Below are 55,891 nucleotides of genomic sequence, written 5' to 3'. Positions count from 1 at the left end.
GGCGCTTCATGGACGAACTGGACCCGCCACCGGGAGACCTGGTGCAGCGGGTTCAGTTCGCGCTCGCGCTCGAAAACCTCGATGTCGAGGTCGCCCGCTGGGAACGGATGGACGCCACCGCCGGCGTCCGCGGCAGCGACACCGGCACGATCACCTTCACCGTCAGCGACCTGACCGTGATGATCAACCTCACCAAGATCGGCAAGAAGCACCGGATCGACGGCTGGCTCGTGCCCGCCGGCGAGTACGGGGTGGAGGTCCGCGTCGCCGAACACGGCACGAGTTCCACCACCGCCGACGAGGGAGGCCGGTTCGTGCTGGACAACGTTCCCCAGGGGACCACCCAGATCGTGATCCACCTCGGTGACGTGACCTGCCGCCGGACGGTCGTGACCCCGACAGTGGTGCTCTGACCGGACGGCTGTTCCGTTATGCGGCGTGGGTGTGCTCCCATAGTGCGTGTGCCCGCGCCGTCTCCTCCTGTCGTCGATCCCGTAGCCGAGGCCGCGGAGCTTCATCGTCAGGCGATGGCCGCCGCCGCCGATCACGGCCCGGGCGCCGCGATCAAGTTGCTGCAGCGCGCTTTGACCCGCCTCGGGCCGGTCTCGGCCGCCGGGCCGGAACGGCTGGAGATCCGGGTCCGGGTGCTGATCAGCCTCGCCGCGGCGGAGGCGGAGGTTCTGTCCCAAGAGGACGGATTCGCCCGGCTGGACGAAGCCGAACAAGTGCGGCTTTCGCTGCCTGAAGGCGGAACCAGGCGCTTGCTCCGATTCACCGTCGTCCTCCAGCGCGCCGTCGTCCTGATGCGGATCTGGCGGCTGGAGGAGGCTCTCGCGCTCTACGACGCGGTGCTCCCCAGCCTGGTCGACGAGGTGGAGGACCACAGCCTGCTCCTGACCCGGAACATGATGAACCGGGCGTGGCTGCATCTGCAGATGACCAATCCCGATGGCGCCTACAAGGATCTGATCGGCGCACTGGACATCGCGGTCAAGTACGGTCACCGCCGTCTCGAAGGAAAGATCCGGCACAACCTCGGCGATCACGCCCAGCTGCTCGGCGACATCCCCGAAGCGCTCCGGCACTACGAGCAGGCGGCCTCGATATTCGTCACCGACGGGCCCGGCTCGCTGCCGCTCGTCCGGCTCGACCAGGCGAAGGCCCTGCTCACCGCCGGTCTCGCCGAAGAGGCGGCACGACACCTCGACGAAGCCATCCCCGAACTCCGCGGCAACGGTGCGCACCATGTCGTCGCGGAAGCGGAGGTCGCGCGAGCCGGGGCGGCCATCCTCGATGGTGACCACGTGCTGGCGAAGAAGCTCGCGACGTCCGCACGGCGGAGTTTCCTGCGGCGCGGTAACGGCCGGTGGGCGGAGATCGCCGAGTTGACCCGGCTCCGCGCGGACGCGGTGAAGGTCTTGGCGGACAGGGAGAAGAAGCCGTCCGGGAAACTGCCCGAACAACTCGCCGATCTCGCCATCCGGCTGGCCGGACTCGGTCTGCGCGACGAAGCGGGCGCGGCGAGGATGTTCGCGGTGCGGTTGCTGCTCCGTCGCGACGAGACGGTCGCCGCGCAGGAACTCCTCGCCCAAGTGCCGAAACCGCGGCAGACCACGCCGATCGACCACCGGATGCTGCTCCGGTTGTGCCGGGCGGAGCTCGCCGTGGCGTCCCACCGGCCGCGTTCGGCGCTCGCGCAGGCGCGGGCAGGGTTGGCGGAACTCGGGCAGATCCGCGATCGCATGGGCGGGCTCGACCTCGTCTGCGGGACGGCGGCGCATGGCGAGGAACTGGGCAAACTCGCGTTGAGGCTGGTGCTCAAGAAGGCGAGGCGCAGCGGCGCCGGGGCGAAGAGCCTGTTCGCGTGGCTGGAACGCACGCGCGCGCAGGTGTACCGCTACGAACCGCTCCCGGTCATCGAAGACCCCGCGCTCGCCCGGCACATCAACGAAATGCGGCACCTGCAAGGGACGATCCAGGCGCGGCGGCTGTCCGGCGAGCCGGTCGGGAAACTCGAGGAGCGCTACGACCGGTTGCAGCGGGAGGCGACCCGGCTCGGGTGGTACACCAGCCAGTGGGGTCGTCCGCGGCCGGTCTCGGCGCCCGAAGAGGTGGTCGAGCGGCTCGGGGATCGCGTGCTGGTCAGCCTGATGGGGTACAACGACACCCTGTACGCGGTGGTCGTCGACCGCGGCCGGTTCCGGCTGGTGAAGCTGGGTCCGCTCGCGGAGATCGTCGAGACCGCGCGCCAGCTGCACGCGGACCTCGACGCGCTGGCCCCGGACAACCTGCCCGCGCCGCTGGTCGAGGTCGTCACCGGCTCCGCGCGACGCCGAGCAGACAAACTCGACAAGCTGATCTCCGCGTCGCTGGCGAAGACGCTGGAGAACCGCGAGCTGATCATCGTGCCGATCGGTTCGCTGTACGCGTTGCCGTGGGGCGCTTTGCCCTCGCTGCACGGACATCCGGTGTCGATCGCGCCGTCGGCGACCGCCTGGGTGACCGCGTCCGGGCGGCGGAACTCCGGTCCGGTGCTGCTCGCCGGCGGTCCCGGCGTGCCGGGTTCGGTCGGTGAGGTGCGGAACCTGCGGACGGTGTACCCGCAGGCCCGGCTCGTCGACGGGAAGGACGCGACCAGCGAGACCGTACTGTCCGCTTTGGACGGTTCCGGGATGGCGCACCTGGTCGCGCACGGCGCGCACGAACCGGCGAACGCGCTGTTCTCGCGGCTGGAACTCGTCGACGGCCCGCTGTACGCGCACGAAACCGCCCGGCTCGCGAAGCCGCCGGAACGGGTGGTGCTGGCCGCGTGCGAACTCGCGATGAGTCACATCCGGCCGGGCGAGGAAGCGCTCGGGTTCGCCGGGACGCTGCTCGCCAGCGGCTCGCGGACGGTCATCGGTGCGATCGCGCGGGTCGGGGACAAGGCGGCCGCCGACGCGATGTCCGACCTGCACCGTCGGCTGGCTTCGGGGACCGCACCCGCTTTGGCGCTCGCGAAGGCGACCGCCGCCGATCCGCTGCGGCGCCCCTTCCTGTGCCTGGGGGCGGGCTGAAGGGGACTTTCGCCACGTGGGACGCGGTGAAGGACGCTTTCGGCACGTGGGACGCGGTGAAGGACGCTTTCGGCACGTGCGACGCGGTGAAGGACGCTTTCGCCACATCCCACGCCGCGAAAGGTCCCTTCGCCGAGTCCTACGCGGCTAAGGCGTCCTTCAACTACCCACAGGACTTGTCCACAACCTTCGCCACCTGTGGACAACTCCGCCGATCCGCCTTCCCCGTCGCCCACCCCCGATAGACTGGACTCGGGGTCGCCCCCCTGGGACGGGTGGGGGGTGGGGTCAGGGGCGTTCGGCGTGTTTCACCAGGCGGGTCGCCAGGAGTGAGACCACGGTGCGCAGGGCCTTGCAGGCGGCGGCGCCGGTGCCGGGGACCGATTCGGTGAACCGGCCGGTCCAGCGCAGATCCGTGCCGCCGGAAGCGTTCGGCGTGAACGAGACCTCGGCCCGATAGTCCTTCAGCGGCGCGAGGCCCGCGAAGCCGTAGACGTGCTTTCGGTCCTTTTCGTACTCCAGCGTCTCTTCGTGGATGTACACCGGCCACAGGCCGACAGCCCGGACGGCGCCCACTTCGTCCGCGTCCGGCTTCCGCGCCCAGCGCGAGTGGAACACGATCGGCTTCGCCCATTCCGACCACCGGGAACCGTCGGCCTCCAGCGCGAACAGGGAAGCGGGCGAGGCGGTGCTCGTCCGGTTGATCTCGAAGGAGTACGTCTTGCCCATGTGGCGACGATAACCGCTCCCACCGCCACGGATAAGTCAAGATAGAGGCGTGAGCACGACGCGCCGCGAGATCGCCGCACCGCATTGGCTGGTGCAGCTGCTGCGCAGCACACCGGTTCCCATCCCGTGGAACATGGTCGCCCGCGCCGTCCTCGCGCTCGCCGTGCCGCTGGCCGTCGGCTACGCGCTTGGCGACATCGGCGTCGGCGCGCTCATCTCCACCGGCGCCCTGCCCACCGTCCTGTCCGAATCCGCCGGCCCGTACCGCTACCGCGCCCGGCGGCTCGGCGGCGCCACCGCGGCCGCCGCCGTCGGCTACTTCGCCGGACTGATCACCGGCGGCATCCCCGCCGCCTCCATCCCGGTCGTCGTCGCGGTCGCGGCGATCTCCGCACTGATCAGCGCGGCGGGCAGCAACGCCTCCGTCGCCGGCCTCCAGATGTTCGTCTTCTGCGTGCTCGGCACCGGCCAGCACGTCACCGGCCTGCGCGTCGAAATCCTCCTCGGCTACTTCTGCGTCGGCGCCGCCTGGAGTCTGCTCATCGCGCTCGCCACCTGGACCTTCCGCGCCACCAGCCCCGAACGCGGCGCCGTCGCCCACGTCTACGTCGAACTCGCCGCGATGCTGTCCGCGACCGACGAAGCCACCTCCCGCGTCGCGCGGCACCAGCTCACGACGGCGATGAACACCGCCTACGACCGGCTGCTCACCGCCCGGTCCTGGCTGTCGGGCCGCGACGCCACCTACCGCCAGCTGCTCAACCTGCTGTCCGCCAGCACCCCCGCCGTCGAGGCGTCCGTCGCGATGGTCAACGCCGGCCGCCAGGCCCCACGCGACGTGATCGACCACTTCATCGCGACCTCGGCCGCCGTCCTCGCGAACCAGGAGCCGCCGAAGCCACCCGAAGCGCCCGAAGACGCCGACCCGGTCTTAGCCGCGCTCTACGCCGGACTCGCCCGCATCACCAAGGGCGACGACCGGAAACGGCGCGAGGTCCAGCCGTGGCACAAACGCCTCCGCGCCTGGGCGGGTTCGCTCATCTCCGGCCCGCTCACCTGGTTCGCCGCGCTCCGTCTCACGCTGTGCGTCGCGATCGCCGAAATCGTCGCGCTGCTCGTCCCGTTCGAGCGCTCCTATTGGATCACGCTCACCGTCGGCATCGTCCTCAAACCGGACTTCGGCTCGGTCTTCGGCCGCGCCGTCCTGCGCGGCATCGGCACGGTGATCGGCGTGGGCATCGGCGCGGCCGTGCTCGCCGCGGGCGGCGAAGGCTGGCTGCTGGTCCTGCTGATCGCCGTGTTCGCGGGCGGCGTCGCGGTCGGCAAGGTCCGCAACTACGGCATCCTCAGCGCCTTCGTGACGCCGCTGATCATCCTGCAGATGGACCTCGCCAGCACCGGAAGCTGGAACGTCGTGCTCGCGCGGCTCGTCGACACCGTGCTCGGCTGCGCGATCGTCCTGCTCTTCGGCTACCTGCTGTGGCCGGGCAGCCGTCGCCCACAGGTCGGCGGACGGCTCGCCGACGGCCTCGACAGCCTGGTGAAATACGTCGACAAGGGTCTCGTGCTCGCGCCGTCCGGCGAAGCCCGGCTGGAACGCTCACGAGCCCGCCGCCGCGCCTATCGCGCACTGGCCGACCTGCGGACCGCGTTCCAGCAGGTCGTCGTCGAACCCTCCGCCGCCGGACGGCAGGCCGTCGCCTGGTGGCCGGTGATCGCCGGACTCGAACGCGTCGCCGACGCCGTCACCGAGGTCGGCGTCACCCTCGGCCGTGGCGCCCCGGCCCCGGCCGACGACGAGATCGCCCTGCTGACGGCCGCGCTCGCCGAACTCGCGGCCGCCATCCGCGAGGAACGCGACCCGGCGGAGATGCCGATGCCCGACAACGAACAGCTCTCCGGCGTCGTCGACCAGATCGGCGCCGCCTTCGACGCCGTCCGAGGTCCCGACCTCGTCGAGCGCGCGCCGCTGCGGCTGGTCCGTCGATTCCTTCCCTATCACCGTCGGGCTTGACCTTGACATCGTGACAAGGTCTTCACTGATGGCAGGAGGTGATCCCCATCAACACGACACAAAGGACGGACACGCGCCTGCTGGACGCGTTGAGTTCCGAAAGCTCGTCGACACGGCTCCAAGCGGCGCTGGCGGCCGGGACACACCCGGACGCCGGGTTCGTCGACACGCTCGTGGCGCGCTGCGCGATCGAGCCGGACTTCTTCGTCCGGGACATGCTGACCTGGGCGTTGACCCGCCTGCCGTCGAAAACCACGGTGCCGGCACTGCTGGCGGAGCTCGGTTCGGAGGTCGCCCAGGCCCGGAGCCAGGCGCTGCACACGCTGTCCAAGATCGGGGACGCCGGCACGTGGCCCGCGATCACCCGGTCGCTGCTGCACGACGCCGACGACGAGGTCGCGCGAAGCGCTTGGCGTGCCGCTGTCGTCCTCGTCCCCGACGGGGAGCGGAAAAGCCTGGCCACGGACCTGGCCGCGCAACTCGGTCGCGGCGACCGGACGATGCGGCTAAGTCTCAGCAGGGCACTCGTCGCGCTCGGAGACGAGATCGAGCCGGCCCTGCGCGAGGGCCTGGCGAGCGCCGACCCCGAGGTGCGTGTGCACGCCCGCGCCACGGAACGGCTCTTGCGCGACCCGGACGCCGATTTCGACCCGGCCGTCGACGAGGCGAAACGGATCGCCGCGCTCGGCCCGGAACGAACGAGGGAACACGATGCTGATCGGTGAGGTGGCGCGCCGCTCGGGGGTGAGCAGCCGGATGCTCCGGCACTACGACTCCCTCGGGCTGGTGCGCCCGACGGGCCGCACCGTCGGCGGCTACCGCGAGTACTCCGACGAGGACATCCGCCGGATCTTCCACGTGGAGAGCCTGCGCTCCCTCGGGTTGTCGCTGCGCCAGATCGGACGCGCCATGGCGGATCCCGCCTTCGAGCCGTCCGATCTGGTCGGCGACCTCATCCGGCGGACCGAGGAACGCCTGAACCGGGAACAGGAACTGCTCGACAGGCTCCGCGCTGTCGACGCCTCGGCGCCCTTCGGCTGGGAGGGCGTCCTGCGCATCGTCGAGCTCCTGCGCGGCCTCAACTCGCCCCACGCCGCGCGGCGGCAACAGGCCATCCTCTCCCCGGAGGACGTGCCGATGCCCACCGAACTGCTGGCCGGGGCGGTCCTCGCCGAAGCCGATCCGAACGTCGCGGGCGCCTTGCGGTGGGCCCTCGCGCGGGCGGGCGGCGAGGGAGTGGCGAGCCTCGCGTCCGGCGCGCGTTCGGAGGACGTCGACGTCCGGCGGCGCGCGGTCCACGCGCTCGCCGGGATACCCGGTGACGAAGCGACCTCGGCACTCACGGAAGCACTCGGCGACCCGGACTCGGCGGTCCGCGCCCGCGCCGCCCTGGCCGTCGGTTCGCGTGGCCGGACCGAAGCCGTGCCCACCCTCGTCCGCATGGTGGTCGAAGGCACCACCGACGTCGAGGCGGCCGAGGTACTCGGAACCCTGGCCAGGGACGCCGGACGCGCGGATCGGATCATGGGCGAGCTGACCGGCGAGCTCGCCACCGCGGAACCAGCGGCGCGGATCCGCCTGACCCAGGCCCTCGCCGAGATGCCGCCTGACCTCGCGAAGGGCGTCCTGCTGGACCTGGCCGAGGACGACGAACGCGCCGTCGCCCTCCTCGCTTCGGCCCTCGCGGGGGCCTTGGTCACCCACCCGGATGGGGGAGGGTGAGCATAGTCTCGAACCCATGTTCGAGTTTTCACGCATAATCGACGCATGCTCGACACTGGTGACACGCTGCCGCCGGGGCCGCGTCACCTGCACATGGTCCGGCCCCATCAGCCCGTTTGGGTCGACCTCAAGCTGGTTTACCCCGTCAGCGCCTCGAAGACCCGCCTCCCCGACGGCCTGGATCTGACCGGCACCGTCCCCGGCTTGCTGGGGATGTGGCGGGCGACGACGACGGCGCACTGGGTCGGCTGGGTGACCTTCCAACTCGGCCCGGTCGGCCGTGGCGGCACGACGCATTCGCAGTGGGTGCTCGCCGAGGCGTTGCGGCCGCGCGAGGAGCGGAACACCTGGTCGGGAAGCTTCCCCTACGAGCGGCGACGCTAGGGTTTGCGGCCGACACCGCCGAGGATCAGTGACTCGTTAGGGCTGGCGAAGGCGATTTCCGGTTCGGTGGGGCTGGCGTCCTCCGGATGCCACTCGGTCGTCCACGCCAGGCCCGGGGAAATGAGTTCGAAGTCGCCGAACAGCGCCTCGATCTCGGCTTGCTTGCGCCAGATCACCGGGCTGCTGTTGCTGTCGTACATCTCCTTGAGCTTGACCAGCTGCTTGTCGTAGTGGCTCGGCACACCCTCGTCGGTGATGTGGGAGATGGCCAGGTACGACCCGCGCGGCGCGAGTTCGCGATACCGCGCGACCGAGGCGGGGCCGACGTCGCCGCTGTCCCCGCTGCGCGCCGACGCGGGCTGCTGGACGTGCAGCACCGCGATCAGCAGGATCGCCACGGGCTTGTCCAGGTCGAGGATGCCGGTGTCCGCCACCTGTTTCCAGAGCCGGTCCGGGGCGCGGAGGTCCCCGTGCACCGCGGCGTGGCGCCGTGGATCGCCGTGCTCTTCCAGCAGGCCTTGCGAATGCGAGACGGCGACCGGTTCGTAGTCGACGTACACCACGCTGGTCTTCCCCGGCGCGAGGTCGTCGGCCACCTGGTGCGCGTGCTGCATGGTGGGCAGCCCGGCACCGATGTCGATGAACTGGGTGACCCCGGCCTTGATGAGGTTACGTACCACCCGGTGCAGGAACACCCGATTGGCCTTGGCGATCGGCCGGAGCATCGGGAACTCGGCGAGGACCTTGTCGCCGAACTTGCGGTCGATCTGCCACGACGCCGTGCCTTCGAGGTAGTAGTCGTAGACCCTCGCGACGCTGGGGCGCCGCATGTCGATGCCCGGCGGCGGATACGCGTCGACATCCTCCTCGGCCACAGCCATCCCCTCCCGCGTCTGGACCATGACATCCCTCACTGAACGTAGTTGCTGGGTGGCAGGCAGCGATAGACGGCACTTGGAGGACATCTCATCCACCATCAGGGTCACCCGGGTCGGCGAGCTTGTACCGTCTGCGAAGGTCCTTGAGGGTGTCCTCGGGACTCGACGAGATCGACAGCATCGCGTCCCACGCCTCGTGATAGGTCGTCAGCTCGCGCGCGTTCGCCCAGCTCACGTTGGTGAGGTACTCGCTGTAGGCGTCGTCACCGTCCGCGTTCCGCAGGATGATGAAATCCGAGTCGACGTAGGCGACGGCGCCGTACGGCACGACGCGGATCGTGATGTTGTCCCTTTCGGCGAGTTCGGCCATGTGCCTGAGCTGCTCCGTGACGACGTGGCGATGGGCGGTCTGGGCGCACAACCGGTCGAGCGCGGACTCGCTGAACAGGAAGACGAAGCTCTTGTCCGCGTCCTCGAACACACGCTGCCGTTTCCGGCGTTGGGACAGTCGCGGGTGGATCTCGGGCCCTCGCCCCTCCCCGTCGAACTGGTCGATCATGTAGGGCTCGCATTGGAGCAGCCCGTGGATGCGTTCCCCCGTCCATGACCAGAGCTCGTCGGCCTGGTACTCCTTGTCCAGCACCTCCCCGAACCACACCGGTGTGCCGATGCGCTTGCCATGGCGGAGCCGTGCCGGAGAACTCGTCTTCTCCCACAGCGCCCACATGGTGGGTACGTCGTCCGCCGCAGGCTCGTACACGGCGATCAGCTTCTGCAGGGACTCGCGCGAGATCGAGGTCGTCCCGGCCTCGATCTTCGCCATTGTGCTCTGCGACTTGCCGATCAGGTTCCGGGCGTCGACCTGTGTCATTCCCGCTCGTTTCCGTGCGGCCCGCAGCAGTTTGCCGAGCCGGACCCGGTCGGTCTCGTCCGTATGGGTCGGTTGTTCCGGCGCCATCAGCCGTCCCGCCCCGCGATGTCCGGGAGGTGGCGGAGACGGCCTAAGTACCGATGGAGTCCTGACGGACGAGGTCGAGGAAGGCCCGCCAGCCCGGCGGGGAAAAGGTCAGAACCGGTGAAAGGGTGAGTTTGCTGTCGCGCACCCCGACCCGTGGACCGGTCGAGTTGACCTCCACACAAGTGCCCCCGTTGGGACCGCTGTAGGTCGAGCGGTGCCAGCCGCTCCCGTCGAATCCGGTCGTGGACGGCGTCGAATCCTGGAACCGCATCGCTCCCCCTCAGAGCCCGCGAGTCGAATATTCGATTCCAGAGTGGGCGTCGAATATTCGATACGCAAGTCGAGGGCGAATCGATCCGGGGCATGTTCACTCCAATGTGGTCGAGCAAGACTACTGAAGGCCGGAACGGGTGTGGCCCGGAGTGGAGCCGGGCCACCACCGCCAGGTCAGGAAAGGTCTTCGTCGCGCTTCGGGTCACCGCCGGCACGAGGACCGCGGGTGACCGCCAGACCGAACGCGCCCGCGAGCACCGTGCCCGCGATTCCCGCGCCCGCCGCCGGGTTGACCACGGCGACGACCGCGATCAGCACGAGCAGACCCGCCTGCAGGGCGACCGGCCGGGAGTCCGCCAGACGCGAGCGTCGATGCCTGCGGCGGCCGGACGGCCGTTCGGGAAACGTCACCTCCGCGACCTCGATACGCCGCAGCGAGGGCCCGGACTCGGCGAACTCGATCACCACCACGCGCGACCCGGTGGGTGTCATCGGAGGCACGGGTGGGTGATCATGGGCATGTTCCGGTGGCACCGCGAAACAGGTGGGGTCTAGGGTGCTCATATTGTCCTCCGGAATGGCTGAGATGGACGATGATGGCGCGGCCCCTTCCTAGCCGGAGGGCCGCGCCGCTTTCGTTACCGCGGAGTCGAATATTCGAATTCGAGTTCCACTACGGCAAGTCTTCCATACCAGTAATTGAGAGCGCGACTCCGGGGTGGGATTCGCCCACTGTTTCCGGGGGGATTCTTTTCGAATATTCGAAGATAGCCACTTTCGAGTGAAATCACTGGTCAGGCGAGAACTTCTGCATCGAATCCTGTACTTGGTGGCAATTCTCGAATATTCGCGGTAAGCATGAATGCGGCCCGGTGTGGGCCATTCCCGTCGAATCGAAAACTCTATTTCTGGAGTGTATTCGACGGAGGCGTCGAGAAAAAGATCAAAAGAGGCGAGGATCATCTCCGTGGATACACGATCCCGCCACTTCGACCCGATCGTGTCACCACCCGGCGTCCCGCCCTGTGGACGAGGTTGCCCCGCTCCCTCCCGGTCCCCACCATGAAGACGTGTCCGTCATCCTGAAGTCCTCGCCGACCCGCTCGGCGAGCGAAGGTGTCGCCGCACTGCTCCTGCGCCGTGGACGTCTGGGCTCGCCGCCCGCGTAGCTCCCACCCCGCCACTTCGTCCGCAGATGAAATCCAGGGAGCATCATGTCCATCGAACTGCCCGACCGTGTCCGCCTCCGCCCCGCGACCGTCCCCGACGGCGGGATCCTCGAAGGACCGCGCGTGCTGCGGCGCCTGCCGGAGGGCGTCCAAGAACGTCCGTACGAGCTTTTCGCGCTGTGCCCGCTGGGCCGGGTGATCGGAGCCGAGATCGACGGCGTCGACCTCGCTCGGCCGCTGACTCCCGCCCTCCACGCGGAGCTGAACCGCGCGTTGCTGGAGTGGAAGGTGCTGTTCTTCCGCGACCAGGACATCACTTCGGCGCACCAGCGCGCGTTCGCCGCCAACTGGGGCGAGCTGGAGACGAACCCCTTCATCCCCCAGGGCGAGACCGAGGACACCACCCGCTTCACCAGGTCGGCGACCATGCCCGGATTCGAGAACATCTGGCACGTGGACGTCACGTTCCGCCCCGCGCCGGCGCTCGGCTCGGTCCTGCGGCTGATCGAGGTCCCGCCGATCGGCGGCGACACGATGTGGGCCGACATGGCCGCCGCCTACGACAACCTGCCGGAAGACGTCCGCGCGCGGATCGACGGACTGACCGCGGTGCACGACTTCATCCCCGGCTTCGCCCGCTTCTCCGACCCGGAACTGCTACTGCGTCACCAGGACGCGTTCCCGCCGGTCGAGCATCCGGTCGTCCGTACGCATCCGGAAACCGGTCGGCGCACCCTCTTCGTGAACCAGGCCTTCACGACCCACATCGCCGGCATCGACCGCGACGAGAGCGACAGGCTCCTGCGGTACCTGTTCAGCCGGGCGCACGTCCCGGAGTTCCAGGTGCGCTTCGCCTGGCGGCCCGGTTCGGTGGCCTTCTGGGACAACCGCGCCACCCAGCACTACGCGGTCAACGACTACCACCCGTACGCGCGAGTGGCCGAGCGTGTCGCCATCGTCGGCGACCGGCCGTTCTGAGGCGTCCCCATGACGGGTGATCGTCGAGGCGGGTCCGCCGGTACCTGTGTGACGATTAGGGCATGGGCATCAACTTCGACGAATTGAAGAACAAGGCCACCGAGGCTCTCCGCGAGCACAACGACAAGATCGAAGGCGGCCTGGACAAGGCGGCGGACTTCGCGAAGTCGAAGTTCTCCGGCCACGACTCCCAGATCGACTCCGGGGTCGGCAAGGCGAAGGACTTCATCAACAAGTTCGACGACACCCCCGACACCCCGCAGAACCAGCAGCAGCCGCCCCAGGGTCAGTAACCCCTCGCATTTCGTCCTCTGGATGCGGTCCTTGCGCGTGCAACTACCGCATTCAGAGGACGAAACGCGCTAGGAGACCTCGCCGATCGCGGTGTCGCCTTCGATCGCCGTGATCCGGCCGCCGCGCTCGCCGAGCGCGATCAACCCGTCCCGCGCGTCCGGGGCCGTCAGGCTGACCCGCACCCCGGCCCGCTCCGCGTCCTTGCTGGTGGCAAACGCTTGCGCGCCCTCGTGACCGGCGTTGACCGTCACCGCCAGGCCACCCGTGGACGCCAGCGAACCCCGCGCGGCACCCAGCCTTCCGAGCGCCTCGTCGACGATCGGCAGCAGCGCGTCCCGGTTGCCCTCGGTCATCGCCCGCACCAGCGCCGGGCTCGACCCCGCCACCCGCGTGCCGTCCGTGTAGGACCCGGCGGCCAGCGACATCGCCAGCGGCCCGCCCTGCGCGCCGATCGTGGCCAGGATGGCCGCGAAGATGTGCGGCAGATGCGAGATCCGCGCGACCGTCTCGTCGTGCGAGTCCGCGGGCAGCGGGACGACGTGCGCACCGACGTCCAACACCAGTCGCGCGACCTCGGCCCACGCCGTCAGATCGGTGTCGTACTCGACGCCGAGCACCCACGCGGCGCCGCCGAACAGCGCCGGGTTGCTCGCCTTCCAGCCCGACTCCGCCGTCCCGGCCATCGGATGCCCGCCGACGAACTTCGCGTACGGCGCGCGCCGCCGGACAGAGTCGAGCACCGGGCCCTTCACGCTGGTGACGTCAGTGAGCACGCAATGCCCGGCGACCCGCGAAACGGTACGAAGGACCTCCTCGACCGCGGGCAGCGGCACCGCGAGGACGATCATCGCGTCCCGCTCCGCCGCCTTGCTCAGCGCCGCTTCGACCTGCGTCGTCACGTCGAAACCCGCTCTGCTGGCCGCGTCCGCGTCGACTTCGGAGGTCGTCGCCCCGAACGCGGTACGGCCGATCGAATGCGCCGCGCGCAGCAGCGAACCGCCGATCAACCCGAGCCCGATCACGCATACGTCCCGCACAAGGGTTCATCCTGCCATCTCGGGCGCCACTCGTCAGAGAACGGCGGCGAGGCGCGTTCCCTGATCGATGGCCCGTTTGGCGTCCAGTTCGGCCGCGACGTCGGCGCCGCCGATCAGGTGCACCGCCACCCCGGCCGCCCGCAGGCCGTCGGCGAGGTCGCGCACCGGCTCCTGGCCCGCGCAGACGACGACGGTGTCCACATCGAGCAGTCTCGGCTTGTCACCGACGGTGATGTGCAGGCCGTCGTCGTCGATCCGGTCGTAGGTGACCCCGGTGAGCTGCTCGACGCGTTTCGCCTTCAGCGCGGCCCGGTGCACCCAGCCGCTGGTCTTGCCCAGCCCCGCGCCGATGCCGGACTTCTTGCGTTGCAGCAGGAAGACCTGTCGCGGTGACGGCTCGACCTTCCGCTCGGTCAGCCCGCCCGCCGCCCGCTCGGGATCGGTGACGCCCCATTCGGCCATCCACGCGTCCAGGTCGAGCGCGGGGGAGGTGGTGTGCGTCAGGAACTCGCTGACGTCCACGCCGATCCCGCCCGCGCCGATCACGGCGACCTTGCCGCCCACCGGTTTCCCGTGCCGCACGACGTCCACATAGGACAGAACCTTGGGGTGGTCGATCCCCGGGAGCGACGGCACCCGCGGTGCCACGCCGGTGGCCAGCACGACCTCGCCGAACCCGGCCTCGGCGAGGCTTTCGACGGTCGCGCGGGCGCCGAGGTGGACCTTGACGCCGGTGACCTCCAGCCGTCGCTGGTAGTACCGGATGGTCTCCGCGAACTCCTCCTTGCCCGGGATCTTCCGCGCGATCCCGAACTGCCCGCCGATCTCGTCGTCGGCCTCGAATAGTTCGACGGTGTGCCCGCGCTCGGCGAGGCCGGTCGCGGCCGCGAGCCCGGCGGGTCCCGCGCCGACGACGGCGACGCGCTTGGTCTTCCGGGTGGGCGACAAGGTCAGCGTCGTCTCGTGACCCGCGCGCGGATTCACCATGCAGGACACCAGTTTCCGCTTGAACGCGTGGTCGAGGCAGGCCTGGTTGCAGGCGATGCAGGTGTTGATCTCGTCCTCGCGCCCGGTCTCGGCCTTGCGGATCCACTCCGGGTCGGCGAGGAACGGCCGCGCCATCGACACCAGATCCGCGTCGCCGCCGGCGAGCGCCTGCTCGGCGACCTCGGGCATGTTGATCCGGTTCGAAGTGACCACCGGGATCCCGACGTGCGGTTTGAGTTTCCCGGTCACCCAGGTGAAGGCCGCGCGCGGCACCGACGTCACGATCGTCGGCACCCGCGCCTCGTGCCAGCCGATGCCGGTGTTGATGATCGTCGCGCCCGCCTCTTCGACCTCCTTGGCCAGCGTGACGACGTCCTCCCAGCTCTGGCCGCCCTCGACGAGGTCCAACATGGACAGCCGGTAGATGATGATGAAGTCCTCGCCGACCGCTTCCCTTGTGCGGCGCACGATCTCGACGGCGATCCGGCGCCGGTTCTCCGCGCTGCCGCCCCATTTATCGGTGCGCTTGTTGGTCCGCTCAGCGAGGAACTGGTTGATGAAGTAGCCCTCGGAGCCCATGATCTCGACGCCGTCGTAGCCCGCTTCCTTGGCCAGGAAGGCGCAATCGGCGAACGCGCGGATCTGCCGCAGCACGCCGTACCCGGAAAGCGCACGCGGTTTGAAGGGGTTGATCGGCGCCTTGATCCCCGACGCCGAAACGCTCAGCGGATGGTAGGAATACCGGCCCGCGTGCAGGATCTGCAGCGCGATCTTGCCACCGGCCTCGTGCACCGGAGCGGTGAGCCGCTTGTGCGCCTCGGCTTCCGCGCGCGTCGAGAGCTTCGACGCCAGCGGAAGGAGCCAGCCGGTCCGGTTGGGCGCGAACCCGCCGGTGACGATCAGCCCGACGCCACCGCGGGCGCGTTCGGCGTAGTACTCGGCCAGTTGCGGGAAATGCGCTTCCTTGTCTTCGAGGCCGGTGTGCATCGAGCCCATGATCACCCGGTTGCGCAGGGTGGTGAAGCCGAGGTCGAGCGGGGACAGCAGGTTCGGGTACTGGCTCATCGCAGGGTCCTTACGCATCGTGGTGGAATGCCTGGAGGACTTCCTCTAGCCACTCGACGTGGCCCTGTTCGGTTCGGATTCCTCCGCGCAGCACGAGGAACTGATGCAGCGACTGTCCACTGAGGACGCTCGGGTCGGGGAAGTCGCGCTTCTCGATCAGCAGGTAGGCGTCGAGGCGGGCCGCGTGCGCGTCGCGATGCCGGGTGATCTCGGCGGCGACGACACCGGGTTCGCCGAGCGTCGCGCCGCGGATCTTCACGGCGAGTTCCCGGGCCGTGGCCGCGGGATCGGGTTCGGCGAGCCAGCGGGCGAGTTCCGCCCGGCCCGCGTCGCCGACGGTGTAGACCTTCTTGTCGGGTTTCCCGGACTGCGCGACGTGGTCGACGGCGACCCAGCCCGCGTCCTCCATCCGCTTGAGGACGCGGTAGATCTGCTGGTGGGTGGCGTTCCACCACAGCCCGATGGACTTCTCGAAGCGGCGCGTCAGCTCGTAGCCCGAGCCGGACCGCTCGGACAGGGAGACCAGGATCGCGTGCTCCAGTGCCATGCACCCAGTTTCATATGCACCTAGTTGCACTACAAGTGCACTGAGAGCCAGGTCACGGCACCGAAAGGTCTCCCAAAGGGCGCTCAGCGCCCGACGGAGACTTCACCCGCGCGCCTTTTTTGGGCCGAAGGCCCCCGAAAACCTTTGTAGGGCGCCTTTCAGATCACGCTCGCGGTTTGTGTTCCAGCGCCCTGCGGAAGGTTTTCGGCAGCGCGCGGCAATGTCACGGCTTGCGGGCGATGCCCCCGATGACGCGCGACTCCGAGGGGGCGGCGGCGAAGACCGTCTTCTCGTCCGGGTGCCACGCCGGCGCGTAGACCAGGCCCGGCTCCAGCAGCGGCCAGCCGCCGAAGAACCGCCGGAACTCGTCCATCGTGCGCAGGAAACCGGGGTTCGTCGTGGTCTCGTAGTACTCCAGGATGTCGAGCAGCGCCTGTCGCTCCTCGTCGTTGGCCGGGTTCTCGTTGGTCATCTGCGAGAGCACCAGCAGCGACCCCGGCGCGAGCCGTTCGCGGTAGAAGTCCAGCAGCGCGTCCGGGTCCTGCTCGTCCTTGATGAAGTGCATGACCGCGTTCACGACCAGCGCGATGGGCTCTTCGACGTCGATGATGCCGGAGTCCATCACCCGCTCCCAGAGCCCCTCGGGGTCGAACAGGTCCGCGGCGACCGCGTGGTGCCTGTCCGGGTCGGCGGTGTCGGCGAGCAGCAGCGTCGAATGCGCGAGCGCGATCGGCTCGTTGTCGATGTAGAGGACGTGCGTGTCTTCCTGCGGCCGCGCCTCGTCGGCGACCTCGTGCACGTTGCCCGCCGTCGGCAGGCCGGAGCCGATGTCGACGAACTGCCGGATGCCCAGCTCCGCGCAATGCCGCACGGCGCGGCCGAGGAACTGCCTGCTGGTCTTGCAGTAGTCGCCCATGAGCGGCAGGCGCTTCCGTACCTTCTCGGCGAAGAGGCGGTCGATGGCGTAGTTGGTCTCGCCGCCGATGAAGTAGTCGTAGACCCGGGCCGCGGACGGCCGGTCCAAGCTGTTCTCGACGGCCTTGAGCGCCGCGTCGTGATCGATCATCGTCATCCCTTTGTCCGCGCCGGAAATCCCATGCTAACCGGCCGGTACGTAGGTCTGGCGGTAGGCGTTCACGGATTCGGTCAAGCGATCGAGCTCCGCGCGGGTGCGGGCGAGCCCGGCCGCGTCGAGGCCCATCGCGTCGCCGATGATCTTCGGGATCCCGCTCGCGCGATCCCTGAGCCGGGCGCCGTCCTCGGTCAGGCTGACGCGCACGGACCGCTCGTCGTCGGCCTGCCGGTCGCGCCGGATCAGTCCGGCCTTCTCCAGGCGCTTGAGCAGGGGCGACAGCGTGCCGGAGTCGAGGTTCAGCACGGTGCCGAGTTCCTTGACCAGCCGCTCGTCCTCCTCCCAGAGCGCGAGCATCACCAGGTACTGCGGATAGGTCAGGCCCAGGTCGTCGAGTACGACGCGGTAAAGCGCGGTCACGGCCCGCGATGCCGCGTAGAGCCCGAAGCACAGTTGATCGTCCAGGCACAGCGACGCGGTGTTGTCTGTCGGCATCGGTCCTCCTCGTCCCATGGTGCGTCGATCATGCCCCAGTCCGCGACCTGAGTGGGCTAAATCTCCTTGAGGGCATTTTAGTTGTGCACAACTGAGTTGCGAGCTACCTTCAGTTCATCGACTTCGGATCCCAGGAGGCAGAAATGACCGCCAACCCGCACAACCTGGCCCTCGAACCGGCCGCGCAGGCCTTCGTCGAGGCCACAGCCACCCCGCCATTCCTCTTCCAGCTGCCGCCGGACGAGGGCCGCAAGGCCGTCGACGAGGTCCAGGGCGGCGACGTCGAACTGCCCGCCGCGGACGTCCAGACCACGCACGTCGACGGCGTCGAGGTCCGCATCGTCCGGCCGCAGGGCGTCACCGGTCCGCTGCCGGTGATCGTCTACATCCACGGCGCCGGCTGGGTCTTCGGGAACTTCCACACCCACGAGCGCCTGGTCCGCGAGCTCGCCGTCGGCGCGGGCGCGGCCGTCGTCTTCCCCGAATACGACCGCTCCCCGGAAGCTCGCTACCCGGTCGCCATCGAGCAGAACTACGCGGTGGCGAAGTGGGTCGCCGAGCACGGCGCCGAGAACGGGCTCGACAGCACGCGGATCGCCATCGCCGGTGACTCCGTCGGCGGAAACATGACCGCGGCGCTCACCCTGCTCGCGAAGCGGCGCGGCGACGTCACCTTCCGTCAGCAGGTGCTCTTCTACCCGGTCACCGACGCGAACTTCGACACCGAGTCCTACCAGCGGTTCGCCGAGGGCTACTTCCTCGCCCTCGAAGGCATGAAGTGGTTCTGGGACCAGTACACGACCGACCCGGCGCAGCGCGCGGAAATCACCGCGTCGCCGCTGCGGGCGAGCCTCGACGAGCTGGCAGGCCTGCCGCCCGCGCTGGTGATCACCGCGGAAGCCGACGTCCTGCGCGACGAGGGCGAGGCGTACGCCGCCAAGCTGCGTCAGGCCGGAGTGCCGGTGACGGCCGTGCGATACCAGGGCGTCGTCCACGACTTCGTCATGCTCAACACCCTGCGCGAAACGCACGCCGCGGACGCGGCGATAAAGCAGGCGATCGGCGTGCTGCGCACCGCCCTCGAGGGCTGAGTATCCCGGAACACGGTTTGTCCAGGGTGACCCGTGTCACCCTGGACAACACTTCCCGGTGGTCGCACGTCTCTTGGTCCAGATGTGGGAAGTGCGGTGCGGGGGCGTGCCGCGGCCGGGGAGGAAAACGATCGCCATGGGACTGGGACTGAGTGCCATCCGGCTCGATTCCACGCTGAACCTCATCGTCGTCGTGGTGCTGGCGCTGCTCGCGATCGTCGCCGTGCCGTTCTTCTGGGAGCGCTGGCGCCGCAAGGTGCTCGGCCGCAGCGGCACGATCCTCGTCGCGGTGGTGCTGATCGTGGTCAGCACCGGGATGGGCGGGAACATGATCGGCGGGTTCTTCCCGACGGTCGGCGCCCTGTTCGGCACCGGGGTCTATTCCGGGGAGAATGTCAACGCTGTCGCCGGGGAGAACGGCTCGGACCTCGACAAGCTGCGCGACGCCGGGGCGATGCGGGCCAAGGAGGGCAAGGGCTCCGTCGTGCACATGACGGTGACGGGCAAGCGCACCGGCCTCACCCGCGACGTCACGGTGTACTTCCCGCCCCAGTACTACGACCAGGCGTACCGGTCGCTCAAGTTCCCGGTCATCGAATGGATCCCGAACTACCCGTCCGGCCCCGAAGTGGTCACCGGCCCCTACGAAATGCCCGCCAAACTCGACGCGGCCATCGCGAAGCACGTGCTCCCGCCGACCCTGGTGATCATCCCGGACCCGACCGGGAAACCGAAGATCGGTCACGACACCGAATGCATCGACGAGGTCAACGGGACCGCCAACGACACCTACCTGACCGCCGACATCCGTGACTGGGCGATCGACAAACTCGGCGCCAACCCGCAGCGGAAGGCGTGGACGATGGCGGGCTGGTCCTCGGGCGGGTACTGCGCGATGAACCTGGTGACCCGGCATCCGCAGTGGTACGGCCAGGCGGCGAGCGTCAGCGGCTACTACAAGGCTTCGGTGGACGCGGAGACCGAGAACCTGTTCAAGGGCAGGCAGGACATCATCGACGCGAACACGGTCTCGCTGAACCTGCAGAAGCACCCGGCGCCGGTCGACATCCTCGCGATCGCCGGCGAGAAGGAAAGCTTCGAAAGCTTCTCGATCGACCAGATCCAGTCGGGCATCCGCGCGCCCGCGACGCTCTCGTCGTGGCGGATCCCGGACGCCGGGCACAACATGAACACCTTCAAGACGCAGATTCCCGACGTGCTGGCGTGGATCGGCGCGCGGACCGTGGCGCCGTGCGCGCCGCAGGACAAGAAGATCGTCTCCAGCGGCGGGGTCACTCCGTGGCCCCTGCCCAACACCGGCGCCAAGGGCGCGCTGGTCGACGTCGTCGAGTAGCTATTGGACGATAAGCCGAATATGGCATGGTCGATCCTGCCGCGCAGGCCCTCTTCGCTGTCTGAGCACATGGTTCCGGACTGGACGGCGACCAGGCGCGCCAGAGTGTCCACATGGGACGGTAGAATGTACGATTTGTGACTATATGGGGTTTTCGGGGAGGGGTCGTGAGTGGTAAGGAGGGTTCTAACCCTCCTTACCACTCACGACCCCTTCGCAAAATCGCGCAAAGTGACCAAAACGGGCGTTTCACTTAACACAAGTGTCCCTTGTGGACGGTCGAGGTCGCGACCGGCTCCGGCGGGCCAGTTCGATCCGTGCCGCGAAGGCCATGCTCGGCAGGAGACTCGATCACGCCATATTTGCCTTGCCTCTCAATAACTTCGCTTGGCGCGGTATGCCTTGGGGTACAAGCGAAGCCGGTCGGGAACCCTGTTCCCGGCCGCCCTCGTGATCGCGCCGAGCCGCTGGAGGCGCCGTTCGTCCGCGTCCGTCCACTTGAGACTCAACCGGTCGCGGAGAGCCGTGGGCAGCAGGCCGATCGCGCACAGGGTCAGCACGTTCCCGCCCGCCGGTCGCACGGGGCGCCACAAAGCTTCCGGCAGGAACCACCACGGTGGCGGCGGGGTGTCCCGCATGGTGATCGAGGCGAGCAGCTCCCGCACGGTGTGGTTGTCTTCGAGCCGGTTCGCGACGACGCCGTCGAAGTACGTCTCGAATCCTTCGTGGTCCGCGGGCATGTGGTGCTCACGGAGACCGAGGAGCAGGCCGAGGCGCCGCCATTCCGCGTAGAAGCGGCTCTTTTCCTCACGTGACAAGGGTTGTACGAAGACGTCCCGCATGCGCAGCGTCGTCCAAAAGGTCGATCCGTGCACCCACCAATAGGCTTCGGGATTCAGCGCGTGATAGCGCTCGCCGTGATGGTCGACGCCTTTGATCGCCTTGTGCATCTCGCGGAGCCGCTCGGCCTCCACGATCGCCTCCCGGCCGCCGAAAACCTGGCACAGCAACGAATCGATGGTCCGGTCGAGGCGGCCCCACGGATCTTCGGGGTAGTTCGAATGGTCGTGGACACCGGCGCCGATCACCGGATGCGCGACCTGCAACAGCAACGCCGTCCCCGCGCCGAGCAGCAGTCTCCGGTCGCCGACCACTTGCCAGGCAACGGAATCCGGGCCGAGCGGGGTCACGGTGGGCAGGCGGGCTTCGGTGCTCATGACGACCTCCCGGAAGAGTGGCGTGAGGCCACTGTCCCACCTTGTTTACAGGTCGTCAATAGCGGCTCAGGCCGGGTCCAGCGCGGGGAGCAGCGCTTTCACCACCTCGGTCACCTGCCGGCCGGCACCGGGATAGGTGGACGACGACGGTTGGGAGGTCAGGACGACGACGATGTAGCGGTCGTCTTTTCCGACCACGCCGGAACTGTGCAGGATCCGGGAGCCGCGGCAGCACGCCCAGCCTTGCTTGATCGACCAGGGCAGTTCGCCGGCGGCGTCCGGGATGCCGAAGTACTGCCGGATCCCGTCGGAGCCGTTCTCCGTCGCGCCGCTCAACGCCCGCATGATCGTCGACCTGGTCCCGGCACTCACCTGGTCCAGCAGGTAGCGGTAGACCTTCGCGATGTCCGCCGCGGTGATCCGGGTGTCGCCCCAGCGTCCGGGATCCTCGGGCGGGCGGGTGCCGGCGAGGCCGATCTTGGTGGCCCACTTCGTGACGATGGCGGGTCCGCCGTGCGTGGTCCACAGCCTGCTGGCGATGTCGTCGTCGCTGACCGAGAGCATCCGCTGCACGGTGCTCGACGGTGTTCCCGCTTGCAGTGCTTCCAGCGCGATGAGGAGCTTCACGAGCGACGCCGAGGTGTAAGAACGTTCTGATTTGACCGAAACCGTGTTCTTCTTGGCGGTGCGGTCGTAGACGACCACGCTGACCTGGCCGCCGGGGACGAGGTCGGCGAGAGCGGACGTGTCGACGGTCGACGGTTTGCCGGGAACGGCCGACTTCGAGGGCGCCGGCGACCCCGGTGCCGCCGAGGGGGACGGCGCCGGGGAATCGACGGGCTCGGCTTCGACGCTCATCGCCGTGGCACCCGACGCCGCGACCGCGACCGACGAGGGCTCGGGTCGCGACGACGGGAACAGCAGCATCGCGAGGATGGCTCCCAGGCACAGCCCCACCAGGAGGAAGACTCCGCTCACCTTGCCCACACGACTTGTTGTCCGAACCACTCTTTCGTGTTCGCGACTGGGCTATTCGTGTGACGCAGGTCTCGTTTGAAGGCGGAATCCGTGACCCCTCGAACGCGCGGCGTTGCTTTCCGGTTTGTCCGGGAGATCCTCGGGGTATGTGACCCCCAGCGTGAATTTAGGTGGCCAACTCTGGAAGGCGGAGCAATGGCACGTGCACAACGCGCTCGTATCCGGACGGCGGGGCTCCAGCCCGCGCAGGTCCTCGCCGGACTCGCGAGCCTGGCGTACCTGGTGTTCGGGATCGTGGGCTTCACCAGGACCGGGTTCGCCGATTTCATCGGCCGCAGCGACGCGACGGTCCTCGGGATCTCGGTGAATCCCCTCTACAACCTCGGGTTCGTCCTGCTGGGCGCGATCGGTCTGCTGCTGACCTTCGGGTCGGGCAGGTCCCGGGTCTTCGGGTTCCTGACGTTCATCGCCTTCGGGGCGTTGTTCGTCTGGGGGCTCATGATCACCGGGACCGTTTCGACGAACCCCGTCTCGCAGGCGGGGAACCCGTTCAACCTCAACGGGCCGGACAACTGGGTGCACCTCGGTCTCGCCGCGCTCGGGCTGGTGATCGCTTTCCTGCCCGCTCGGCACAAGGTCCTGCTGCCGGAGGACGAAGAGGAGACCGTGGTGACGGACCGCGCCGAAAGCGCCACCGTCGTCGAACCCGTCCCGGACACTTCACGACGGCCGAAGCATGAGAAAAGCCCGGCCGTCGCTCGTGAAGAGCGGCCGCCGGGCCTCGCCCACTAGATCGGTCTCAGTACCCGTACTCCGAACCGCCGGACTGGGCGGGAGCGTCGTCCTTCTTCTCGGGGGCGGCGTTCCCGCTCTGAGCCGCCTTGTTCTTCACCGGCGCGGAGCTCTTGCAGCCGGCGGGCTCGATGACGAACCAGGTGCCGCCGACGCCATGGCCGTTCGCTTCACCGGCGTTCGCGTCCTTGGCGTAGCGGTAGACGGGCCAGCCGCCGACGGTGACCTGCATGGCGCCGTCCGCGCGCTTCACCGTGCCGAGCAGCTTCTTCTCGACGCCTTCGAGCTGGACGTCGCCCTCGGCGAGCACGGGCGGCCAGGCCTTCGCGCAGTCACCGTTGCAGGTCGGCTGCTTGTTCTTCTTGTCCTTGGTGAACATGTAGAGGGTGAAGCCGTCCTTGTCCACAATGGCCGGTCCGATGCCGTCGACGTCGCTCGCGACCAGCTTCGTGGCGCCGTCCTTCTGCTCGGCCGGAGCCTCTTTCTTCTCGGCCTGTCCCGCCTTGCCGCCCTTGGTGTTCGCGGCGTACCAGGTGCTGCCGACACCCTGTCCCTTCGACTCGCCGGCCTTGGTGTCCTTGGCGTAGCGGTAGAGCGCCCAGCCACCGACGGTGACCTGCTTGCGGCCGTCGGCGCGGGTCACCTCACCGACCAGGGACTGGTCCACACCTTCGATCCGGACCTCGCCCTCGGCGAGCATCGGCGGCCAGGTCTTCGCGCAGTCACCATCGCAATTGGACTTCGGCGGCTTCGCGCTGTCCTTGTCGAAGCGGTACAAGGTGAACCCGTCCTTGTCGACGAGTATCTGCCCGAGATTCCCGGCTTCGGCCACGGCCACCTTGGTCTCACCCTTGGCCGCGGGGGCGTTCCCGCCCGCTCCGGCCACCGCGGCGGCCGGAGCGACGGCGGGCGCCGCCGTCTCGGTGCCACCGGAGCAGGCCGACAGCGCCACCAGGCCCGCGGCCGCGGACGCCGCTGCGACGACGAAACGCTTGCGAAGCATGGGATTTCTCCTTGTTCGTAGGGGTTCCGCGGCTCGGCGCGGTGAGCTTGTACCCCCTACACGGGCCCGGTTCGGGACCGGTTCAAGAAGTTCCCGGTTTTTCTTCGCGGGCCTGAAGCGCGGCATCCGTGAGCACCCCGGCCGAGCCGGTGTAGTTCGCGGGATCCAGCAGGTCGGCCAGGGATTCCGCAGGCAGGACTCCGGTTATCTCCGGTAGACCGGAAAGGACCTCGCCGAGAGGCTTGCCCTGTTCGAGGGCGAGCTTGGACGCGTGCCCGAGGACCTCCTTGGCCCGCGTCTTGCCGAGCAGCGGGGCGAGCACGGTCGAGAGCCGCTCGGACACGATCTGGCCGTGCGTGAGCCCGAGGTTCTCGCGCATGCGTCCGCCCGCGACGACCAGACCGCGCGCGAGCTCGGCCGCCGTGTGCGCGGCGCCGCCGGTCAGCCGCAGGCATTCGCGCAGCAGTTGCCACTCGGCGTGCCACGCGCCCGCCGACCGCTCGTCCTCGGAGACCAGGGCTTGGGTGACGCCGGTGGCCAGCACCGGGACCTGGAGCGCGGCCGAGCGGATCAGCGTCGCCAGCACCGGATTGCGTTTGTGCGGCATCGCCGAAGAACCGCCACGGCCCTCGCCCGCCGGTTCCGTGACCTCGCCGACCTCGGTGCGGGTCAGGAACTGGACGTCGACAGCGATCTTGCCGAGCGCGGCGGCGGTGAACGACAGCGCCGCCGCGAGGTCGGCCGTCGGGGTGCGGAGCGTGTGCCAAGGGAGTGTGGTCTCGGCGAGGCCGGTCTCTTCGGCGAAGGCCGTCTGCAGGCGCTGCGGATAGCCGTCGGGCAGCCCGGCGAGGCGCGCGTACTCGGCGTACGCGGCCCGAGTACCCGCCGCGCCGCCCAGCGAGACCGGCAGGACGACGCGGTTCAGCCTGTCGAGCGCGTCGAGCGTCAGCTGACGCCACCCCGCCGCCTTGAGCCCGAACGTGGTCGGGACCGCGTGGGCGGTGAGGGTGCGCCCGGCCATGATCGTGTCGCGATGCGCGCGGGCGAGGTCCTCCAGCGCGCTCGCCGTCGCCTCGAGGTCGGCCGCGATGAGCGCCCGTGTCCTCGCGGCGACCAGCATCATCGCGGTGTCGAAGACGTCCTGGCTGGTCGAGCCGCGATGGACGTACTCCGTCCCGGCCGCCTCGGTCAGCTCCTTGATCAACCCCACGACCGGATTCGCCGTCTCCCGCGCGGCCCTCGCCAGCGCGACCACGTCGATCTCGATCCTCGCGGCCGCGTCGGTGATCGCGTCCGCGGCTTCCCGCGGGATCAGCCCCGTGCTGGCCTGCGCCCTGGCGAGCGCCGCCTCCGCGTCGAGCAGGGCTCGCAGCCAGGCGAGATCACCCGTCGCCGCCTCGGCGGGCGTGCCGGCGCGGACCGGGGAGAGGAGGCCGGAATCGGGATCGGCGTTCATCGGCCCAGCATCGCACTCCGGGGTTTCAGTGGCCTGTCCTCCCGTCTATGCGCTCGCGCAGCAGGTCGGCGTGGCCGTCGTGACGCGCGTACTCGGCGATGTGATGGGTCAGCAGCCACCGCAGGGAGAACGGAGACCCGTCGCGACGGCTCGTGCCCGTGTCGTCCAGCGAAGCGGCCGCGACGATCTCCCTCGACCGCTCGCACTCCTCACGCCACAACGCCCACGCGGCCTCGACGTCGCCATCGGTGTCGTCGAAGTCCTGCTCGGGCCGATCGTCGGAGTAGTAGAGCAGCGGGACGTCCTCGCCGAGGAACTGCACGCGGAACCACCAGCGCTCGGTGCCGGTGAGATGCCTGAGCAGCCCGTGCAACGACATGCTCGACGGCTCCGCCGACCGCAGGGCCATCTGCTCCGGCGTCAGTCCCGCGCACTTCAGCTCGAAGGTGCGGCGATGCCAGTCCAGCGTGGACGTCAGGATCTCGCGCTCGCTCGCCACGCGCGGGGGCTCCGGGCGGTCGCCCTTCCACCTGGGTGAGTAGTTCTCGTCGGGGATCGTGTCCATGCCCCCGACCCTGGCAGAGACCCCCGACAATTCCGTGGCGCTCCGGCGGCGGCCCCGCCATCCTGGTGGTCGGCGGCGGTCTACTAGACTCAGCCGCACGGGCCGTTAGCTCAATTGGTAGAGCTGCGGACTTTTAATCCGTAGGTTCTGGGTTCGAGCCCCAGGCGGCCCACTCCAACACCCCGTTTGAACTGCGAAAACGGTGGTTTTGACGATCTTCGCTCAGGTTTGAGAAATCCGTGTGGCCAGCTGTGTGTCCGAGGCCACCAGTTCGCGTGCCAGGTGCGGCCAGGTCCGGATCGGCTGCCACGGACCGAACACGTCCGGCATATCCCGCCAGGCGATCCCGCGCCGACATCGGTAACGACTCCCTCCGGTTAGGCCGGGGCCTGCGCGGTGCACGGCCCGCTTTTGTCGCGACAGAAGGGGAATCCGGTCGCGGCGCTCGCGTTCCGAGGTGCTCACGTCGCCGGGCACGACCCTGCCCACTTCGCTGAATGTGCTCGGACAAGTACGCCGGCGACTGCGCTGCCGTCCTCTGTCTTGTCGCGACTCTCCATCGGCTCACCAGGGTTGGTGGGGATAGCCCCACCCCGATCGTGGGTTCAGACCGGTATTGCGGCAGGGGCGCTTTTCTTAGCGTGGTGGCACGACTTCGACGAGAGGAAACATGATGGCTGAGCAGTTGCGTGGGGCGAGCGTGCGGGAGGAGTTCGAGCTGGCGAGGAAGTGCATCTGGATCTTCCTGGTGTTCAACACGATCGCCTTGGCATCCGTGATCGGCGTCACTCTCCTGGGTGAAGGGGCGAGCACGTTCATGTGGGTGCGGGCACTCATCCTGGTGGCGGTCTCGCCGTTCCTGTTGTGGGTGGCGCGCAGTGCGGGAGCAGGATCCGCGGGGATGGTCGGGCGGCTGCGTGTGGTGTCCACGGTGCTCCCCGTCGCGGTGGTCGTGGTCGACTTCATCCCGGGAATCGCTCCGGTCTGGTACGGAGTGATTCAGGGGCTTGGGGCACTGGCGTTGATCCCGGTCGCGGTCGTCTCCCGGCGCTGGGCCCGACGCCTGTCCGCGGCGTGAGGCGACACGGGACAACGGTGCGAGGAGAACGACGATGAGGCAGCGGGATCCACGGCCGTGGACACCGGTTGGTCGTGCCGCGGCGGTGGTGCTCCACGGTTTCATCCGGTCCACCGTCTTCGCCGGGTTTGCCCTGCTCATCCCGGTGTGCGTCGCGCTCCTGCCGGTGCTTGCCGCCTTCGGCGTGCTCGGAGCGCCATGGTCGTGGACGAACCCGTGGTCCTGGGCCGGCCTCGCCCTGATCGGAGTCCCGGTCACGCTCGCTCTCGCACACCCGGTGGCCGAGATGTTCCGTCGGCTGATCCTGCAGTGGACGTCTGTGCGCGTCGAGTCGGGTTTCCGTCCGCTTGCGGAGCCGGTGAGGCTGGCGACCGGGTTCTGGTGGAACGGTGTCTCCTACGAGCGCAGCCAGAAGGATGCCCGGATGGATCAACGGGTGCGGCGGATCAGCGAACCGGCGTATTGGCGGGAAGTGCGCTGGGTCGTGCTCGCCGCCGTCACGATCGGCATCGTGGGCGCGGTTCCCTGCGCAGCTGTCATCGCCGCGATCGTCGTGTGTGCATCCACCACGTCGGCATCCGCCGGTATCGGGGTGTGCCTACTCGTTGTCGGCCTGTCGATCGCACCTTGGACGTGGCGGCTTGTCGTTCCCCTGGCGCGGCGATGGCTCGCCCCGGCCGCAGACGAAAAGTCGCCCGCTGATTGGAAAACCCAGCGGGCCGACCTCTCCGCCGCCCATGACGCGGAGATCCGCCGAATCGAACGCGATCTGCACGACGGTGCACAGGCCCGGCTAGTGGCGGTCGGGCTCGACCTGGCGGCGGCGGAACGGCTCGTCAAGGCCGATCCGGAGCGTGCCGAGGCGATGCTCAAGGCCGCGCGCGAAGGCACCCGCGCATCCCTGAACGAGTTACGCGACCTCGTTCGGGGTGTGTACCCCCCGGTGTTGGTCGAACGCGGCCTGGTGCCGGCGATTCGGGCCGCCGCGTTGGACGGCCCCCTCGACGTCACCGTCACTGGGGACGACGGACTGCGTCTGCCATCGCCTCTGGCCGCGGCACTCTTCTTCGCCACCGGCGAGCTGCTCACCAACGTCACCAAACATGCCCACACCGACCATGCCGCCGTCACCATCGCCTCGGACACCGAGTTCGTCACCATCACGGTCCGTGACACCGGCGCGGGTGGAGCCTCCCCGCGGCCGGGGAGCGGTCTGGACGGGATCCGCCGACGGCTCGACGTGTTCGACGCGGTGCTCGACATCCACAGCCCGGTCGGTGGACCGACCACGATCACCGTGAGGATGCCGTGCGCGTCGTTTTAGCCGAAGACCAGTTCCTCCTCCGCGAAGGCCTTGCAAGGCTCCTGGATGCCTTCGGGCACGATGTCGTCGCCACGACCGCCACCGGCCCAGAGACCCTGGACGCGCTCCTACGACACCGACCGGACATCGGACTTATCGATGTGCGGATGCCGCCGGACAACACCGACGACGGCCTCAGAGCCGCGCTGGCCGCCCGGAAAAACATCCCGGGCCTGCCGATCCTGGTGCTCTCCCAACACGTCGAGCAGCTCTACGCACGTGAACTCGTCGCCGACGGAGCCGGCGGCATCGGCTACCTCCTCAAAGATCGTGTGTTCGACGGCGACGAATTCTTCGACAACCTCGAGCGCGTCGCGGCCGGGGGAACAGCCCTCGATCCGGCCGTCATAACCAGGCTCCTGGAACGACCCGGGCCGAAGTCCGCGCTGGCGGCGCTGACCGATCGCGAACGCGAGATGCTCGCGCTGATGGCCGAGGGCCTCTCGAACGCCGCGATCGCCCGCATGCTGCATCTGAGTAAGGGAGCCGTCAGCAAATACACGACAACCACCTTCGACAAGCTCGGACTGGCCACCGACCTCTCCGCCAATCGACGCGTCCTCGCCGTCCTCGCCTACCTGGACGACTCCACCCGTCGCCGATAGCCGAGACACACATCGGCACAGCGTGTACTCGCCTGGTCGACCGCTTGCCGGGCCGGGACTGTCCCCTGTCAATGCCGTGACCGACCGCGCGAGCGATATTGACGATCCTCGGCGAAGGGATGGCGACGCTGTGCTCGGTCCTCGTGGCCGCGCGTGCCGCTGTGCACGTCGCCCTTGTCACCACTAATCCAACATCTGACCGTTGACACACACCCTGTGAGAGGTAACGCCGACACGGACCGAGATCGTGAACGAGGCGCCACCGCAGGTAAGAATCCTTGTAAACCGCCACAGCTTCGCGATCACCGCAGTCGAACCCGCTGGCTTTTGATCCGTAGGTTCTGGGTTCGAGCCATGCGTGGATCTTCCCTGTGGAGTCAGCGCCGGTGTCGTTCGGCGAGCTGCTTGAAGTTGAGCAGTTGCCGTCGCGCCATGAGCAGATCGCCGACGGACACCCCGATGGCCACCAAACGGTTGGTACGCATGACGACCTTCAACAGCAGGCGCGAAGTGTCTCGATCCCGGGGCACGAGCACATAGGACATGAAGGCGCCCATGATGGCGGCCGTCAGCTGTTCGCCTGGGGCGACCGAGACGATTCGGCCGAGTTCGCGCCCACCGGCGGCGGTGAACTTGTCCCCGACTCGGGGGTCGGGAAGTGCCACCGGCTCGCGAGGTGAGCGGCGGCCGAGGTTGTCGATCCAGTCGTAGGAATACGGCGCCAGCCGCAGCTGGACGACCCAAGGCCACACCGCGTCGACGGGCGCCTCGACGGTCACGCCTCGCCACGCCTTCAAGGTGGGCGAGGTGACGAAGTCGTCGCACGGGTAGCCGCGTGCGATCTCGTCGTCGCTCACGCCCCATCGGTCACCGATCATGCGCCCATTCTTCCGGACAACCTTCGCCTTGACATAGTCATAATATAGCTAGTAATTCTATGGCTATAGCAGAACCTTCGGAGGGGGAGACGTATGGCGGACGACGAGCAGGTTCCGGTTCTCGTAGTGGGTGGCGGCCTGGTCGGGTTGGCGACCACCTTGTTCCTTGCCGAACAGGGGGTTCGCACCTTGCTGGTCGACCGGCATCCAGGTGCCTCGATCCAGGGCCGGGCGCGGGGGATCAACCAGCGGACCATGGAGATCTACCGCGCGCTGGGTCTGGAAGAGGCCATCCGGGAGGCCGGTAAGCCCTTCAAGGACGACTGGGGCGTCGCCCGCTGCGAGACACTGGCGGGCGAATGGCATTGGCTGTTCGGTGACGCCGCGCCGCGGAGCTGGCCGGATCTCAGCCCCGGCGAGTTCTGCCAGGCCGATCAGGGCGCGGTCGAGCCAATTCTGATCGCCGCCGCTCGTGAACTGGGTGCCAGGCACCGCTTCGACACCGAAGTGGTCTCCGTCGTCACCAAAGACGACGGCGTGACCGCGGTCGTCCGCGACCGGGCGACCGGCGTCGAGCAGACCGTGCGGGCGGACTACGTCGTCGCCGCGGACGGGCACCGCAGCCCGATCCGGGAGCGGCTCGGCATCCACCGCACCGGCCCCGGCGTGATCCAGCATTCGGTGAGCATCGTCTTCCGCGCCGACCTTTCGGAGTTCGTGCGGAAGCCGGCGCTGTTCTGGATCATCGTGAACGAGAAGGTCGGTGGCGGCCTGGTGACCACGGCCCGGCCCGATCGCTGGGGGATGAGCGTCGGTTACGACCCGGCGGCGGGCGAATCGATCGCCGACTTCACCGCCGAGCGCTGTGTCGCGGACGTCCGGGCCGCGATCGGCCGGGACGACCTGGCGGTGGAGATCGAAGACGTGGCCGCCTGGGAGCAGGCCATCGGCATCGCCGACCGGTACCGCGAAGGCCGTGTCTTCCTCGCGGGCGACGCCGCGCACGTGTGGCCGCCCGCGGGCGCGATGGGCGCCAACACCGGAGTGCAGGACGGCTACAACCTGGCCTGGAAGATCGCCGGAGTGGTGCACGGCTGGGCTGGAGAGGGTCTGCTCGACACCTACCACGACGAGCGGCACACCGTCGCCGTCGAACTGTCGGACCTCGTGGTGCACAGGCAGATGAAGCGCAACAGCACCGAGATCGAGGACGACACCACGGACGACCAGTTGTGGACGCTGGGGCAGCGCTACTGGTCCTCCGCGGTCATCGGCGCCGGGCACGACACCGTTTTCGGTGACACGCTGGGCAAGGTGGCGCGGCCGGGGGTGCGCGCGCCGCACTTGTGGGTGGAGCGCGACGGTGCGCGGCTGTCGACGCACGACCTGTTCGGCCGTGGCTTCGTCCTGTTCGCCGGTGCGGACGGTGCCGCGTGGGTCGAGGCCGCGGGCGAGGTCTCGGCTCGGCTTTCCGTCCCGCTCCGGGCGTTCCGGATCGGCGCGGTCGGTGGCCTCACCGACCCGGAGAACCTTTGGGGCGAGCGCTATCCGGTCGGCGCGGGTGGTGCCGCGCTGATCCGCCCCGACGGTTACGTGGCCTGGCTTAGTCCGGCGACCGCCCGGCCGTCGGAGGCGCTGGCCGAGGCGTTTCGCGCGATCCTGCGGAGAGGCTGAAATGATTGATCCGTGACTGGACATCCGAACGACGAGGAGACGGACACGGCGACAGTCCGCCGTTCTCCACTGGCCATGGCCGTCCTGCTGCTGCTCGCCGTGGAACCCAAGCATCCGTACGGGCTGCGTCAGCGGATCGTCGATTGGGACAAGGACCGTGTCATCAACGTCAGTCAGCGAAACGCGATCTATCAGACGATGCGCAGGCTGGAGCGCGACGGGCTGATCGCCGTGCACGAGACGGCCAAGCACGAGAACCGTCCGGAGCGCACCGTTTTCCGTACCACCGAGCGCGGTGTCCAGGTGTCCAAGGAGTGGGTGCGCGAAATGCTGCGGGTTCCCGCCGTGGAGTACCCGGAGTTCCCCGCGGCGCTGGCGTTCGTGGCGTCGATCTCGAAATCCGAGGCGGTGGCCGCGTTGCGCGAGCGGCTCGAGACCTGCGAACGGAGCCTCGCCGGCTTCGAGACCGAGATCGACGCCCGGCTGGCCGATTTCGACGGCTCTGTGGACTCGATCCACCTCGTCGACGCGGACTACCAGCGGGCCATGGCGAGCGCCGAGATCGGCTGGCTGCGACGGACGCTCGAAAAGCTGGAAGCCGATCAGCTGAAGGGTTTCGCCGACGGCGCCTGATCCGGTGAACAACCTTCCCGGCGTCCGGTGCGTCTCTTGATCATGGACTTGAAGCGCGCAACTCGCCGTGTCGTCGCCCTCTCGGCCGCTCTGGGCGCCGCGACGGCGGTGGTCGCCGCGCCTGCGTCCGCGGCCGACGACCAGGTGGTGACCACGGTGAGCGAGGCCGACCGGGCGGCGGCGCTGGCGCATTGGACGCCGGAGCGGATGCGTCAGTGGGTGGGTGACGACGAGTTGCCGCCCGCCGAGAAGATCGGCCGCGAATGGGAGGGGCCGGTGCCGTCGGGGGTCGGGCGGCTGTTCTTCACCGCCCGGCCCGGGGTCGACGGATCCTGCACGGCGACCGTGGTTCCCAGCTCCAGCAAGGATGTCGCCTTCACCGCCGGGCACTGCGTGAACGGCGGGCTGGACCGGTTCGACAACCCGATCAAGATCGTCAACGTCGTGTTCGTCCCGGGTTACGACCACGGCGAAGCGCCGCACGGGGTGTTCGCGGCTCGAGCCTTCGCCTGGTCCAGCACGTATTCGGGGCCGATGAGCGGGTCGGACGACGACGCGGTGATCGCCCTGGATCCGGTCGACGGTCACCACGTCGCCGACGTCGCGGGCACCCAGAACATCTCGTTCGAGAAGCTTCCGTCCACTGTGGACACGACCATGTTCGGCTACCCGGTGTCGAAGGCGGCCGGTGGTGAGGCGTTGTTCTCTTGCGAGCGACCCGCCACGTTCAAGGAGAACTCCGTCAACGCGACGTGGAACACCGATTGCGACCTCGCGGGCGGCTCCAGTGGCGGTCCGTGGCTGCGGAACTTCGATCCCGCCACCGGCAAGGGCACCATCTTCAGTGTCACGAGCCGGGGGACGATGACCGAGGACGGCGTGACGACGGACCTCAGCGGCGCCGCGTTGACCGAGCCGGTGCGGAAGCTGTACGAGCGAGCGGGCGAACTCTAGAGCTCGACCACCGAAAGACCGTCCGCCACGACGACGCCGTCGTGCAGCACCGTGCGGTCCTTGCCGCGGTCCATCACCGCGCTCGTCGGGGTTTCGCCGTCCACCAGCAGCAGGTCGGCGCGGTCGCCGACGGCCACGCCCGGGCGGTCGGCGATGCTCGCCAGCCGCGGGACGTCGTGGCTCAGGATCGAAGCGCCGCCCATGGTCGCGACGGCCAGGGCCATTTCGATCAGGTCGTCGCGACGGAAACCGTGGGTGAAGGCCAGTTGCCAGGTGCGGTCGAGCAGATCGCAGTTGCCGTATGGGCTCCAGTAATCCCGCTGACCGTCCTCGCCGAGGCCGACGCGCACGCCCGCGGTCGTGAGGTCCGCCAGCGACAGCTGGCCGTCGACGGACGGTGCGACGGTCGCCATCGCGATGTCCAGCTCCGCGAACGTGTCGATCAGGCGGCGGCTCACCGATTCCGAGACCGACCCCAGTTCGTACGCGTGCGACATGGTCACCTTGCCGCGCATGTCCAGCGCGCGGACCCGCTCGATCACCAGATCGGTCGAGAAAACGCCGAGGTGGCCAGGTTCGTGCAGGTGGATGTCCACCTCGACGCCGTACTTCTCGGCGAGGCCGAACACGACGTCCAGGTGCCCCTTGGGGTCCTTGTCCAACGAGCACGGGTCGATCCCGCCGACGACCGTGGCGCCCGAGCGCAGCGAAGCCTCCAGCACGTCCACGGTGCCGGGTTCGCGCAGGATCCCGGCCTGCGGGAACGCCATGATCTCGACGTCCGCGTGCCCGGCGAAGCGCTCCTTCGCGGCGAGTACGGCGTCGAGCTTCTCCAGCTTGCAGTCGACGTCCACCTGCGCGTAGGTGCGCACCCGCGTGGTGCCGTTGGCGATCATCCGCTCCAGCGTCCCGGCGACGCGCTCGGGCAGTGGAACCTCGGCGTCGCGCCAGTTCTCGCGGTCGTTCAGCATCATCGCCCACACGCCCGGCGCGCCGGTGTGCGGCCGGAACGGCAGGCCGACGCGAGTCGAGTCCAGGTGGACGTGCACGTCGCTGAACGACGGGACCAGCAGCCGCCCGCGTCCTTCGACGGTGCCGGGCGCCGCCGTGGCGGCGGGGTCGTGCGGCCGTACCGCGGTGATCCGGCCATCGGCCACTTCGACGTCACTGCGCTGTCCACCCCAGGGGCGGACGTCCCGGATCAACACTGAGCACACCTCTCTCGACGAACCCTATTTGGTATACCAAAGCCGGTACCCGGTGGCAATCACCTGCTGAAATCGGGTCTTGATTGTTCTGCTATGTGGAAGTTAACCTCCGCAGATTGAAATTGCCCGGCATCGCTCGCTTCTACCGAGAGGCGGATCCATGGTGAAGAGGACGCAGACCGCAGCGGCCGCGAGGGGTGGGCCCGAGGACGAACGGCTCGGGATCGGCAAGAGTTTCACTTACGGCTTCCAGCACGTCCTGACGATGTACGGCGGGATCATCGCGCCACCGCTGATCATCGGCGGCGCCGCGGGCGTCTCGCCCGCCGAGATCGGGCTGCTCGTCGCGTCGTGCCTGTTCATCGGCGGGCTGGCGACGATCCTGCAGTCGTACGGCGTGCCGTTCTTCGGTTCGCGGCTGCCGCTGGTCCAGGGCACTTCCTTCGCCGGAGTGGCGACGATGACCGCGATCGTGGCCGACGGCGGACTCCCGGCGGTGTTCGGCTCCGTGATCGCCTCGTCGGTGCTCGGCCTGCTCATCACGCCGGTGTTCTCCCGGCTGGTGAAGTACTTCCCGCCGGTCGTCACCGGGACGGTGATCACGGTGATCGGGCTCAGCCTGATGCCGGTCGCGGCCAAGTGGGCGATGGGCAACAACGACAAGGCGCCGGACTTCGGCTCGGTCTCCAACATCGGGCTGGCCGCGCTGACCCTCGCGATCGTGCTGGTGCTCAGCAAGGTCGCGGTCCCGGCGATCTCGCGCCTGTCGATCCTGCTGTCGATCGTGGTGGGGACCGTGCTGGCCGCCCTGCTGGGCAAGGCCGATTTCTCCGAGGTCGGGGACGGCCCGATCTTCGCGTTGCCGACACCGTTCGGCTTCGGCGCGCCGACCTTCGACATCGCCGCGATCGTGTCGATGTCCATCGTCGTGCTGGTGACCCTCACCGAGACCACGGCCGACCTCCTCGCGGTGGGCGAGATCGTCGGCACGCGGGTCGGCAGGCGCCGGATCGGCGACGGCCTGCGCGCCGACATGGCGTCCTCGGCGATCGCGCCGGTCTTCAACGGTTTCACCCAGAGCGCGTTCGCCCAGAACGTCGGCCTGGTCGCGATCACCGGGGTCCGGAGCAGGTTCGTGGTGACCGCCGGAGGTGTGGTCCTGCTGGTACTCGGGATGCTCCCGATCCTCGGCCGGGTGGTCGCCGCGATCCCTTACCCGGTCCTGGGCGGCGCCGGTCTCGTGCTGTTCGGCACGGTCGCGGCGTCAGGCATCAAGACTCTGTCCAAGGTGGACTACGACGGTAACCTGAACCTCGTCATCGTCGCCGCCTCGGTCGGTCTAGGCATGGTCCCGATCGCGATTCCGGACTTCTACCACCATTTCCCGGCGTGGGTCGGTACGATCTTCCATTCGGGGATCAGCTCCGCCGCGCTCTTGGCCGTCGTACTGAACCTGGTGTTCAACCATCTGAAGCCGGGCAAGGCGGGCAGCGACCCGTCGGTGTTCGCGACGGCTACGCGAGTGATCGACTACTCCGACCTCAAAGCCCTGTCCCAGCTCAAGAACGGCGACAAGATCGTCGACGGCAAGATCGTGGACGCCGAGGGCAAGCCGGTCCCGGTGCGGGACGCGGACGGCCGCCCCGTGCACTACCGGATCGGCTCGGAGCCGGACGCGCACTGACGCCGCAGGGCGCGGTGGGTGAGTTCGTCGACGACGCGTCGCCACGCCGGTGACGCCTCGGAGATCCGGGAGACGACCAGCTCCCGGTATCCCGGCCGCCCACCGTCCCGCTCGTGCTCGATCTCCCAGGCGTCGAGGTCGTCGATGAGCCCGTCCAGCCGCGGATCACGCGGATCCCAGCCGACAGCCTGATCGCAGGCCAGATAGACCCGCAATGTCTCGGGGTCGTCGAATGCGGCGTTCTTGTCCCGAAGCCGCTCCGGCACGGCGCGCGGATCCAGCGCCCGCATCAGGATCCACGCGTCGCGTTCCAGCAGCACCCGCTGCTCGCTCACACCCAGGCCGCGCATCCGATCCAGGAGGGCGACCACGCCGGGCGGCAGGACGAGCCGTTCGCCGCCGGTCAGTTCGGCGATCCGGAGGCGGTTTTCGGCGAGCCTGTCGATCTTGCGCCGCAGTTCGGCGTCGATCTCGGTGATGGCGGCGGCGAATTCGGCGGGCTGGGCGTGCAGCAGCGCGTCGACGCGGGCCAGCGGCACCCCGGCGTCGGCGAGGGTCCCGATCCGGATGAGGTCCACGGCCGCCTGCGCGCTGTACCGGCGATATCCGGAGGCGTCGCGTTCGGGCTCGGGCAGCAGGCCGACGTGGTGGTAGTGGCGGACGGCGCGCACGGTCACGCCCGCGGTCGCGGCGAGCTGGCCGATCGTGAGCACCTGTCCTCCTGGTTCCGGGAACACCGCCGAGTCTAGGAGCGACCGACGACGTCGCGGATCGCCTGGACCACGGCATCGGGGCGGTCGAAGCAGAGCCGGTGATGGAGCGTGCCGGTGAGGACGCGCTGCTCCCCGCGGGAAAACCCGCTCACCACGGCCGCGTCCAGCTTCGTCTTGGCTTCGTCGAGCTCGGTCCGGCCGGCGCCCGCGACGGTGAGCGCGACGACCGGGACGTCGGGGAGTCCCGGCCCGGCCCGCAGTTCGGCGGCGAGGCCGGTCAGCCCGGTGCGCTCGGCGGCGCCGGCGCGGAGCCATTCGTCGCTCACCTTGGCCTCGACCAGGGCTTCGCGAAGGCCTTCCGGATAGGCCGCGCGCAGCTCGGCGTACATCTCGCGAAGGGCCGCTCGGTCGGGCTCCGGCGACGGCCGCTCGGCCTGGGCCAGGCTCGCGGCGGGCGGCATGAAGTCGTCCCACTCCGGGTGGAGGGCGTCCAGGAAGACCAGCCCGGCGACCTCGTGCGGGTGGAGCTGCGCGAACCGATGCGCGTAGAAGCCGCCGAGGGAATGCGCCGCCAGGACGTACGGGGCGGTGACGTCCAGGGCGAGCAGCAGCTCACGCAGTTCCGTGGCGACCGCGGTGGCGGTGCGCGGCAGCGGCAGGGGATCGCTGTAGCCCGTGCCGCCGCGGTCGTACAGCACGGCGGTGGTGAACCGCGAGACCTCCTGCTGGACGCCGAAGTAGTCCAGGCCGACCGCGCTCGCGCCCGGCAGGAACACGACGGCAGGCCCGCCGCCGCCCGACCGGTGCGCGAAGAGGCGGCGGCCGTCGATCTCCTGGAACCCTCCGAGGGGTGGTGTGTGCGTCATACGGCAAGGCTCGGACCCTGACGCAGGGTCAAGGTCAAGCCTTCGCGCGGGGACCTGACCATCCGGCCGACTCGCCAAGGGTGACTCTGACCTGGGAATTCGCACGAATTCGGCACGGGGAGGTGTGCGAAGCGACAAGACCTGCGAGAATGACGGGCGAGATCGGGGCATCGAATGGGCTCAGACTCGCTATGAAGAGCAGGTAAAAAAGTATGGCTCAGGGCAGCGTTAAGTGGTTCAACGGCGAAAAGGGCTTCGGCTTCATCGCTCAGGACGACGGCGGACCGGACGTTTTCGTGCACTACTCGGAGATTCAGGGCACTGGCTTCAAGTCCCTGGACGAAGGGCAGCGCGTCGAGTTCGAGATCGGCCAAGGTCAGAAGGGCCCGCAGGCCCAGCGCGTCGTCGCCATCTGACTTTTTTCACGCCGAAGGCCTCCATCCGATCCGGGTGGGGGCCTTCGGGCGTTTCAGGGCCTTCGGGCCGCGCGGCGCGGAGACACGACGGCGGATCACAAAAACGCGGAAACGCGTGCTCAGCGAGCTGACAAGGCTCGAAACCGCTGGTTGACGGCCCTCTCGCCCACCTCCACTGTGGGTTTCCTCTCGCTGATCCGGCGAGAGGAAACCGAACTCATCAGTGGGGTTCAGCATGCGCTTTTCTTCCCGGCTCTCCCTTCGGCGTGCCCTGGTGACCAGCGTGGTGACCGCCGCCCTGTTGTCCTTCGTCGCGGCTCCCGCCGGCGCCGACCCCGGTTTCTACGAGCCACCGTCACCGCTTCCTCCGGGTGCCGACGGCGACGTGCTCAAGACGTTGCCGTCGAAGTTCACCGGCGCGAAGTCGACCCGGGTCATGTACCTGAGCCGGGACACCGCGAACCGCGCGATCCCGGTGACGGGCACGGTCCTGGTGCCGGACAAGGCGTGGAGCGGGCCGGGACAACGCCCGATCGTGGCGTACGCGCCGTTCACCGCGGGGATGGGCGATCAATGCGCGCCGTCGAAAGCGCTGGCGGGCGAGGGCGGCGACTTCGTGTCGTCGTTCCAGAGCTCGTTCGTGAGTGCCTTGCTGGACAAGGGCTTCGCGGTGGCCCAGACCGACTACCAGGGACTCGGGACGCCGGGTGAACACACGTACGTGGTGCGGGAGGCCGAAGCGCACGCCGTGCTCGACGTCCTTCGGGCGGCGCAACGCCTGCCCGGCGCCGGGCTTTCTGCCGCGTCACCCGTCGGTGTCGCGGGCTATTCGGAAGGTGGCGGCGCTTCGGCTTCGGCCGTCGAACTGGCGCCCGCGTACGCCCCCGAGCTGGACCTGAAGGGCGCCTACGTCGGAGCGGCTCCCGCGGACAAGGCGGTCCTCGCGAAGAGCCTCGACGGTGGCATGTACGTCGGATTCCTGGGGTACTCGCTGATCGGCCTGAACGCGGCCTATCCGGAAGCCGGGATCCTGGACCTGGCCAACGACGCCGGCAAGCAGCTGTTCGACGAGGCGCGCACCACCTGCACGCTGGACGCCGTCTTCAAGTACATGTACAAGAACTCCGGCCAGCTGACCAAGGACGGGCGCCCGGTCTCGGCGTACCTGGACCAAGAGCCCTTCCGGGGGATCGTCGCGGCCAACCGCGTCGGGACGCTCAAGCCGGCGGCACCGGTGCTGGTCGAACACACGCCGAACGACGACGTCATCCCGTCGAGCGTCGGCAGGCAGCTCGGCAAGGACTGGTGCGCCAAGGGCGCCGACGTGCGCTTCCAGGACATCCCGTCGTTCAGCCCGGTGTTCTCCCACGTCCTGGGCATCACCGGTGCCCAAGGCAACGCGGCGAACTGGCTGAGCGAGCGTTTCGCCGGGAAACCGGCGGTGGGAAACTGCGGTCGGTTCTAGGCGTGGGCGCGGGGCGGGTGGCCGGGCCCACGGCGACGCGCCCCGCCACTACCGATATCGTCGATGCATGCTTGTGATCCTTCGTGAGCACCCGTGCGGCCGGACGCGGTGAGCCACTCCGCCTCCGAGCCCGGGCAGGTCGGGCGGAAGGTGCGGTTGCGCGAGGTCGGCCTCCGGGACCGGCGGGTCTTGATGGGCTTCGACCGCGACATGGCCCGCGAGGCGACGACGCTGATCGGCGGCGGGCACCGGCATTGGGCCTCGCACCGGTCGGGTTCCGCGGGCGACGACATCCACTTCGGCATCGAGACGGTCCGCGGGCGCATGCTGGTCGGTTCGGTCTGCACCATCGGCGCGGACCCGGTGACCGGCCACTTCGGCTACGGCATCGGCATCGCCCCGCGTCACCAGCGCTGCGGCTACGCCACGGACGCGATCACCGTCCTCCTGGCGCACATGTTCGAGCAACGCGGTTTCCGTAAATGCGAGGTCACCGTGTACGGCGGCAACCTGGCGTCGCTTTCCCTGCACGGCGGCCTCGGCTTCCGCGAGGAAGGCAGGCTGCGCGACACCGAAGTGGTGCGCGGCGAGATCAAGTACCTGGTGCGGATGGGCATCACGGCGGAGGAATTCGCCGCCCGCCCGATGGACGGCCTCGCCGACCTCGGACGGCGCGGTCAGCACCGGCGGCCCCGGCGCGGCAAGCACTGGCGCGCGACCGCCGCGGTCACCGGCTGATCAGCCCGGATTCGTAGGCGAACACGACGGCCTGGACGCGGTCCCGGAGGCCGAGTTTCGTGAGGATGCGGCCGACGTGGGTCTTCACCGTCCCCGGGGAGAGAAACAGCTTTTCGGCGATTTCGGCGTTGGACAGGCCACGCGCCAGCTGATGCAGCACCTCGTTCTCGCGCCCGGTGAGCAGGGCGAGCCTGTCGTCCGGAGGCGGGGCGGGCAGGCCGGTGACGACGCGGTCGAGCAGCCGCCGGGTGACGGTGGGCGCGAGGGTCGCCTCGCCGGCGGCGACGACGCGGACACCGGAGAGCAGGTCCGGCGCCAGCGCGTCCTTGAGCAGGAAGCCGCTGGCCCCCGCCTGGAGCGCGGCGTAGACGTATTCGTCCAGGTCGAAGGTGGTCAGCACCAGGACGCGGGCGCGATGGGCCGCGGCGATCGCGGCGGTGGCCTCGACGCCGTCCATCTCGGGCATCCGGATGTCCATGAGGACGACGTCGGGATCGAGGTCCGCCACCAGCCCGATGGCCTCCGCGCCGTCCCCGGCCTCGCCGACGACGTCGATGTCGTCGGCGTTGTCCAGGATCATCCGCAGGCCGGTGCGCACGAGCGCCTGGTCGTCGGCGATGACCACCCGGATCGTCATGACGGCAGGGTCGCGCGGACGGTGAAGCCGCGATCCGCCCGCGGTCCCGCTTCGAAGGTGCCGCCCAGTACGTTCACCCGTTCCCGCATCCCTTCGAGCCCGTGCCCGGTACCGGACGGCGACGCCGCCCGGACGCCGTCGTCGGAGACCTCGATCTCCAGCGACCCGGGGCCGTACCGCATCACGATAGTCACCGACGCGTCCGGACCGGCGTGTTTCAGCACGTTCGTCAGCGCCTCCTGCACGATCCGATAGGCCGCGAGGTCCACTGTGGACGGAAGCGGCCGGGGTTCCCCCTCGACCAGGAACTCGACCGGCGTGCCCGCGGAACGGACGTCGGCGACCAGTCGCGGCAAACGTTCCGCGCCGGGCTGGGGTTCCCAGTCCGGCTCGTCTCCCCCGAGCGCGCCGAGCAGCCGCCGGATCTCGCTCAACGCGGTCCGCCCGGTGCCGACGACGGCGTCCATCGCCTCCCGCGACCGCTCGGGCCGCCGCTCCAGTTCCGCCTGGGCGCCTTGGGCCTGCAACACCATCACGGAAAGCGCGTGCGCGACGACGTCGTGCAGTTCGCGGCTGATCCGGCCGCGTTCGGCGACCACGGCCAGCGCGGCCTGGGTGTCGCGCTCGCGTTCGAGATCGGCGGCCCGCTGCTCCAGCACCGACAGGCGGATCCGGCGCTGCCGTGTGTTCAGCCCGGCCAGCCACGCCACCGTGAGCGACAGCCCGATGCCCGCGAAACCGCCCCAGTCCTGCACCTGCCTGGCGTCGGTCTCGACGTCGAAGGGCGCCAGCGGATCGATGATGATGATCCTCGGTGGCGGCGGCCCCGGTTCCCGCGAGTTCGTCTGGGAGGCGTGGAACGACCACGCTCCGGCGACCAGCAGCCCCGCCGCCAGCAAGGTCAGGGACAGCCGTCGCGATCCCCACGCCGCGACGGAGAAGAGGCCGATCAACGCCACGACGTCGACCGGCCGAAGGTCGTTGCCCATGGCCAGGTGAAGGAGCGAGACCGCCGATCCGGTCGAAAAGGTGATCAGGGGGTTGCGGTGCCGGACCAACAGGGAAGCCAGGGCCACCAAGGAAGTCAGCCACCACTCCAACCCCTCGGGGTCATCGGCGGAGACCACAGTGGACAGTCCGATGAGTACGGTCAGCCCGATGTCGACGGCCTTCGGGTGACTTCTGAGGTTGGCCAGCACCAGCCGAGCGTAATCCCGGAACGGACGCGGCGGATCCGCCTCGCGGCAGACATCGGGATACGACCTGCGGCAGACGCGCGAATACGACGACGGCCCGCAGGCTGGGCGCAGGAAGATCCTCTACAGAAACGGAATCCTCATGAGAAGGCTTCTCGTCGCAGCGGTCGCCCTGATCGGCATGGTGTCGTTGGCGAGCCCGGCTTCGGCGGCCCCGCGGCTGACGTTGCCGCCGCCGACAGGCTCGTATCCCGTCGGCTCCACCGACCTGCACCTGGTCGACAAGGCGCGCAAGGACCCCTGGGTGCCGAGCGGGCCGCGAGAGCTGATGGTGTCGATGTTCTACCCGGCGCTGCTGCCGGTCGGCCCGAAACGGCCGTATCTCACCTTGGCCGAGGCCAAGATGTTCCTGACCGGATCGGGCCTTCCCGACATCGACCCCGGGCTGCTCGCCGGACTCCGCACCAGCGCCCACGTCGACACCCCGCCCCTGCCGGGGAAGCGCGCGCTGGTCGTCCTGTCACCGGGGTTCAACAAACCGCGCACCACGCTCACCGGGCTGGCGGAGGAACTGGCGAGCAAGGGTTTCGTCGTCGCGGTGATCGGCCACAACTACGAATCCTTCGCCACCGGCTTCCCCGACGGGCACGTCACCGGCTGCGTCGCGTGCGGGTCGGACTCGAAGCTGCTCCCGCCGGTGCGCGCCGCGGACGTCTCGTTCCTCCTCGACACGCTGACCAGGGCTTCGTCGCCGTGGTCCCGGCTGATCGACCGGACCCGGATCGGCATGGCCGGGCATTCCATCGGCGGGTACAGCACGCCGACGGCGATGGTCGCCGACCAGCGGATCCGGGCCGGAGCCGACATGGACGGCAGGCTCTGGTCGCCGATCCCCGCGTCCGGGATCGACCGGCCGTTCCTGCTGCTCGGCCGCGAAAGCGAGTACACCCCGGCCGGTCCCGACACGACGTGGAAGGGCAGCTGGCCGAACCTCACCGGCTGGAAGCGGTGGATCAGCGTCGCCGCGGCCGCCCACCCGTCCTTCACCGACGTCGGCGTCCTCGGTGAGCAGCTCGGCCTGAGGGAGCCCGGCGTGCTCGACGGCGAGCGCGGAATGAAGCTGACCAGGGCTTATCTCTCCGCGTTCTTCGACAAGCACCTGCGCGGCGCACGTCAGCCGCTGCTCGACGGTCCGGTCGCGGCCAACCCCGAGATCAAGTTCTGGAACTAGCAGGGGGAGACACCGGTGAGGTCGGCGGACAGCTTCCACAGCCGCGCGGCCTCACCGGCGTCGATCGCGTAGGGGCGCACGCCGACCCACTCGCCTTCTTCCTCGGCGATCTCGGCCACTTCGCAGTCCTCGCAGTAGAGCCCGCCCAGCCCGTCGAGCAGCGGGGACGTCGCCGCCCAGACCTGGGTGGCCGCGCCCTGCTCGGGCGACTTGAAATCCGGGTCGGCCTGATTCCCGTGCTCGTCGATCCAGCCGCGCTCGACCATCTCCTCCGGCCGCAGATGCCGCTGCAGGGGAGTGAGGATGGCGCCCGGGTGCAGGCTGAACGCGCGGACCCCGTGCTCGGCACCGAGCCTGTCGAGGTGCACCGCGAACAGCACGTTCGCCGTTTTGGCCTGGCCGTAGGCGAGCCATCGGTCGTAGCCGCGCTCGAAGTGGACGTCGTCCCAGCGCATCGTCGAGGAATGGTGACCGGAGGAGGCCACCGTGACGACGCGGGCGCCGCCGGACGCCGTCAGCGCGGGCCAGAGACGGCTCACCAAGGCGTAGTGGCCGAGGTGACAGATCGCGAAATGCGACTCCCAGCCGGGGCCGACCCGCCGTTCGGGCGCGGCCATGATCCCAGCGCCGGCGATCAGCAAGTCGATCGAACGTCCCGTGCCGAGGAAGCGGCGGGCGAAGGTCTCGACACTCGTCAGGTCGGCGAGGTCGAGCTCGCCGACCTCGGTGCCGGAGATTCCGGCGAGGGCGGCTTCCGCGTCGGCCGGGCGCCGGGCGGGGACCACGACGTGCGCGCCGGCGTTCGCCAACGCTCGCGTGGTTTCCAGGCCCAGTCCCGAATATCCGCCGGTGACGACGGCGAGCTTGCCCGAAAGGTCGATCCCGTCCAGGACTTCCGCGGCGGTGCTGCGCGCGTCGAAGCCGGAGCCGATCTTGTGCTGTGAGGTGGTCATGCGGCGAACGCTAGGAGTTAGAGGGCTCTCTAGGTCAACAGCTATCGTGGCCCGCGTGACGGAACTCGCGATCGGCCAGGTCACCGACCGGACGGGCCTCAGCGCGCACGCGCTTCGCTTCTACGAGAAGGAAGGGCTGCTCGCGGCGCCGGTGAAACGGGACGGGAACGGCCGTCGCGTGTACACCGAATACGACGTCGAATGGCTGGTGAACTGCACGAAGTTCCGGGCGTCCGGGATGCCCCTCGCCACCATCCGCGAGTTCGCCGAGCTCGTCCGGCAGGGGCCGGGAAACGAGGAAAAGCGGCTGGAGCTGCTGCGCGACCATCAGGGCGCCGTCCGGGACCGGATCGCCGAGCTGGCCGACTGCCTGGAACTGATCAGCAGGAAGGTCGAGGTCTACGAGGAGCACGTCGCACGGGGGACCGCGGACACCCTCTGGCGCTGATTGTCTGTCCACAGTGGATAGACGACACTACCCGATCGGTGCAACGTTTCGCCTGGCGATGGGCAGGGGCGGCCCCTAGAGTTTGCCGCTCGTGACCTGCGAGGTGAGGCGATGAGATCCTTCGGCGCGGTGGATCCGGTCAAGCTGGCGCTCGCCGGACTCACCACGATGGCTCTCGGGATGGCGGCCGCGCTCAACGCCGACGCCCTGCCGGTGATCGGCGGCGGCACCACCTATTCGGCCGAGTTCTCCGACGCGGGCGGATTGCGTGCGGACAACGACGTGCGGATCGCCGGAGTGAAGGTCGGCAAGGTGTCGGAGATCGACCTCGAAGGCGATCGCGTGCTCGTCTCCTTCCGGGTGAAGGACGCCTGGGTCGGCGACGCCACGACAGCGTCCATTCAGATCAAGAACGTGCTGGGGCAGAAGTATCTGGCGCTCGACCCGCGCGGCGAAGCGATCCTCGATCCCGGTGACGCGATCCCGCTACGGCGAACCACCGCGCCATACGACGTCCTTGAAGCGTTTCGGGATCTGTCGAAGACCGTCGACGCCATCGACGTCGACCAGCTCGCGAAGAGCTTCGATACCATCTCTGCCACCTTCGCCGATACGCCCGCCGACGTCCGCGCCGCACTCGACGGGATCTCGAAGCTCTCCGGCACCATCGCTTCCCGCGACCGGCAGCTCCGGACGCTGGTGGCGAACACGCGGCAGGTCTCGCAGACCCTCGTCGACCGCGACGCCGAGGCCCAGCGGCTGATCCAGGACGGCAACGCGCTCCTGCGCGCCATTTCCACGCGGCAGCAGGCGATCAAGGACCTGCTCGACGGCTCGAAACGGCTCGCGACCGCCCTCGACGGCATCATCGCCGACAACGACGGGCAACTCGCGCCGGTGCTCGAACAACTCGACCGGCTGACGTCGATGCTCCAGCGCAACCAGGATTCGCTGGCCAAGGGGATCGCCACGTTCGCCCCGGCGATCCGGGTGCTCACCAACGTCGCGGGCAACGGGCGCTGGATCGACGGCTACCTGTGCGGGCTGATCCTGCCCTCGTTCGGTCCGCTCAACGAAAAGGGCTGCTTCGAGAAGTGAGCGGCAAGGGGCGAGTGGCCGTTCGGTACAGGGGGTCGTGAGTGGTAAGTGACGTTCTAACGTCACTTACCACTCACGACCACCTGCACCGACCCGTTACCGGCGCCCTTGTCGGCTGGACCAGGTGTGGCACCGTCAGGGCTTCGTCCGCCGCAACCAGAACAGCCCGATCACCGGCAGCACCAGCGGGATGAAGAGGTAGCCCTGCCCGTACACCGACCACACGGTCGCGTGCGGGAAGGCCTCGCGGTCGAAGAGGCTGAACGTGCCGACGGTCAGCACGCCGAGCAGTTCGATCCCGCAGGCGACCAGCGCGATCCGCCACCAGCCCGCGCCGCGGCGGGCGAGCGCCACGGTGGCCAGGAGATAGACGACGGCCGCGAAAGCCGACAGGACATAGGCCAGCGGGGCCTCGTGGAACTTGGTGCCGATCTGCACGGCGGCGCGTGAGGTCGCCGCCAGCGCGAAGATCGCGTACACGGCGACCAGGATCCGTCCCGGGCCGGAGGTCTTGTCCGGGTGGGTGTCCACGGTTCGCTCCTCGGTTTCTTCAGGCACTGGCGCCCGCCCAGACCTCGTGCAGCCGGAGCACCATCACCGGGATGGCGAGACAGGCGATCCCGAGGATCGCGGTGCTCGACCGGGTGCGCTCGGCCAGCGCCCAGAACGTCCCGAGCGGGAGCACGACCAGGCTGCCGATCAGGTAGGCGAGATAGGTGGCCATGCTGCCCGGGCGGCCGCCGTCGATCAGCAGCACGACGCCGATCACGAGCTGGGCCACCAGGAGGAGTTCGACGACGGCGAGGCCGGCGAGCAGCGCGTTGTCCGGAAGTTTTTTGCGTACGGACTGCACGAAACTCCACACCGCGACCAGCGTCGCGCAGATCGCGACGGTCACCGCGAAGCCTGTGATCACGCCCGCCTCCTTACCTGCTCCACCGGCGACAACGTACCTCCGGGCCGATCATCGCCGACGGGCGACCGGGGAGGTGCGTGGCGGGCGCCACGAAATGAGCAGTGGTCCAGACCTCAGGTGAATAGATCACGAAGCGCGGCGGGTTGGCGCTCTGTCAATTTCGGCGCGCCTATTTGTGATCGGCGCCGCCACCTGGGATTACGTCGCGGGTTCGTTCCTGTTACACACCGACCGGGTGGTTGAAATCCCTGTTGATCTCACGCTGGGTACCCCTACCATTCGGTAGGTTTCGAATTCACGTCCCTGAACAGCCCATCCGAACCCCCGGTATGGCGGATTGGCCGTTCGGTTTCCGGCGGGTGGAATATTCTCCATCGCGATGGTGCACATGGCCCATCCGATTGGTTCCGAAGGAGGGGGCGCTCGATGGACGTCCGGTACGAAGCGTATTGCTTCGCCGATCCTCTGTTCTTCGACGAACAGCGGGAAACCGGGAATTCGTCCGATGATTTCGCCTCCCTGCTGCCCGCTCCCGAGTCCGGCTGGCGTGCCGGAGTGCGCGGAGTGTGGCGGATGCTGCACCCTGTTGATCGAAACCTTCCCTTGCAGGGCTGGAAAATCCACGTGTCGGCCGGGTTGGAGAACGCCGAGCGGGTGCTCGTGAAGGTGCACGAGCATTGTGTCGAGCACGACGTGTCCTACAAGCATCTGCGTTCGCGGGCCACCTTGCTGGCAAGGAATTCTAAATACGCCCCGCGTGACGGAAGCGGGAAGTTACTGACTCTTTATCCGGCTGACAACAACGAGCTCGAACGCGTTCTCGCCGAGTTGTCCGCGAAGCTCGACGGGGAACCCGGGGCTTACATTCTCAGTGATCTTCGGTATGGTGCCGGGCCGCTCTACGTCCGCTATGGCGGATTCGCGGAGCAATGGGTCGAACTCGACGGAAAACGTGTCCTCGCGGTGCGCAAACCGGACGGAACGTTGGTCCCGGACAAGCGCGAGCCGACCTTCTCCGTACCCGACTGGGTGACGATTCCGGAGTTCCTCGCGCCGCATCTCGCGGCTCGCAAGGGCGGCGGCGCGGATCAGTTCCCCTATCGAGTGAAGAGTTCGCTGCACTTCTCCAACGGCGGCGGCGTGTACCTCGCCGACCGGAACGCCGACGACGAGCAGGTCGTCCTCAAGGAGGCCAGGCCCTTCGCCGGCCTGGACCGCGACGAGATCGACGCCGTCGAGCGTCTCCGCCGCGAGCACGAGGTGCTGGAACGGCTGAAGGGCGTCGACGGCGTCCCCGCCGCCTTCGACCGGTTCACCGTCTGGGAGCACCACTTCCTGGCGATGGAGTACATGCCGGGCATTTCGCTCGGCAACTGGCTCGCCCGCAACTACCCGCTCACCCGGCGGGAGACCACCGAGGCCGACATCGCCGCGTACACCGAACGTGCGCTGGCGCTGGTCCGGCGGGTGGAGAAGACGGTCGGCGCCGTGCACGACCGCGGGATCGTCTTCGGCGACCTGCACTCCCTGAACATCCTGGTCGACGGGGACGAAGACGCGGTCTCGCTGATCGACTTCGAGATGGCGTCCGACAGCGAAAGCGGCAAACGGCCGGCGCTGGGCGCGCCCGGTTTCCGTGCCCCGAGGGACCGGAACGGTTTCGAGGTCGACAAGTACGCGCTCGCCGTCCTGAAGCTGTGGATCTTCCTGCCGCTCACCACGCTCCTGGAACTCGCCCCGGCGAAGCTGCGCGGGCTCGCGGACTTCGTCCAGAAGCGGTTCGACGTCCCGGAGGGGTACGCCGACTCGATCGTCGCCGAGCTCGCGCCCCGGAACATCCCGCCGCTGACCAGCGTCACCGAGCTGGACCAGGACGAGCCGGACTGGGCGCTGGTCCGCAAGCAGATCACCGAGGCGATCCTCGCCAGCGCGACCCCCGAACGCACCGACCGGCTCTTCCCCGGTGACATCGAGCAGTTCCGCGTCGGCGGAGCGTGCTTCGGTTACGGCGCGGCCGGCGTCCTCCACGCCCTGAACGCCGTCGGCGGCGAGCGTCACCCCGAGCACGAACGCTGGCTGCTGGACTCGATCCGCCGCGATCCGCCGAAACGACCGGGGTTCTACGACGGTTCGTACGGGATCGCGTACGTCCTCGAAGAGCTCGGGTACCGGGATGAGGCCACCAGGCTGCTGGCGGCGTCGGCGACGTTGGTCGAGCAGACCACCGACCACGGTCTGGAAGGCGGCCTGTCCGGGATCGGGCTCACTCAGCTGCATTTCGCGGTGACCCGCAAGGACAACGAGTCCGGCAGGCAGGCACTCGCCACCGCCGTCCGGCTCGCCGAGGCGCTCGAGACGGCCGACCCGCCCGGCGACTTCGCCAGGGCCGGGCTGCTCAACGGCTGGTCCGGTCCGGCGCTGCTGTTCATCCGGCTGTTCGAACGCACCCGCGAAGAGGGTTGGCTCTCCTTCGCCGACCAGGCGCTGGAGCGGGACATCGAGGAGTGCGTCGAGTCCAACGACGACTCGCTGCAGGTCCGCGACGGTGAGACCCGGACGCTTCCCTACGCGGGGGTCGGCAGTGCCGGGATCCTCATGGTCGCCGAGGAGCTGGCGAAGCACCGCCCGGACGCGAAGGCGCTGAAGAGCCTCGATGGCTTGCGCGAAGCGTGCCGCGGCGAGTTCGTCATCCACCCCGGCCTGCTGTTCGGCCGGTGCGGCCTGATGACGGCGCTGGCCATGGGCGCCGAACCGGACCGGCGCGTCCGCGACGCCATAGACCTGCATCTTTCCCGGCTGGCCTGGTACGCGGTGCCGTACAAGGGCGGCCTGGCGTTCCCCGGCAATCAGCTGCTGCGGCTGTCGATGGACGTCGTCACCGGCGGAGCGGGCGTCCTGCTCGCGCTCGCCGCGACCCTGGACGGGAAGGCCGCGCTGCCTTTCCTGTCCTCCAGAACTGCCGTCCAATGAGGGCGGCGGACGAAGAGATGACTAGTGAAAGGGAACACCATGGAACTGGTTCTCGACCTGCAGGCCCTGGACACCCCCGACGTTCTCGACGGTGGCCACGGCGGCAGCCACGGCGGCACCAGCAACCTGAGCCTGCTCGCGTCCTGCGCGGACAGCACCATCAGCCTGCTGACCTGCCACTGATCCAGGTCTGATCGATGAGAGCGCGGGAGCGGCACAGGCCAAGTGCGCCGCTCCCGCGCTCTCATTTTGCCCGTTGCTTCGTCTCGTTGGGATCACGTTGTAGGGAGTGGGATGGCGGGTTCAGCCGATCGGCTGTTGGTCACGGTGACCGCGCTCGATCGTCCCCGCCTGGTCGTGCTGATCTTGAGCGCGCTCGCCGGGACGGCGTCCGGACTGCTCCTGCCGGGTGCGCTGGCGTCGGCCGTCGACACCGTCGTGGCCGGGCGGCAGAGTCTCCCCGAGGTCTCCTGGCTGATCGTCCTCGGCGTCACCCAGATCGCCGTCGCCCTGATCGGCGGGATCGTGACCGCGCGGATGACCAGTTCCGCGACGGCCTGGCTGCGGCGACGGCTGGCGGGCCACTACCTTTCGCTCGGAACCCGTTCGAAGTTCGCCGACGGCGACGCGATCAGCAGGCTCACCGGTGACTGCACCGGCGCCGGACTGGTCGCCTCGGTCGTCGTCCAGCTCGGGTCGACCACCCTGATCTCGGGCGGCTCCGTCGTCCTGCTCGCGCTGATGGACTGGCGCCTCGCGCTCGTCTTCCTCGGCAGCATCCCGTTCGGCCTGATGTTCGCGCGCACCCACCTGAAGAACACCGCCGACGACGTCCTGACCTATCAAGAGGTGTCCGGCGAACTGGCGGCGAGGATGGTCGACGCCGTCGCCGGGCTCCGCACGATCGCCGCTTCGGGCACCGCCGATCGCGAGGCCGAACGGGTGCTGCGGCCGCTGCCGAAACTGAGTCTCGCGGGCCGCGGGATGTGGCGCACGCAGGCCAGGATGGTGTGGCGCTCCGGTCTGCTGCTGCCCGCCGTGGAACTCGCGGTGCTCGCCGCCGCCGGCTTCGGCGTGCTGGCGGGAAGACTGACCGTCGGCCAGGTCCTCGCGGCGCTCGGCTACACCGCGCTCGGCATGGGCCTGATCACCCAGATCCCGTTGCTCACCACACTTTCCCGCGCGCGGTCGTGCGCGCGGCGGATCAACGAGGTGCTGGACTCGCCGGTGCCCGAGCCCGGCGACCTCGGCGTCGTCCCCGGGCGGGGCACGCTCGAACTGCGCGGGGTCACCGTCGAAGGCGCGTTGCGGGACGTCGACCTGCTCGTGCGGGGCGGCCGCTTCACCGCGGTCGTCGGGCGGTCCGGCTCGGGGAAGTCCGCGCTGGTCAACGTCCTCGGCGGACTGCTGAGCCCGGACGAGGGGACGGCGACGCTCGACGGCCGCCCGCTGGAGAAACTGCGGCCGTACGAACTCCGCGCCGTCGTCGGGTTCGCCTTCGAACGGCCCGCGCTGCTCGGCGCGACCATCGGCGACGCCGTCGGCTACGGCTCGTGGGCGGGGGAGGCCGCCGTGCGCGGCGCCTGCCGGTCCGCGCAGGTCGACGACCTGATCGTCCGGCTGCCGGACGGCTACCGGACGCCGCTCGCGGAGACACCGCTCTCCGGCGGGGAGGCGCAGCGGATCGGGCTGGCGCGCGCGATCGCGCACGCGCCACGGGTGCTCATCCTCGACGACGCCACCGCCAGTCTCGACACGGTCACCGAAGCCTCCGTCGAGGAGGCGATCGAACGCACTCTGCCCGGCCGGACCCGGGTGGTGGTGACGCATCGCGCGGCCACCGCGGCGCGGGCGGACGTCGTGGTGTGGATGGAAGACGGCCGCGTCAGGGCGGTCGGTCCACACGAGGAGCTGTGGCGTAACTCCGTCTATCAGGCTGTTTTCACCGAGGGGGAGCAGTGAGCGTCTGGGGGCTCTACCGCTCGGCGCTGGCCGGGCAGTGGAGAGGCGGGCTGGTCCTGCTGGCCTGCTCCGTGCTGGAAAGCGCGCCCGCGTTCTTGTCCGGTCGCCTGGTCGAACTCGCGGTTGACGAGGGGTTTGCCGCGGGTCGGCCAGGCACCGGACTGCGTTGGCTCGCGGTCTTCGGGCTGGTCGCCGTGATCGGGGCGTTCGGCTCCCGGCTGGTGTGGCATCAGCTCGGCAAGGTCGTCGAGCCGTTGCGCGACGCGCTGGTGACCGCCGTCGTCCGTGGGGTCCTGCACGATCCGGCGCCGCCGCGAAACCAGCCGGACGCCAGCGGCGTCGCCCGCATCACCCAGCACGTCGAGGTGGTCCGGGACGCCACGGCCGGGCTGCTGGTGCAGGCGCGCGGGATGATCGTGACGACGGTCGCGGCGCTGGCCGGGCTGTTCACCATCGCCGGTTCGCTGGCGCTGATCGTCGCGATCCCGGTGGTGGTCGCGGTGGTCGTGTTCGCCTGCCTGCTCCCGTCGCTGGCCCGCCGTCAGCGCGCGCTCGCGCTGGCCGACGAACGGACCGCCGAGGTCGCGGGCGCGTCGCTGTCCGGGATGCGTGACATCGTCGCCTGCGGGGCGGAACCCCTTGCCGCGCTTGAGCTTTACGACGCCATCGACACGCAGGCCAAGGCGGCCGTTCGGGTCGCGCGGTCCGGGGCGGCGCGGGCGGTGGTGATCGCGATCGGTGCCTTCGTGCCGCTGCTCCTGGCGTTGCTGGTGGCGCCCGGGCTGGTCAGGGACGGCGTGCTCACCACCGGGGCCGCGCTCGGCGCGCTCGTCTACCTGGCGACGACGATGCAGCCGGCGTTGCGCGGGCTGGCCGCGACCGCGAGCACCGTGGTGCTGCGGCTGATCGTCGCGCTGCGGCGGCTGGCGGAGACCGCGGAGGCCGAACCGGAGGCCGACGGCACCGCCGAACCGGACGGGACCGCGATCTACGTCCGCGACCTGACCTTCAGCTGGGGCGCGGCGGCGGAACCGGTGGTGCGCGGTCTCGATCTGCATCTGCGGCCCGGCGAACGGCTCGCGGTGGTGGGTCCGAGCGGGATCGGCAAGTCGACTTTGGCCGGTCTCCTGACCGGGATGCTCGAACCGCAGGCGGGCCGGGTACTGCTCGGCGGCGCCCCGGTCCGGGAGGTCCCGGCGGCGCTGCGGCACCGGATGGTCGCGCTGATCCCGCAGGAGGCCTACGTCTTCGCGGGGTCCGTGCGGGACAACGTCGGGCTGTTCGCGCAGACCGCGATGGACGGCGAGCTGCTGGCCGCGGTGGCGGCCGTCGGCGCGGAACCGCTGGTGACGAGGCTGGGCGGGCTCGACGGCGAGATCGGGCACGGCACGCTGTCCGCCGGTGAAGCGCAGCTGATCGCGCTCGCGCGGGTGTTCGCGAGCGACGCGGGCGTCGTCATCCTCGACGAGGCGACCTCGCATCTCGACCCGCCCGCCGAAGCCCGCGCGGAACGGGCCTTCGCCGAGCGGGGCGGGGTGCTGGTGGTGATCGCGCACCGGCTGTCTTCGGCGCTGCGCGCGGACCGGGTCCTGGTGATGGACGGCAAGGAGACCGCCCTGGGCACCCACCTCGAACTCATGGACCGGTCCACGCGCTACGCCCAGCTCATGCACGCGTGGTCGCCGCGGCTACCCCAGCCCAGCGCCCAGTTCTTCGAGCGCGCTCCTGAGTAGACCCTCGACCGGGACCGGCCTCCTCGAAGAACGATCGACGAAGACGTGCACGAAGCGGCCCTCCGCGATCAAGGTCTCCTTCGAGTACATCCCGACCTCGTAGCGGACGCTGGACCGCCCGAGGTGTCCCACCCGCAGGCCGACCTCGAGTTCGCCCGGGAAAGACACCGAAGCGTGGTACTTGCACTGCGATTCCACGCACAGCCCGATGACACCGCCGGTCTCGATGTCGAGTCCGCCGCGTTCGATCAACCAAGTGTTGATCACCGTGTCCATCACCGAATAGTGGACGACGTTGTTGACGTGCCCGTAGACGTCGTTGTCCTTCCACCGCAACGGAACCGTCTGCCAGTGCGGGTATTCGGTGTTCACCACAGCGTCACCGAGTCCCGCAGGATACCGGCGAGGTCCTCTTCGGACGCTTCACGCGGTGCCGTCGCCAGCAGCCGTTGTTGCTTCACCGTGCCGGAGACCAGTGAGTCCACATCGGACTCGGTGTAGCCGACGGCGCCGATCCCGTTGGGGATCCCGATCTCCCGCATGATCCGCCGCAGCACGGCGGGCAGGTGGTCGGCCAGATCGCCCGGCCATTCGAAGTCCGGCGCGAGCAGCCTGGCCACTCGCTCGTGCCGGTCCGGAGCGGCCTCGAAGGTGAACCGGAACGCCGCGGGCGCCGTCAGCGAGACGGCCATCCCGTGCGGCACCATCGGTTCGTCGCCCGGATACCCGGCGGGGTGGAACTCCCTGACCTGCCCGGCGATCGGGTACGCGTTGGCATGCGGGATGTGCACGCCGGCGTTGCCGAAGCCGAGCCCGGCGAAGGTCGCCGCGAGCGCCATCGCCTCACGCGCCTTCATGTCCGAGCCGTCCCGCACGGCGGCGGGCAGCGCCCACGACAGCAGGCGCAGCGACTGTTCGGCGAACATGTCGGCCAGTGGATTCGAGCCACAGTAAGGAACCCGGTCCTCGGGCCGCTTGCGGTCGAATTCGGTGTACGGCTTGGCCGTGTAGCTTTCCGCGGCGTGGCAAAGGATGTCCATCCCGCTCGCGGCGGTGACCTCCGGCGGCTGCGAGACGGTCAGTCGCGGGTCGACCACGGCGAGGCTCGGCCGCAGCCGGAGATGGCTGATGCCGCTCTTCACCCGCAGTGACAGCACGTCCAGCACGCAGACCGTGGTGCTCTCCGAGCCGGTCCCGGTCGTGGTGGGCACCGCGACCAGCGGTTTCAGCGGCGCGCTCGGCGCGCGGCCGCCGCCGACCGGGGCGTTGACGTAATCCATCAGATCGCCGTCGTTGCCGGTCAGCAGGTTCACCGCCTTGGCGGTGTCGATGGCCGATCCGCCGCCGACGGCGACGAAGGCGTCCCACTCGCCCTGCCCGCGGGCGAAGTCGACGGCTTTCCGCATACTGACGTCGGTCGGTTCGACGTGCACGCCGTCGAACACGACCGCTTCGATGCCGTAGCCCTCGATGCCTTCGGCGATCCGTTGCGGCCAGCCCGTCGCGGCGACGTTCGCGTCGGTCAGGACGAGTACCCGGCGGGCGCCGTACTGCGTGAGGTCGTAGCCGATCTCGTCACTCGATCCGGTGCCGTATTTCAGGGCCGGGGCACCGTAGGTGAAAACAGTTTCACGTCCGGCGGTGGTTGAGGTCACGTTTTCGTGCTCCCTTGCTCGAACACGCTCCGATTTCGGACATTCCACCGCTCCGGGATTGCCGGAATCGGAAGATCGCTTGACGGCACCGATCATCGCCCGCCTAAGCTAATCCCATTAGATACCAACCGGGAGCGTCCGTCGCCCAGACGGCCGTGCGGATCCTGACCGAGGCGCAGATCCACCGCGTGTACGCGGTGGTGGGTGAGTCCTTCCTGGACCTGCTCGACGCGCTGCAGCGGGAGCGGTCGATCACCTTCGTCTCGGCGAGGCACGACTCCGGCGCGGCCTTCATGGCCGAGGCCGAAGGCAAGCTCACCGAGCACCCGGCCGTGTTGCTGGCCGGCCGCGGTCCGAACGCGGCGAACCTCGCGATCGGCGTGTCCACGGCGTACCAGGACGAGAGCCCGATGGTCGTCCTGCTGGAGAACCCGCCGTCCAGCCCCGGCCCGACCAGTGAACCGCCCACCGCGGACCTGACCGCGATGTTCGAGCCCATCGCCAAGTGGACCGGCCGCGCGCAATCCCCGGACGAGGTCCCCGGCCTGCTGGTCGAGGCGCTGACCCGCTGCCGCGAAGGGCGGCCCGGGCCCACCGTCGTCGCCGTCCCCGCCGACTTCTGGGGCGTCCCGTTCGACTCGGCCAAACCGGTCGCCGCCGTGCGCGCGCCCGTCACCGGCGCGCTCGGCCGCACCGCCGAAGC

55 protein-coding genes and 1 tRNA gene (1 of these 56 cut by a window edge) are annotated in these 55,891 nt (G+C 69.1%); 30 read left to right on the top strand and 26 right to left on the bottom strand.

The window, feature by feature from the left end; translation table 11 throughout:
• Window positions 1-413: the 3' portion of a hypothetical protein gene (locus CFP71_RS26870; protein ID WP_007030725.1), read on the top strand. 67 nt of this gene lie to the left of the window's left edge; 413 of the gene's 480 nt are visible here — the last part of the coding sequence; its start codon lies off the left edge, out of view; the stop codon is at window positions 411-413.
• A gap of 114 nt (window positions 414-527) precedes the next feature.
• Window positions 528-3,056, top strand: a complete 2,529-nt coding sequence (locus CFP71_RS26865; RefSeq protein ID WP_093936723.1) for a CHAT domain-containing protein — start codon at window positions 528-530, stop codon at window positions 3,054-3,056.
• A gap of 288 nt (window positions 3,057-3,344) precedes the next feature.
• On the opposite strand, the gene CFP71_RS26855 is transcribed toward CFP71_RS26865, so the two are convergent.
• Window positions 3,345-3,785, bottom strand: coding sequence for an SRPBCC family protein (locus tag CFP71_RS26855; RefSeq protein WP_093936721.1), 441 nt, complete (start codon window positions 3,783-3,785; stop codon window positions 3,345-3,347).
• A 49-nt stretch (window positions 3,786-3,834) separates the two neighbouring features.
• On the opposite strand from CFP71_RS26855, the gene CFP71_RS26850 reads away from it, so the two are divergent.
• The 4 genes from CFP71_RS26850 to CFP71_RS26835 are packed head-to-tail and all read left to right on the top strand — an operon-like array spanning window position 3,835 to window position 7,905.
• On the top strand, window positions 3,835-5,799 hold the full coding sequence (locus CFP71_RS26850) for an FUSC family protein (protein ID WP_093936720.1): 1,965 nt from the start codon (window positions 3,835-3,837) through the stop codon (window positions 5,797-5,799).
• Between the two features lie 38 nt (window positions 5,800-5,837).
• Window positions 5,838-6,524, top strand: coding sequence for a HEAT repeat domain-containing protein (locus CFP71_RS26845; RefSeq protein WP_093936719.1), 687 nt, complete (start codon window positions 5,838-5,840; stop codon window positions 6,522-6,524).
• On the top strand, window positions 6,511-7,521 hold the full coding sequence (locus CFP71_RS26840) for a MerR family transcriptional regulator (RefSeq protein WP_093936718.1): 1,011 nt from the start codon (window positions 6,511-6,513) through the stop codon (window positions 7,519-7,521). Before CFP71_RS26845 ends, CFP71_RS26840 begins: the two co-directional genes overlap by 14 nt.
• 45 nt (window positions 7,522-7,566) lie before the next feature.
• Window positions 7,567-7,905, top strand: coding sequence for a hypothetical protein (locus CFP71_RS26835; RefSeq protein WP_093936717.1), 339 nt, complete (start codon window positions 7,567-7,569; stop codon window positions 7,903-7,905).
• On the opposite strand, the gene CFP71_RS26830 is transcribed toward CFP71_RS26835, so the two are convergent.
• The 4 genes from CFP71_RS26830 to CFP71_RS26815 all read right to left on the bottom strand — a co-directional run bounded on the left by CFP71_RS26830 (window position 7,902) and on the right by CFP71_RS26815 (window position 10,506).
• Window positions 7,902-8,807, bottom strand: a complete 906-nt coding sequence (locus CFP71_RS26830; protein ID WP_244199841.1) for an SAM-dependent methyltransferase — start codon at window positions 8,805-8,807, stop codon at window positions 7,902-7,904. The two genes, CFP71_RS26835 and CFP71_RS26830, sit on opposite strands and share 4 nt — an antisense overlap.
• Window positions 8,808-8,871: 64 nt before the next feature.
• A complete protein-coding gene (locus CFP71_RS26825) occupies window positions 8,872-9,741 on the bottom strand; it encodes a helix-turn-helix domain-containing protein (protein ID WP_093936716.1) in 870 nt (289 codons plus the stop codon).
• A gap of 43 nt (window positions 9,742-9,784) precedes the next feature.
• Window positions 9,785-10,012: a DUF397 domain-containing protein gene (locus tag CFP71_RS26820; protein WP_093936715.1), complete on the bottom strand. Its 228-nt coding sequence runs from the start codon at window positions 10,010-10,012 to the stop codon at window positions 9,785-9,787.
• A 176-nt stretch (window positions 10,013-10,188) separates the two neighbouring features.
• A complete protein-coding gene (locus CFP71_RS26815) occupies window positions 10,189-10,506 on the bottom strand; it encodes a hypothetical protein (protein ID WP_093936714.1) in 318 nt (105 codons plus the stop codon).
• 722 nt (window positions 10,507-11,228) lie between these two features.
• On the opposite strand from CFP71_RS26815, the gene CFP71_RS26810 reads away from it, so the two are divergent.
• A complete protein-coding gene (locus CFP71_RS26810; RefSeq protein ID WP_093936713.1) occupies window positions 11,229-12,161 on the top strand; it encodes a TauD/TfdA dioxygenase family protein in 933 nt (310 codons plus the stop codon).
• A gap of 62 nt (window positions 12,162-12,223) precedes the next feature.
• Complete coding sequence (locus tag CFP71_RS26805) at window positions 12,224-12,454, top strand: antitoxin (protein WP_093936712.1); 231 nt, start codon at window positions 12,224-12,226, stop codon at window positions 12,452-12,454.
• Window positions 12,455-12,523: 69 nt separating this feature from the next.
• On the opposite strand, the gene CFP71_RS26800 is transcribed toward CFP71_RS26805, so the two are convergent.
• The 5 genes from CFP71_RS26800 to CFP71_RS26780 form a co-directional block, all read right to left on the bottom strand.
• Window positions 12,524-13,477 carry a prephenate dehydrogenase gene (locus CFP71_RS26800; protein WP_093936711.1) on the bottom strand — a complete coding sequence of 318 codons (954 nt, stop codon included), beginning with the start codon at window positions 13,475-13,477 and terminating at the stop codon, window positions 12,524-12,526.
• A gap of 48 nt (window positions 13,478-13,525) precedes the next feature.
• Window positions 13,526-15,544 carry an NADPH-dependent 2,4-dienoyl-CoA reductase gene (locus CFP71_RS26795; RefSeq protein ID WP_093936710.1) on the bottom strand — a complete coding sequence of 673 codons (2,019 nt, stop codon included), beginning with the start codon at window positions 15,542-15,544 and terminating at the stop codon, window positions 13,526-13,528.
• Between the two features lie 10 nt (window positions 15,545-15,554).
• Entirely contained in the window at window positions 15,555-16,091 is a 537-nt protein-coding gene (locus tag CFP71_RS26790; RefSeq protein ID WP_093936709.1) for a PadR family transcriptional regulator, read from the bottom strand.
• Window positions 16,092-16,314: 223 nt separating this feature from the next.
• A complete protein-coding gene (locus CFP71_RS26785; protein ID WP_208636045.1) occupies window positions 16,315-17,163 on the bottom strand; it encodes an SAM-dependent methyltransferase in 849 nt (282 codons plus the stop codon).
• Between the two features lie 27 nt (window positions 17,164-17,190).
• On the bottom strand, window positions 17,191-17,658 hold the full coding sequence (locus CFP71_RS26780) for a MarR family winged helix-turn-helix transcriptional regulator (protein WP_093936708.1): 468 nt from the start codon (window positions 17,656-17,658) through the stop codon (window positions 17,191-17,193).
• 143 nt (window positions 17,659-17,801) lie between these two features.
• Here CFP71_RS26780 and CFP71_RS26775 point away from each other — a divergent pair, with 143 nt between their 5' ends.
• Complete coding sequence (locus CFP71_RS26775) at window positions 17,802-18,749, top strand: alpha/beta hydrolase (protein WP_093936707.1); 948 nt, start codon at window positions 17,802-17,804, stop codon at window positions 18,747-18,749.
• A 136-nt stretch (window positions 18,750-18,885) separates the two neighbouring features.
• On the top strand, window positions 18,886-20,103 hold the full coding sequence (locus CFP71_RS26770) for an alpha/beta hydrolase (RefSeq protein WP_093936706.1): 1,218 nt from the start codon (window positions 18,886-18,888) through the stop codon (window positions 20,101-20,103).
• A 374-nt stretch (window positions 20,104-20,477) separates the two neighbouring features.
• Here the strand turns inward: CFP71_RS26770 and CFP71_RS26765 are convergent, their stop codons facing one another.
• Window positions 20,478-21,320, bottom strand: a complete 843-nt coding sequence (locus CFP71_RS26765) for an oxygenase MpaB family protein (protein ID WP_093936705.1) — start codon at window positions 21,318-21,320, stop codon at window positions 20,478-20,480.
• A 66-nt stretch (window positions 21,321-21,386) separates the two neighbouring features.
• Window positions 21,387-22,307 carry a serine hydrolase gene (locus tag CFP71_RS26760; RefSeq protein ID WP_093936704.1) on the bottom strand — a complete coding sequence of 307 codons (921 nt, stop codon included), beginning with the start codon at window positions 22,305-22,307 and terminating at the stop codon, window positions 21,387-21,389.
• A 186-nt stretch (window positions 22,308-22,493) separates the two neighbouring features.
• On the opposite strand from CFP71_RS26760, the gene CFP71_RS26755 reads away from it, so the two are divergent.
• A complete protein-coding gene (locus CFP71_RS26755; protein WP_093936703.1) occupies window positions 22,494-23,090 on the top strand; it encodes a DUF4383 domain-containing protein in 597 nt (198 codons plus the stop codon).
• Window positions 23,091-23,097: 7 nt separating this feature from the next.
• Here the strand turns inward: CFP71_RS26755 and CFP71_RS26750 are convergent, their stop codons facing one another.
• The 3 genes from CFP71_RS26750 to CFP71_RS26740 all read right to left on the bottom strand — a co-directional run bounded on the left by CFP71_RS26750 (window position 23,098) and on the right by CFP71_RS26740 (window position 26,114).
• Complete coding sequence (locus tag CFP71_RS26750; RefSeq protein WP_093936702.1) at window positions 23,098-24,093, bottom strand: SCO0930 family lipoprotein; 996 nt, start codon at window positions 24,091-24,093, stop codon at window positions 23,098-23,100.
• Window positions 24,094-24,175: 82 nt separating this feature from the next.
• Complete coding sequence (locus CFP71_RS26745) at window positions 24,176-25,549, bottom strand: nitrosuccinate lyase (RefSeq protein ID WP_093936701.1); 1,374 nt, start codon at window positions 25,547-25,549, stop codon at window positions 24,176-24,178.
• Window positions 25,550-25,574: 25 nt separating this feature from the next.
• Window positions 25,575-26,114 carry a DinB family protein gene (locus CFP71_RS26740; RefSeq protein ID WP_093936700.1) on the bottom strand — a complete coding sequence of 180 codons (540 nt, stop codon included), beginning with the start codon at window positions 26,112-26,114 and terminating at the stop codon, window positions 25,575-25,577.
• 99 nt (window positions 26,115-26,213) lie between these two features.
• Between CFP71_RS26740 and CFP71_RS26735 the strand changes: the two genes are divergently transcribed.
• The 4 genes from CFP71_RS26735 (at window position 26,214) to CFP71_RS26720 (ending at window position 29,160) form a co-directional block, all read left to right on the top strand.
• Window positions 26,214-26,286, top strand: a tRNA-Lys gene (locus tag CFP71_RS26735).
• A gap of 501 nt (window positions 26,287-26,787) precedes the next feature.
• The gene (locus CFP71_RS26730) at window positions 26,788-27,192 is read left to right on the top strand and encodes a hypothetical protein (RefSeq protein WP_143267163.1); all 405 of its coding nucleotides are present in this window, start codon (window positions 26,788-26,790) and stop codon (window positions 27,190-27,192) included.
• 145 nt (window positions 27,193-27,337) lie between these two features.
• Window positions 27,338-28,516: a sensor histidine kinase gene (locus CFP71_RS26725; protein WP_208636044.1), complete on the top strand. Its 1,179-nt coding sequence runs from the start codon at window positions 27,338-27,340 to the stop codon at window positions 28,514-28,516.
• Window positions 28,501-29,160, top strand: a complete 660-nt coding sequence (locus CFP71_RS26720) for a response regulator transcription factor (protein ID WP_093936698.1) — start codon at window positions 28,501-28,503, stop codon at window positions 29,158-29,160. The genes CFP71_RS26725 and CFP71_RS26720 overlap by 16 nt, the downstream gene beginning before the upstream one ends.
• A 377-nt stretch (window positions 29,161-29,537) precedes the next feature.
• On the opposite strand, the gene CFP71_RS26715 is transcribed toward CFP71_RS26720, so the two are convergent.
• Complete coding sequence (locus tag CFP71_RS26715; protein ID WP_093936697.1) at window positions 29,538-30,038, bottom strand: polyketide cyclase; 501 nt, start codon at window positions 30,036-30,038, stop codon at window positions 29,538-29,540.
• A gap of 93 nt (window positions 30,039-30,131) precedes the next feature.
• Between CFP71_RS26715 and CFP71_RS26710 the strand changes: the two genes are divergently transcribed.
• From CFP71_RS26710 to CFP71_RS26700, 3 genes are read left to right on the top strand one after another with little or no spacing between them, the layout of a single operon-like run.
• Window positions 30,132-31,712 carry an FAD-dependent monooxygenase gene (locus CFP71_RS26710; protein WP_093936696.1) on the top strand — a complete coding sequence of 527 codons (1,581 nt, stop codon included), beginning with the start codon at window positions 30,132-30,134 and terminating at the stop codon, window positions 31,710-31,712.
• A gap of 12 nt (window positions 31,713-31,724) precedes the next feature.
• Window positions 31,725-32,345 (top strand): PadR family transcriptional regulator, encoded by a 621-nt coding sequence (locus CFP71_RS26705; RefSeq protein ID WP_093936695.1) that lies wholly within the window; start codon window positions 31,725-31,727, stop codon window positions 32,343-32,345.
• Window positions 32,346-32,387: 42 nt separating this feature from the next.
• Window positions 32,388-33,299 (top strand): trypsin-like serine peptidase, encoded by a 912-nt coding sequence (locus CFP71_RS26700; RefSeq protein WP_093936694.1) that lies wholly within the window; start codon window positions 32,388-32,390, stop codon window positions 33,297-33,299.
• On the opposite strand, the gene CFP71_RS26695 is transcribed toward CFP71_RS26700, so the two are convergent.
• Complete coding sequence (locus tag CFP71_RS26695; RefSeq protein WP_093936693.1) at window positions 33,296-34,507, bottom strand: amidohydrolase family protein; 1,212 nt, start codon at window positions 34,505-34,507, stop codon at window positions 33,296-33,298. The two genes, CFP71_RS26700 and CFP71_RS26695, sit on opposite strands and share 4 nt — an antisense overlap.
• A 160-nt stretch (window positions 34,508-34,667) precedes the next feature.
• On the opposite strand from CFP71_RS26695, the gene CFP71_RS26690 reads away from it, so the two are divergent.
• Window positions 34,668-36,191: a nucleobase:cation symporter-2 family protein gene (locus CFP71_RS26690; RefSeq protein ID WP_093936692.1), complete on the top strand. Its 1,524-nt coding sequence runs from the start codon at window positions 34,668-34,670 to the stop codon at window positions 36,189-36,191.
• Here CFP71_RS26690 and CFP71_RS26685 read toward each other — a convergent pair.
• Window positions 36,158-36,904, bottom strand: a complete 747-nt coding sequence (locus tag CFP71_RS26685; protein WP_093936691.1) for a MerR family transcriptional regulator — start codon at window positions 36,902-36,904, stop codon at window positions 36,158-36,160. The two genes, CFP71_RS26690 and CFP71_RS26685, sit on opposite strands and share 34 nt — an antisense overlap.
• Window positions 36,905-36,936: 32 nt before the next feature.
• On the bottom strand, window positions 36,937-37,770 hold the full coding sequence (locus tag CFP71_RS26680; RefSeq protein ID WP_093936690.1) for an alpha/beta fold hydrolase: 834 nt from the start codon (window positions 37,768-37,770) through the stop codon (window positions 36,937-36,939).
• Window positions 37,771-37,982: 212 nt separating this feature from the next.
• Here CFP71_RS26680 and CFP71_RS26675 point away from each other — a divergent pair, with 212 nt between their 5' ends.
• The 3 genes from CFP71_RS26675 (at window position 37,983) to CFP71_RS26665 (ending at window position 40,389) form a co-directional block, all read left to right on the top strand.
• On the top strand, window positions 37,983-38,186 hold the full coding sequence (locus tag CFP71_RS26675) for a cold-shock protein (protein ID WP_016330817.1): 204 nt from the start codon (window positions 37,983-37,985) through the stop codon (window positions 38,184-38,186).
• A 235-nt stretch (window positions 38,187-38,421) separates the two neighbouring features.
• A complete protein-coding gene (locus CFP71_RS26670; protein ID WP_167406287.1) occupies window positions 38,422-39,651 on the top strand; it encodes a lipase family protein in 1,230 nt (409 codons plus the stop codon).
• Window positions 39,652-39,744: 93 nt separating this feature from the next.
• Window positions 39,745-40,389 (top strand): GNAT family N-acetyltransferase, encoded by a 645-nt coding sequence (locus tag CFP71_RS26665; RefSeq protein ID WP_093936688.1) that lies wholly within the window; start codon window positions 39,745-39,747, stop codon window positions 40,387-40,389.
• On the opposite strand, the gene CFP71_RS26660 is transcribed toward CFP71_RS26665, so the two are convergent.
• Both CFP71_RS26660 and CFP71_RS26655 read right to left on the bottom strand, forming a co-directional pair.
• A complete protein-coding gene (locus CFP71_RS26660) occupies window positions 40,379-41,026 on the bottom strand; it encodes a response regulator (protein WP_093936687.1) in 648 nt (215 codons plus the stop codon). The two genes, CFP71_RS26665 and CFP71_RS26660, sit on opposite strands and share 11 nt — an antisense overlap.
• On the bottom strand, window positions 41,023-42,225 hold the full coding sequence (locus CFP71_RS26655) for a sensor histidine kinase (protein ID WP_093936686.1): 1,203 nt from the start codon (window positions 42,223-42,225) through the stop codon (window positions 41,023-41,025). The genes CFP71_RS26660 and CFP71_RS26655 overlap by 4 nt, the downstream gene beginning before the upstream one ends.
• A 139-nt stretch (window positions 42,226-42,364) precedes the next feature.
• On the opposite strand from CFP71_RS26655, the gene CFP71_RS26650 reads away from it, so the two are divergent.
• Window positions 42,365-43,453: an alpha/beta hydrolase family protein gene (locus CFP71_RS26650; protein ID WP_093936685.1), complete on the top strand. Its 1,089-nt coding sequence runs from the start codon at window positions 42,365-42,367 to the stop codon at window positions 43,451-43,453.
• Here the strand turns inward: CFP71_RS26650 and CFP71_RS26645 are convergent.
• Window positions 43,450-44,406: an SDR family NAD(P)-dependent oxidoreductase gene (locus tag CFP71_RS26645; protein ID WP_093936684.1), complete on the bottom strand. Its 957-nt coding sequence runs from the start codon at window positions 44,404-44,406 to the stop codon at window positions 43,450-43,452. The two genes, CFP71_RS26650 and CFP71_RS26645, sit on opposite strands and share 4 nt — an antisense overlap.
• Window positions 44,407-44,461: 55 nt before the next feature.
• Here CFP71_RS26645 and CFP71_RS26640 point away from each other — a divergent pair, with 55 nt between their 5' ends.
• Both CFP71_RS26640 and CFP71_RS26635 read left to right on the top strand, forming a co-directional pair.
• A complete protein-coding gene (locus tag CFP71_RS26640; protein ID WP_093936728.1) occupies window positions 44,462-44,854 on the top strand; it encodes a MerR family transcriptional regulator in 393 nt (130 codons plus the stop codon).
• A 111-nt stretch (window positions 44,855-44,965) separates the two neighbouring features.
• Window positions 44,966-45,952 carry an MCE family protein gene (locus CFP71_RS26635; RefSeq protein WP_093936683.1) on the top strand — a complete coding sequence of 329 codons (987 nt, stop codon included), beginning with the start codon at window positions 44,966-44,968 and terminating at the stop codon, window positions 45,950-45,952.
• Window positions 45,953-46,087: 135 nt separating this feature from the next.
• On the opposite strand, the gene CFP71_RS26630 is transcribed toward CFP71_RS26635, so the two are convergent.
• Both CFP71_RS26630 and CFP71_RS26625 read right to left on the bottom strand, forming a co-directional pair.
• The gene (locus tag CFP71_RS26630; protein ID WP_208636043.1) at window positions 46,088-46,510 is read right to left on the bottom strand and encodes a hypothetical protein; all 423 of its coding nucleotides are present in this window, start codon (window positions 46,508-46,510) and stop codon (window positions 46,088-46,090) included.
• A complete protein-coding gene (locus CFP71_RS26625) occupies window positions 46,503-46,868 on the bottom strand; it encodes a hypothetical protein (RefSeq protein WP_093936682.1) in 366 nt (121 codons plus the stop codon). The genes CFP71_RS26630 and CFP71_RS26625 overlap by 8 nt, the downstream gene beginning before the upstream one ends.
• 426 nt (window positions 46,869-47,294) lie before the next feature.
• On the opposite strand from CFP71_RS26625, the gene lanKC reads away from it, so the two are divergent.
• The 4 genes from lanKC to CFP71_RS26605 all read left to right on the top strand — a co-directional run bounded on the left by lanKC (window position 47,295) and on the right by CFP71_RS26605 (window position 53,533).
• Window positions 47,295-49,838, top strand: coding sequence for a class III lanthionine synthetase LanKC (gene lanKC / locus CFP71_RS26620; RefSeq protein WP_093936681.1), 2,544 nt, complete (start codon window positions 47,295-47,297; stop codon window positions 49,836-49,838).
• Between the two features lie 39 nt (window positions 49,839-49,877).
• A complete protein-coding gene (locus tag CFP71_RS26615; protein WP_093936726.1) occupies window positions 49,878-50,021 on the top strand; it encodes a SapB/AmfS family lanthipeptide in 144 nt (47 codons plus the stop codon).
• 111 nt (window positions 50,022-50,132) lie between these two features.
• Complete coding sequence (locus CFP71_RS26610) at window positions 50,133-51,800, top strand: ABC transporter ATP-binding protein (protein WP_093936680.1); 1,668 nt, start codon at window positions 50,133-50,135, stop codon at window positions 51,798-51,800.
• Window positions 51,797-53,533 carry an ATP-binding cassette domain-containing protein gene (locus CFP71_RS26605; RefSeq protein ID WP_093936679.1) on the top strand — a complete coding sequence of 579 codons (1,737 nt, stop codon included), beginning with the start codon at window positions 51,797-51,799 and terminating at the stop codon, window positions 53,531-53,533. Before CFP71_RS26610 ends, CFP71_RS26605 begins: the two co-directional genes overlap by 4 nt.
• On the opposite strand, the gene CFP71_RS26600 is transcribed toward CFP71_RS26605, so the two are convergent.
• Together CFP71_RS26600 and CFP71_RS26595 are read right to left on the bottom strand one after the other, a co-directional pair.
• Entirely contained in the window at window positions 53,489-53,908 is a 420-nt protein-coding gene (locus CFP71_RS26600; RefSeq protein WP_167406286.1) for an acyl-CoA thioesterase, read from the bottom strand. The two genes, CFP71_RS26605 and CFP71_RS26600, sit on opposite strands and share 45 nt — an antisense overlap.
• Window positions 53,902-55,188 carry a hydroxyacid-oxoacid transhydrogenase gene (locus CFP71_RS26595; protein WP_208636042.1) on the bottom strand — a complete coding sequence of 429 codons (1,287 nt, stop codon included), beginning with the start codon at window positions 55,186-55,188 and terminating at the stop codon, window positions 53,902-53,904. The genes CFP71_RS26600 and CFP71_RS26595 overlap by 7 nt, the downstream gene beginning before the upstream one ends.
• A gap of 155 nt (window positions 55,189-55,343) precedes the next feature.
• Between CFP71_RS26595 and CFP71_RS26590 the strand changes: the two genes are divergently transcribed.
• The coding region (locus CFP71_RS26590) for a thiamine pyrophosphate-binding protein (protein WP_244199840.1) at window positions 55,344-55,891 on the top strand (548 nt) is incomplete at its 3' end.

The sequence above is a fragment of the Amycolatopsis thailandensis genome, from assembly GCF_002234405.1.
GTDB lineage: Bacteria > Actinomycetota > Actinomycetes > Mycobacteriales > Pseudonocardiaceae > Amycolatopsis > Amycolatopsis thailandensis.
This window is presented reverse-complemented; position numbering and strand designations above follow the sequence as displayed.

Bases quoted from the DNA above. Each gene is read 5' to 3' on its own strand.
- CFP71_RS26865 (WP_093936723.1), top strand. From the start codon at position 528: ATGGCCGCCGCCGCCGATCACGGCCCGGGCGCCGCGATCAAGTTGCTG.
- CFP71_RS26855 (WP_093936721.1), bottom strand. From the start codon at position 3,785: ATGGGCAAGACGTACTCCTTCGAGATCAACCGGACGAGCACCGCCTCG.
- CFP71_RS26840 (WP_093936718.1), top strand. From the start codon at position 6,511: ATGCTGATCGGTGAGGTGGCGCGCCGCTCGGGGGTGAGCAGCCGGATG.
- CFP71_RS26835 (WP_093936717.1), top strand. From the start codon at position 7,567: ATGCTCGACACTGGTGACACGCTGCCGCCGGGGCCGCGTCACCTGCAC.
- CFP71_RS26830 (WP_244199841.1), bottom strand. From the start codon at position 8,807: ATGGTCCAGACGCGGGAGGGGATGGCTGTGGCCGAGGAGGATGTCGAC.
- CFP71_RS26825 (WP_093936716.1), bottom strand. From the start codon at position 9,741: ATGGCGCCGGAACAACCGACCCATACGGACGAGACCGACCGGGTCCGG.
- CFP71_RS26820 (WP_093936715.1), bottom strand. From the start codon at position 10,012: ATGCGGTTCCAGGATTCGACGCCGTCCACGACCGGATTCGACGGGAGC.
- CFP71_RS26815 (WP_093936714.1), bottom strand. From the start codon at position 10,506: ATGACACCCACCGGGTCGCGCGTGGTGGTGATCGAGTTCGCCGAGTCC.
- CFP71_RS26810 (WP_093936713.1), top strand. From the start codon at position 11,229: ATGTCCATCGAACTGCCCGACCGTGTCCGCCTCCGCCCCGCGACCGTC.
- CFP71_RS26805 (WP_093936712.1), top strand. From the start codon at position 12,224: ATGGGCATCAACTTCGACGAATTGAAGAACAAGGCCACCGAGGCTCTC.
- CFP71_RS26795 (WP_093936710.1), bottom strand. From the start codon at position 15,544: ATGAGCCAGTACCCGAACCTGCTGTCCCCGCTCGACCTCGGCTTCACC.
- CFP71_RS26790 (WP_093936709.1), bottom strand. From the start codon at position 16,091: ATGGCACTGGAGCACGCGATCCTGGTCTCCCTGTCCGAGCGGTCCGGC.
- CFP71_RS26785 (WP_208636045.1), bottom strand. From the start codon at position 17,163: ATGACGATGATCGATCACGACGCGGCGCTCAAGGCCGTCGAGAACAGC.
- CFP71_RS26780 (WP_093936708.1), bottom strand. From the start codon at position 17,658: ATGCCGACAGACAACACCGCGTCGCTGTGCCTGGACGATCAACTGTGC.
- CFP71_RS26775 (WP_093936707.1), top strand. From the start codon at position 17,802: ATGACCGCCAACCCGCACAACCTGGCCCTCGAACCGGCCGCGCAGGCC.
- CFP71_RS26770 (WP_093936706.1), top strand. From the start codon at position 18,886: ATGGGACTGGGACTGAGTGCCATCCGGCTCGATTCCACGCTGAACCTC.
- CFP71_RS26765 (WP_093936705.1), bottom strand. From the start codon at position 21,320: ATGAGCACCGAAGCCCGCCTGCCCACCGTGACCCCGCTCGGCCCGGAT.
- CFP71_RS26755 (WP_093936703.1), top strand. From the start codon at position 22,494: ATGGCACGTGCACAACGCGCTCGTATCCGGACGGCGGGGCTCCAGCCC.
- CFP71_RS26750 (WP_093936702.1), bottom strand. From the start codon at position 24,093: ATGCTTCGCAAGCGTTTCGTCGTCGCAGCGGCGTCCGCGGCCGCGGGC.
- CFP71_RS26745 (WP_093936701.1), bottom strand. From the start codon at position 25,549: ATGAACGCCGATCCCGATTCCGGCCTCCTCTCCCCGGTCCGCGCCGGC.
- CFP71_RS26740 (WP_093936700.1), bottom strand. From the start codon at position 26,114: ATGGACACGATCCCCGACGAGAACTACTCACCCAGGTGGAAGGGCGAC.
- CFP71_RS26730 (WP_143267163.1), top strand. From the start codon at position 26,788: ATGGCTGAGCAGTTGCGTGGGGCGAGCGTGCGGGAGGAGTTCGAGCTG.
- CFP71_RS26715 (WP_093936697.1), bottom strand. From the start codon at position 30,038: ATGATCGGTGACCGATGGGGCGTGAGCGACGACGAGATCGCACGCGGC.
- CFP71_RS26710 (WP_093936696.1), top strand. From the start codon at position 30,132: ATGGCGGACGACGAGCAGGTTCCGGTTCTCGTAGTGGGTGGCGGCCTG.
- CFP71_RS26700 (WP_093936694.1), top strand. From the start codon at position 32,388: ATGGACTTGAAGCGCGCAACTCGCCGTGTCGTCGCCCTCTCGGCCGCT.
- CFP71_RS26690 (WP_093936692.1), top strand. From the start codon at position 34,668: ATGGTGAAGAGGACGCAGACCGCAGCGGCCGCGAGGGGTGGGCCCGAG.
- CFP71_RS26680 (WP_093936690.1), bottom strand. From the start codon at position 37,770: ATGACGCACACACCACCCCTCGGAGGGTTCCAGGAGATCGACGGCCGC.
- CFP71_RS26675 (WP_016330817.1), top strand. From the start codon at position 37,983: ATGGCTCAGGGCAGCGTTAAGTGGTTCAACGGCGAAAAGGGCTTCGGC.
- CFP71_RS26670 (WP_167406287.1), top strand. From the start codon at position 38,422: ATGCGCTTTTCTTCCCGGCTCTCCCTTCGGCGTGCCCTGGTGACCAGC.
- CFP71_RS26660 (WP_093936687.1), bottom strand. From the start codon at position 41,026: ATGACGATCCGGGTGGTCATCGCCGACGACCAGGCGCTCGTGCGCACC.
- CFP71_RS26650 (WP_093936685.1), top strand. From the start codon at position 42,365: ATGAGAAGGCTTCTCGTCGCAGCGGTCGCCCTGATCGGCATGGTGTCG.
- CFP71_RS26645 (WP_093936684.1), bottom strand. From the start codon at position 44,406: ATGACCACCTCACAGCACAAGATCGGCTCCGGCTTCGACGCGCGCAGC.
- CFP71_RS26635 (WP_093936683.1), top strand. From the start codon at position 44,966: ATGAGATCCTTCGGCGCGGTGGATCCGGTCAAGCTGGCGCTCGCCGGA.
- lanKC (WP_093936681.1), top strand. From the start codon at position 47,295: ATGGACGTCCGGTACGAAGCGTATTGCTTCGCCGATCCTCTGTTCTTC.
- CFP71_RS26615 (WP_093936726.1), top strand. From the start codon at position 49,878: ATGGAACTGGTTCTCGACCTGCAGGCCCTGGACACCCCCGACGTTCTC.
- CFP71_RS26610 (WP_093936680.1), top strand. From the start codon at position 50,133: ATGGCGGGTTCAGCCGATCGGCTGTTGGTCACGGTGACCGCGCTCGAT.